Genomic DNA, 47,990 nt, shown 5'->3' on the forward strand with positions numbered 1-47,990 from the left:
TTATATCTTTGCTGAGTACGTAGTACATAAAAAGGTTGCTTTGGTATGGTTCGCAAAACAAATATCAGCAACCTTTTTTATTTTTAAGCAATACTGTCAAAAAAGTCAAGATGACTTCACTTTATTATTGCAGATAATAAAGTTTATAGACAGGGTTATATAATTTTTTCTAATTAATATATTATTATTGTAGTGATAGGAAATATTGCATTAACAAAATTCTAAAAGTAAAGAAAATTAGCTATTTGTTATATTTTAGATTAGGCTTCTGTGTTTACTCATTATATAAACAGCACTTTAACTAATTGAACACAATATTTATTTTTTGTCAAAAATATTGTTAAACTATTTGTAAGTATAGAAATATAAATGATTCCAAAAAGCACTTTTATTGATAATAATATATACACAAATTTAGAAATAGGGGCTGGATGTGGTGATTTTGGAAAGAGATTCTACCCAAAATGTTACTTAACAGACTACGATATTGAACTTATGGATAAATGTAAAACATGCTTTATCGATTGGTTTTGTGATGCACACAATCTACCTTGGTCTAATAATAGATTCGATTTAATAATATTATGTAATCCTTATAACTATGGTTTTAAAGATGATGAAAGCACATATAAACTGCTTTCTGAACTTCTAAGAGTTCTAAAAAAACCTGGAGGAGAAATTTTACTTTTAAGTACTAAAAATAATAAATTTTGTAATCCACAAAGAGTCAAAAAGCGTATTGATCAATTTTGTAAAATCAACAATAATTATAATTTAGAGGTAAAAAGTGAAGAAATAGATTGTAGCTTAGTTTACAACGGTTATATCTTCAGGGAAATCATTGGTGATCAAATTTTTCCAACAAGTAAAATAAATATAAATGTCAAATAATTTGTTAAATATTGATAAGCTAAGTAAAGAAATCAACTCTCTTTCATTATCGGATAAGATGAATAAGGGAGGATATTCTGATCTGTTTTATGAGCATTTAACAGGACTAACAAAATTTAAAATGCTCAGCGAATCTTATAATTTAGAGCAACTAAAATTAAATGAAAAAACATATTTAGGATTAGAACAATTTGCTATTGAGCATTCTGAAACTGTCGAAGGAGAAAAGTCTCAGAATGATATAGACTGGGATTTAATAGATGATGCAAAAGAAATCCTCCAAAAAAAATTAGCGAATGTTTTGAATATTAGTCAGAACTATGAAAGTTCTGGTCTAAAACCAATAGTAAAAGCTACAATTGATAATTATGAAAATTTTTTAATTTATAAAATGTTATATCCTAATTCTTTCTCAAACCCTTGGATTCCCACTAATAGTATTATATTAGAAAATGGGTATTTAGTAATGGTTTCAGGTGAGAAAGAATTAATTAAAGAATACGACAGTAAAATTTTAGAAAAAGTTGAAGAAGATTCTACTGAACTTTTTCTTGTTGCCAAAAGTAAAAGTACAAGAGGGTTCAGTGGTTTTCCTATTGATACACGAAATAATACTCAGAGTATGATTTTTGATTTTCTCAAACTAAATGCTTCTGGTATGAGCTCTGCAATTAAAACTGAAAAAATTGCAAAATATTTAAGTAGTAGAGGTAAGAATTATAATGAACAAGAAGTAAGAGTTATGTTCTTGCTTCCATTAAAAAGAGCTGGACTTATTGGCTCTTCAACCAATGGTTATTTTTACATAAACTCTAAAGAAGATTTAATACATAGTTATAAACATCACAGAGAAAAATTACGTGGTATACAAAAAACACTTGATATGTATAAGAATAAAGGAAGATTATTAGGTATTGACTTAGAATCTGAATAATTACTAATTTAAAAAAATTCGATGAATACTTTATAAAAGTATTCATCGAATAAATACCCCCTCCATCAATCCTTCTAAAAGTACGGCTATGTCGTTAACATCATTATATAAATGTGGAGAAATACGAATAGCTTCGCCACGAAATGATACTGATACTTTTCGGTTTTGTAAGGCTGTTTGAATTTTGGCAAGATTAGCATTTTTAGGAATGCGTAAACCAATTAAATGACTACTTCGGTAGGCTTTGTCATCTACCCAATAGCCGTTTTCTTGCAAAATTTTGAGTGGTTCATTCAATAATTCATCACAGTAAGCGGTAATATTTTCAACTCCCCAAGTATTGATTTGCTCAATGGCATTGGCAAGCATAGGATTCAGAATAAAATTACTTCTTTCGCCCATGTTGTATCGGTCGGCACTGCCTCGGTATTGTGTTTGGTAATTAATCAGATTCTTAAAATCTTCAGAACCTACTCTGTTAATCCAGTTGCGTTCTAATGGAATTCCTTCGTCAAAAAATGGTCCAAAGTAAGCTACCCCAGACGAATACGGCCCCAACAACCATTTATAACCAGCATTGATAATGGCATCTGGCTGTACTTTTTGCACATCAAAAGGCATTGCACCAATTGACTGAGTAGCGTCTAAAACCAATAATGCACCTACCGAACGACACTGCTTGCCGATACTTTCGGTATCAAACAATGTTCCATCAGCCCAATGGGTTGGCGAAATTACTACCATACAAGTATTGGCATTGATGGCTTCTAACAATCTTTCATTCCACACTTTGCCTCTATTTTCTAAAGCTTCTGGCGATGAAATCACTTTGATTTTCAAGTGTTTTTCGGCACATACTTCTTCCCAAGCGTACACGTCAGAAGGGAATTCTTCACCGACCATCAATATCTCTTGTACTGCTTGTAAATTGGGCTTTCTGCTGAGATTTTTTGCTACAATCGCCATTCCATAAGAACAAGAAGGAATCATTACAATTCTTTCAGGCTCTGGACAATTTATCAGGTTTGAATAGGCTTTTTTGACTGGGTCAGTAGTTTCAAAAAAACTCTGAGAAGTAATTTTTTGTGGTTGAGATTTTCGTAAAATGCCTTGAATTCCTGCTTCTTCAACCGACTTCAAATTCGGCGACATGGTGGCACAATTGATATAATGAACACCTTCTTCAATACTAAAAAGATGTTTCTGACAAGATAAAAGCATGGATATAAATATGAGTTATGAAGTATAAATTATGAATTTCTACTATCCGAAGAATTGTGATGATTTGGGATTTGTGATGTCGGATTTCTGAAATTGGATAAAATTTAATGAAATACATCACAATAATTCTTTGGTAATACCGAAATCCGACATCTGAAATCCAAAATCCACAATTGCTCAATACCAAGTCTGATTAAGCTTACCCACATATTGCATTGAACTTTTATCTGTCAATACTTTTTGAAGACTTTCGGCGACGTTTGGATACATGGCTAATGTTGGCAAAATGGCGATGGGCTGCCAAACAATTTCTAAAGCAGAGGTTTCTTTCGGATTTAAAATCGCTACTCCGCTTTGAATAGAAGCGTCAAAAACACAATGCAGAACGTCGGTTTTTTGTTGAGGCAAAATTACTTCGCCTGCCAAAAGCATTTCACCCACTGAAATTTGTATGCCTAATTCTTCTTCTAATTCACGAACAAGTGTTTGTTCGAGTGTCTCGCCAGCATCAACATTTCCACCCGGCAAATTATACACATCTGTTTCACCATAACGATAACGCATTAATAATACTTTTTCATTTTCAATAATCGCAACACTTGGACGTACTTTCATAAGGTTTTAGAATACACAAAGTTTAAGTTTACTTGACACTGATTTCTTTTATTTCACCGTTATTAAAAACAACCATTTTTCCGTTGTTCTTTTTCTTTGACTCTATCAGTCTGAATGCTGAAGTATTCAATCCCTCAACAATCTTGTTTTGTAATTCTATAATCTTATTCTTTTCCATTTTTAATCTGTTTAAAACGTTGAATATCTAAAATTTCAGGAAGGTCATTTTTAATTTGTTGCAAAACCAAAACTGGAGTTGTATCTGAATTGTCAAAAACCATTGTATTATCACAGATAGGTAAATAAATATCAAATAAATTCTTAATACCTCTTTCGTAACGTCTTTCTATCACCTCCTCAGGAATATTATGCCCACCTTCTCTTACTCTTACTTTTACTCTTTGTTTAGCGAGTTCAACACTGTTGAGCCAAAAAATAGTAATGTAACAAAATATCCTTTGCTTTGAGCTTTCAATATTGTTTGAGCGTATGTCTTGGAAGAAAGTGTTGTTTCAAATGCAAAATCTTTTTCTTGATTGAGTAACTCATCTATTCTATGTAACATAATTCTACCAGCTTCGATACTAACTTTTTCAGGTTGAAAAGGTGACAAGCCTTTGGCAATTTCATCAGCATTGATAAATTCTTTACATCCTAACACATTAGGTAAAAGAAAGAATGAGGCAGTTGTTTTCCCTGCTCCATTACAACCCGCAATTACGTAAAGTTTTTTAGTATTCATCTGTTTAAGCTATTTTTTATCAAAACTTACAAAACAACAACGTTTGTGAGCAATACTTCATCAACTTATTATCGCAACACTTGGACGTAATTCATAAGGTTTTTAGGGTAAAAATGTTAATGGTTTGTTAATCAGGACTTATTTGGGGAAAGCGTGTAGGGGACGCAACCCTTATCTCTGTCTATACTTCAACAAACATATAATATTAAACTTTAATTGATATGAAAACCTCGCAAAAAACTTTATTGCTTGCTTTATCTATTTTTATACTTACGAGCTTTTCGTCTTGCTTTGTAAAAATTGATGACCCCCTACCTGTTTATCATGAACAAGAACAATATTATTATCTCAAAAACTTCGACCAGCTTAATATGGGAAGTGCCTTTGTGGTAAATGTGTATCAAGGAAATAGTTTTAGAGTACAAGCCATCGGTGATGAACAAGATTTAGACGATTTGGATGTCTATGTTCGCAATGGAGTACTTTATGCTCGCTATGTAGGTTATAGCAATAGAAGATACAAAATGACGATTAATATTACTATGCCTTCGATAAGTGAAGTAAATTTCAGCGGTGCGTCTGATACTTATATCGAAGGTTTTTCGGTACGATACTGTAATGTGTTTTTATCGGGTGCTTCATATCTGAAAATTGATTCAGATATACAAAACCTCAATTTCCATGTTACAGGAGCATCTGAACTGAACATGATTGGTAATGGCGAAAAAACGATTGGCGAAGTATCAGGTGCTTCATTGGTCAATAATTTTAGCTTTATTGCCGACGAACAAACCCTCAGCGTAGCGGGTGCAAGCAAAGTACGTGTAAGTGCTTTCCGTTTTCTTCGTGTTACGGCTTCTGGGGCAAGTAATGTGCGATACCGAGGAAATCCAACGCTCGAAAAAAGTACTTCTGGAGCAAGTATTGTAGAAAGAGACTAAATGAAGTATGAGTGTTGAATTGTGAGTTGTGAGTTTTAAATTATGACAACCTACTAACCAAACTCTACACTCGTAATTCAGCTCTCTCACATAAATGAGTTATTTTATTTCAAAAGCAAATCGTAGAAAGGGGCAATTTATTGTTGCTCCTTTTTTATTTTTGGGGATTATCCAATTTCTCAAAGCAAATTATGTCAAGCATCAAAGATATTACCACTTATTTAGAACAACTCGCTCCGCTGGCCTACCAAGAAAGTTACGATAACGCTGGCTTGATTGTTGGCTTTCCGCAAACAAAAGTTACTGGCGTTTTGGTTACTTTAGACTGTACCGAAGAAATTATCCAAGAAGCCATCAAGCGAGATTGTAATCTTATCGTTGCTCATCATCCAATCGTTTTTAAAGGTTTGAAACGTTTCAACGGTAAAAATTATGTAGAACGTGCCGTAATGCTTGCCATCAAAAATGATATTGCTATTTATGCTACACATACCAATCTTGACAGCGTAAAAGGTGGCGTAAATTATCAGATTGCTCAAAGGTTAGGACTGGAAAACATCAAAATTCTTTCTCCTAAAAAACAGACACTTAAAAAATTAGTCACCTTTGTACCTATCGAAAATACGGAGTTGCTACTGAGTGCTTTACATTCGGCTGGAGCAGGGCAAATTGGTGAGTACAAAAATTGTAGTTTTAGCGTATCGGGCAATGGGCGATTTACACCAAGCGAAAATGCCAATCCCTACATCGGCACATTGGGAAAAGCCGAAGAAGTATTGGAAAATAGAATCGAAGTAATTTTTAATGCTCATCAAGAATCACAAATCATCAGAGCTTTGAAACAGGCACATCCTTATGAGGAGGTTGCTTATTATATAAGTACTTTAGAAAACGAAAATCAAGAAGTAGGTTCGGGCGTATTGGCAGAATTATCGGAAAGTATGAGTGAAATTGATTTTTTTCATTTACTGAAAGAACGTATGAACTTAAAAGTATTCCGTCATACGCCTTTGTTGGGAAAAGAAATCAAGAAAATAGCACTTTGTGGCGGAGCAGGCGGATTCTTACTAAAAGATGCGATTCAGCAAGGAGCAGAAGTATTTATAACGGCAGATTACAAATATCACGATTTTTTTGATGCCGAAAATCAAATTATTATCTGTGATATAGGACATTATGAATCAGAAGTTTATACAAAGGATTTAATTGTTAGGTATTTGTCTGAAAAATTTAGTAATTTTGCGGTTCTCAAAAGCCAGGTCAATACCAATCCTGTACAATATTTTTGATTTTTGTTATCAGTGATTCGTTTTTTGTCCAGAATGATTAATTTTCTTTCTTGAAATCAGTAAATTTGATTTTGATTAAATAGAAAATTAATCCTTCCCGACAATAACTTAGTACCGATAGCGGTTACACAGATAAAACCGAATAAAACCAATGGCAGCAGTAGCAACCGAAACAACCATTGCTCAGAAATTAGAAGCTCTTTTGAAGCTTCAAAACATAGATTCAGCCTTAGATAGCATCAAAAAGATGCGAGGCGATTTGCCCGAAGAAGTGCGTGATTTGGAAGATGAAGTAGCTGGTATCGAAACCCGTATTAGCAAATTCAACAAAGAAATCGCTATTCTTGAAGAAGACATTACTAAAAACCGTAATGCAAAAAGAGAGGCCGAAAAATTGGTAAATAAGTACAAAGACCAACAAATGAACGTCCGCAATAACCGTGAGTATGATGCAATTTCTAAAGAAATTGAATTGCAACAACTTGAAATGGAATTGGCTGACAAGCGTACTCGTGAATTTGAATTCAAGATTTTAAATAAAAAAGATGACGTTTCTGAAACAGAAACTCGTTTGAATACTCGTAAAAAAGACCTTGAAGCAAAAAGAAAAGAACTTAGCGTTTTGATTGCTGAAAGCGAAGAAGACGAGCAAAAATTATTAAACAACCGTGATAAAGCTGTAAAATATGTTGAAGAACGTTTATTACGTCCTTACGACAAACTTCGTGGTAATTATCCAAATGGTTTAGCGGTTGTATTGGTAAAACGTGGTGCTTGCGGAGGTTGCTTTAGTGCTGTGCCACCACAACGCCAAGCAGACATAAAAGACAAGAAAAGAATCATTGTATGCGAACACTGCGGTCGTATCTTGGCAGATGTTGAAGACATCGTATTTATGTCTAAAAAATAATATATTGAAGCAAACCACAAGAAAAGCCCATAACAGTAGTTGTGGGCTTTTTTTGTTTGACTGACTTGTTTAAATAATTTATTCAAATGAATCGTTTGTATTTCAACGAATCGACGAACCTGATTTCTCTTAAAAATATGAACCTCAATACTCCTCCATTCATACCGTATTCTTTGAAAAGTATTTTAACTTTTCTGCTGCTCTTTTTGGGTTTTTCTCCGATTAGAGCCTCTGATTTTGAAATGAATACGGCTATGCAAAAAGCATATTCAGAGATTTTAAAGATGAAACTCACAGCAGGTAGAAGTATTTTGGCTAAAGAAAAAACACCCAATGGCATCAATACTTACCTCAGAAGTTATGCCGATATGGTGGAATTGTTAATCACGGAAGATAAAGTACTGTATGAAAAATTTATTGAAAATCAGGACGAAAGACTTTCGTTTATTGAAAATTTAGATGAAAAATCGCCTTATCAGAAATTTATTAAAGCTGAAATTCACTTACATACTGCTTTTGTAAAATTAAAATTCGGACACGAAACCAAAGGAAGCTGGGAAGTAATAAAAGCCTACAAACTCTTGGAAGCCAACGGAAAAACTTTTCCTAATTTTTTGCCCAATCAAAAATCGCTTGGTTTATTACATATTCTGATTGGCTCTACACCAGAAAATTATCAATGGGTTATCAAACTGATTGGACTTAAAGGAAATATTAAATTAGGACTCAGTGAATTACAAAATGTAATTCGGAAAGACAGTATTTTCAGAGAAGAAAGTCAATTGATAGATTTTATCGTTCATGCTTATATTTTAAAATTCTCTTCTAAAAAAATTACTGAATTTCAAGATTTCATTGCCAATCATCAAGATTATCTACTTTTTCAGTTTTTCGGAGTAACAACTTTGATGAAAGAAGGAAAAAGCGAAATGGCTTTAAATATTATTGAACATTGCCCCGATAGCAACGAATACTTGGATTTCCCTTTTTTAGAACATTTAAAGGCAGATATTTTATTACAAAAAGGTCAATATCAATTGGCGGCAAAATCGTATCAGCATTTTTTGACACGCTACAAAGGCTTCAATTTTGTAAAAGATACGTATTACAAAATATTTCTTTGTTATTGGCTCAATAATGAAGATGCCAAAGGAAAACTTTTTTTGGAAAAAGTAAAAACTACGGGCGAAACCATCGTAGAAGCCGATAAAGCTGCCACTAAATTTGCGGATAATTTTTTGGCAGAAAAACCTAAAAAACCGATTACTCAGAAAGTACTTATGAAAGCCCGCTTGGCTTGCGATGGCGGTTTTTACGATAAAGCTTTGGGTATTTTAGAGAAGTATTCTGAAAATAATTTTGAACAAATTCAAGAACAAACTGAACTGAATTATAGAAAAGGACGAATTTTTCAGTTAATGAACAATATTCCACCAGCGATTTCTTTTTATGAAAGAACCATTGATTTATCCGAAAATCAAAATGTTTCGTTCGGGGCAAGTTCGGCTTTACAATTAGGTTATATTTTTCAAGCAAAAGGCGAAAAACTGAAAGCCAAAAGCTATTTTGAAAAAGCCATTTCTTATAAAAAACACGAGTACAAAAACTCTATCGACAACAAAGCAAAAGCGGCTTTGAATGAATTAGGACACTAAAAGAGTGATGAGTTTGGATTTTTGAATGCTGAATAAATTTCAATGCTTTAGGCAAGCACAACATTTTACCTATTGCCTAAAGCTTACAGCCAAAAGCAAAACTTTAAAACCAATATTGCACGATTACTTAATTTGGGAAAAAAAACAATAGGCTCAAAGCTCAATACTCAATACTCATAGCTTACAGCTACAAAACCTTAGCAATACATGAAACTAATAAAACTCTGTTTATTAATTCTTACTTTATTTGTTTTCAATACGCAACTAAAGGCACAAGCCATTAGTTATTATCCATTCAATAGTCAGCTATCTATTGCGACAAACCCTACCAAAGTGTTTTGGATGGATTTTCGATTTCAGCTCAACTCATACAGTTCATCACTCAACACCGAACCTGCCTTGATGGTCAATTTAGGCTATACACGCAATGCCAATATTTATGCTGGTGCGGGCTTAAATTTAGCGGTAGTCGGAGCAATCGTTGAAGAAAAAGATTTATTAAAAGGTTACTTCGGAAGTGTGGGAATGCGAGCTTATCCATTTGAAAAAGCCCCAAAAGTAAGCATCAATTTTGAGATAAGCCCTTACGTAAATTACGACGGCACAAGCGGAATAGTTCGGGCTTGGCTGGGACTTGGCTATCATTTTGGCGGAAAAAAATAAAATAGCAGGCGAGTCGATTCGCCTGCTATTTTATTTTATAAACATCTCTTTTTAATTAATCTTAAACTGTACTCTTCTATTTTTAGCTCGGTTTTCATCGCTATCATTTGGTACAAGTGGCTGAGTTTCACCGTAGCCTTTGGCAATCATTCGGTCGGCTTTGATGCCTTTTGTGCTTAAATAATCTACTACGGCTTTTGCTCTTTTCTCCGAAAGTTTCAAATTGGCATCATCATTTCCAACGTCGTCTGTATGAGCAGAAATTTCCACTTTAATACTTTGGTTTCCTTCCAAAAGCGTTACCAAACGTTCTAATTCTTCGCCTGATTCTGGTTTCAGTTCCGCTTTTCCGGTCTCGAAAGTAATATCTTGCAACTGTACCACTACATCTTTTTTCAGCACTGCTAAAGGTACTTTTTTCAATCGCTCACGGAAGGCATCAACGGTGTCGGGCTTAAACGAACGAGAAAAAAAGGAGTAGCCCAAGGCATTGGCTGCAAATTTGTAAAGTTTACCAATTTCTACACTCACGCTGGCAATGTCTTTTTCTACTTTTACTTCCAACAATTGCTTCGTTTCGGCATCCATTACTTTTACTTTAGGTTCTTTCAAAATCGCTTTGGTGTCTTTATCCAAAAGCTGAAATTGAAAGACTAATTTTTTCGGTACTAATTCTATATTTTTTTCAATATTATCGGTCTCTTTGGCGGTACTCATGTCCATTTTACCACGATACGGCAAGTAATCTGCCAAAGGCGAAGTACTTACATCATACTTACTTCCGACACGGTAAATAATCGAAAATGTACCGCTTTTATCTACTACTGTATTGATAGTCCTTTCTTTAGGATTTGAACTTTTAGAAATTAATTTGGTAGCTATTGGCTGTTTGGTAATGGCATCTATTACTTTGCCATCTACCGTTACTAATTTATATTTTCTGAATTTATCAGGAATCGTTACGGTATAAATATCGCCTGCGGTATGGTAATACATCAAATCGCCTGCGGCTGAAACAGAGGCAAATTGGTCGTCTTCTTCTGTATTAATGTACTCTAAATTGATAGGCGAACTCCAAGTGCCATCGTCTTCTTGAAAAGTTTGATACAAATCAAAACCGCCAACGCCTTCTTTGCGGATAGAACTAAAAATTAAAGTACGGTTATCCGACATAATTCTGGGGGCTTTTTCGCAATCAATATTTATCGGAGCAGGAAGTTTTTCGGGAACGCCCCAAGTATCATCTTCTTGTTTTTTTGAAACCCAAATAGCGTAGCAAAAAGTTTTTGCTCTTTTATTGGTATTGTTGTCACGAATGAAGTACAAGGATTTTCCATCGGCAGAAACAGAAGGAAATCCTTCATAAGATTTTGTATTGATATTATTGCCCACCGATTTGGGTTCAGACCAATCGTTGCCGTCCCAAGTGGAGTAATAAATATCCATATCGCCTTGTCCGCCTTCAAAAGAAGAAAAGAAAAAGAGTGTTTTACCGTCGTAGCTAATAGAAGGGCCGCCAATCAAATCGTCGGGTTTCCCAATTTTATTGATATTCGTAATAGGCTTAGGCTGATTCCATTTATTTTTTTCGTTTTTGGTAGTATAGTACAATTCCCATTTTCCTTCGCCAGCACGGTCGGTTTCAAAAATCAACATTTTGTTATTGGCACTAATCGAAGGAGCGTACTCATTAAATTCTGGGTGATTTACGGGTGGGCCTAATGAGCGACGTACTTGGGCTGTACTTGTTGTGACACTATACAACAAAAAGAAAAAAAATAAAGAGCTAAGACGATTCATTGAATTTTGGGTTTGGTTGTAAGATACTTTTAAGGCTCAGAGGTAAAATCCAAAGATTTAAAAACACTAAATGTGCGGCGTATCTTGCCTGAATTTCTAAGCAAAATACATGAATGAATATGTATGAAAAAGTACTTAACAAAGCACAGAAAACGAATATCTCTAAAGGCTTTAAATACTTCTTTTTCAACAACTTAAAAAAGTAAAACAGATTAACAAAATAGCTCAGTAAAACGATTAAAGTAGAAACTACAAAGACGCTTTTCATCCATAAAACTGCCATTGAACTTGGCGGAACACTTTTTACTAAAAACCAATACGAAGTAAAATAAGGTACTAAAAGACGAAGACTTCGCTGTGGCAATTGTTGGGCATTTGCTTGCCAATTGTTTTGTACTCTTTCAATGGTTTTGGGTTTTAATATCTCACGCAAAAGCTCGCCGTTCCAGTTGAGAGGTTCAGCAATTTTTCTAAATTCAGTAATATCAGCATCATTATAAATTCCTTTGGCTTTGGCATTAAAGCCGATATAGACACTCCAAAGTCCATTTTGCGAAGGCTGATAAGCCCATTTTCCCGTAGCATTTTTATATAAACTAAGCGAAACAAGCATGAATACCATAAAGACAAGTACATATTGCCAAAGTGTTGCTTTGCTTTCAAAAACTAATGTTTTTTTTCTGAGTACTTTCAAATAGAAAAGTCCGAAGCCAAAAAATAAGAGATAATAAAAACTAAGCGGACGCACAAACTGAGCGATTCCGAAGAAAAGAGCGACGAGTACAATCAGCATTTTTTGTTTAGCAATCGGAGCTTCTAAGTACTTTATCAAACAAAAATTGCCCATTACAAAATAGCAAAGGAAGTGAAATTCGGCGGCGAGATACCCCATCAAACTCAGATAAGACACACAAATCGAAAGGCTAACTGTTCCTACATACTTGAGCCACAAAGGTTTGATTTCAAAACTGAGATGACTTAGCACAATACAAAAAACATAAATGCCTGCATTGAGGAATTGGATAAGTGAAATTTCGGTAGTGTTGGTCAGTCTGAAAACTAAACTCATCAAGTACGGATGTCCGGGAGCTTGAAAAAACAAAAACGAATTACTGAATTTGCCATTTAGCAAAAAGCCCAAAGATTCTTCATAATAGTTTTTGAAATCGGACATTTGGGTATAATGCCACTGACTAATCAACAAAAAATAAGCAACGCAAAGAAATATGATAAACAGTGTAAAAGGCTTTGAAAGAAGCTTAATGAATTTTGACATTAGCTGATTTATAAAAAACATAGTGGGATTTTTTTTCGTGAGATTGGAAGTATTGAAAGAATATTTAGGTACAAGCAAAATCAAATTTTTTGAGCTATCTTAAAATCTGTAACTTTGCAAATACTCCAAAACAACCATTAGTAAAAGATGACACAAATTAACAAAAATAGTGTGCTGAAAACAATTTATCAGAATATCCCTTTTAAAAGACAAATTTTTGAACTCGTCAGAAGTGTTTACGTTCCTTCAAAATCTGTTTATCGTCATCTTTTTTTTGATGGAAAATTTAAAGTAAAAGTAGAAAAGGATAAATTCTTTTATATCAATCATTACAATACACACGGTTTTATTATTGAAGACGGACTTTTTTGGGTTGGTCTTGGTGTTGGTCGTGAAGGCTATTCTTTAAGATTATGGACGAAACTTTCTAAATCGTCAAAAGTTGTTTTTGACGTGGGTGCAAATACAGGAATGTACTCTTTATTGACGAAAAGTGTGAATCCTTCGGCAGCCGTTTACGGTTTTGAACCCGTAAAAAGAACGCATGACAAGTACGCTGCCAACTGCAAATTGAACAATTACGAAGTAAGAGCAGAATGGATGGCTGTTTCGGATTTCACGGGCGAACTTACTTTGTACGATATTCCAGAAGCCAATAATTATAGTGCTACTTTGAACAAAGAGTTTTCGGATGTGCGTCACCTTGCTCATAAGGATACTCGTTTTGAAACCAAAGTACCGGCTACAACGCTAAAAGATTATATCGAAGCCAATAACATCACGAATATTGATTTGATGAAAGTGGACGTGGAAATGCACGAACCCGAAGCTTTGCGTGGTATGGGCGAGTACTTGCAGAAATTCCAGCCGACTTTATTAATCGAAATTTTTACGGATGAATTAGGCAAACAAGTACAAGAAATTTTGAAAGGTTGCGACTATCTTTTTTACAGTATCGACGAAGACGGCACAACTACTTTACAGAAAAATATCATTGCTACCGACGAATCTAATTACTTGATTTGTCGCCCAGCCGTAGCCAAAGAATTAGGATTATTGAAGGCTTAATTTTTATGAAGATGGAAAATATCATTCATAAAAATACGTGGGTCATTATTGTATATTACAATGGTTTGGAATGGATTGAACGCTGTTTGCAGAGTTTTGAAAACAGTTATTATAAAGATCAAATTATTGTCGTAGATAATCATTCGCCTGAAAAAATAGGGATAGCATTGATTAAAGAGCGATTTCCAGCCATAAAACTCATTGAACTAAATGAAAATATTGGTTTCGGCAGGGCTAATAATTTGGGGATAGAGTACGCCATTGAACAAAATGCTGAATACGTTTTTTTGTTGAATCAAGATGCTTGGCTGATTGAAAATGATTGTGTAGAACGTTTGGTGGAAGTAGCAGAACATAATCCAGATTTTGGCATTATCAGTCCAGTACATTTTAATTCAACGCAAACAGCTTTGGATGAAGGCTTTGGCATTTACTTGTCGAGTTCCAAAAACTGGCAATGGGCATCGGATACTTTTTTTGAACATAAAAAAGACATTTATGAATTACCTTTTGTAAATGCCGCCGCTTGGTTGCTGAATCTTGAAGCTTTCAAAAAAATTGCTTTTTTCGACCCCGACTTTTTTATGTATGGCGAAGATGTTGACCTTGTGAATCGAACGCTTTTTCATCGCTTCAAAATTGGTTTTGTACCTAAAGCAAGTATTGTTCATGCAAGGGAAAATCGAGCGAAAAGTACTAATAAAAGTAGGCTTTCGTACTCCGAAAAAATGCAATTTTATGGACAATACTTGGCTTTGCTGAAAAATGTCCGTTGGAGTTTTGGGAAATCAATCTTAAAATTTATAGCCCTTTGGCTAACGAATATCATAGAGCAAATCGCACAGCAATCTTGGAAAAGAAGCTGGCAAATACTATTCATCGGATTGGGCTTGGTGCTTAGTTTTAGGAGACTCTATTCATCCCGACAAAAATATAAACGAGGTTTCTCGCATTAATTTTGTTGTTTAATCTTTATTTATGGGTATCGTCATACGTCAAAGCATCAAAAGTTCGGTGGTTACATACATTGGAGTAATCATCGGAACGATTAATGTTTTATTTCTTTACAATAAATTTCTTTCTCCTCAGCAATTAGGTTTATATACTTCCTTGATTGGCTTTCCACAAGTATTTGCGGCATTTTCAAATTTAGGAACACCTCATGTTGGCGTAAGATTTTTTAGTCGATTCTCAGACCCCGACCGCCAACATAATGGATTTTTGGGCTATTTACTCATCGCTCCATTGTTTGGTTTTGTTTTATTTTTGTTGGCTTATATCGGTGTAAAAGGCATTTTTCAGTCCGTTTATATGGATAATTCGCCTTTACTGATTCAATATTATTGGTACTTGCCTTTTATTACTTTTTTTCTTCTTTATACTTCTACTTTAGAAACTTACAGCAAAGTACATTTACGGATTGTTGTGCCAACCATTCTTCGAGAGATTTTCTTGAAATCTTCTAATTCGCTTTTAGCTATTTTGTTTGGTTTCAAATTCATCACTTTCGACCAATTATTGAATGGCATCGTACTGATTTATTTCTTAAATGTCTGTTTTTTACTGATTTACATCAAAATTTTAGGCAAACTTTACCTTCGTTTTGATTTCAGTTTTGTAAAACAGCCCATTTTTAAAGAAATGTGTATGTATGGTTTGTGGACAATTTTAGGCGGAGCAACAGCCACCATTTTGCCCAATATCGAAAAACTGATGTTGCCAGCATATCACGGAGGCTTGAACAGTGCGGCGATATTTTTTATTGCTTCAAGTATCGGGATGGTAATTGCCATTCCACGCAATGCCATCGCTTCTATTTCAGAGCCACTTTTGGCTGAATCTTGGAAAAATAATAATCTCGAACACATCGAAGAAATTTATCAAAAATCAGCTTTAAATTTATTGATTGTTGGTGGTTTTCTGTTTCTGGGCATTTGGACAAACATTGACGCTGTTTTTCAAATTATTCCCAACGCAGCCGTGTACAGTCAGGGAAAATTTGTGGTTTTGATGGTCGGTTTGTACAGCGTTTTCGACATGGCGACGGGCTTAAATTCTGAAATTCTAAAAAATTCACCTTTTTATAAGTATGATTTTGGTTTTTATCTTATTCGCTTTATTGTGCTTTTTATCGTGAATTTGATTTTTATTCCATTGTACAGTTACAACGGTGCGGCTTTGGCGATGTTGGTTTCGGTAGTGGTGTATAATGTGGTGAAATTCTTTTTTATCAAACATAAACTCAATCTTCAACCCTTCAACATTGGCACGGTAAAAACGCTTTTATTAGGTATTTTCACTTATATCGTCACACTTTTTATTCCAAGTTTAGAAGGAAATCTTTGGATAAATTTTGTGAATATTGCCATAAAATCTGTTTGCATCGCTGTACTTTTTGGTGGCGGAGTATTATTTCTTGAAATATCCGAAGACTTGAATAGAACAGTAAAAAACTTGTTGAAAAAAGTGATTGGTAATTAATAATGGACTTTATCTGCCTTATTGTAGATGTAAAAAAGGTTCATAAAAAATAGATTTATTGCTATTATAATCACCAATCACCATCGACTAATCAAAAAAACAATGAAAATACTATTTACTTTTGGTGGCTTGCCACATTATTATAACTTGGTACTCAATCGTTTGAATCGTATTGAAGGACAGGAAATCGTTGTAATTGCTCCAAAAAGTGGTGGGAAAACTGTTGGTTCGGGCGTACACCAAACCTTAGATGGCATTGAATTTAAAGTACATTTCTTAGAAGAATACAAAACGCTTTGGGGAAAACCTTTCTTCAAGAATTTTATAGAAACCATTGAAGCCGAACGCCCAGACGTAATCGTTACGATTTGGCCATATATTTTGGCTTTCGTCTATAATCCGATGTTGCTTTGGAAAATACGAAGTATGGGTATTAAGCTGATACTCAAGGAAATTCCATTCAATATTCCCAAATTCAAAGAAGCCCTTGATTTTTATGCCAACGGCGGCGTAGCTTCTGAAACGATGCAAACCAATTTGAAACCCGATAGCTTGGCTTTTAAATTGAAATATACTTTACTGAAATATACTTATAAAAGAGCTTTCAATTTGGTAGATGCCCACGTGGACTATACCGAAGAAGCTTACGAAGTATTTGGTAGTTATGGCGTACCCAAAGAGAAGATTTTTGTCATTTACAACTCGCCAGACACTGATTTGATTTTGGCGGATAAAGCCAAAATCGAAGGAGTAAATACTGTTTTGCCAGAAAATCCACTCAGACTTTTACATGTTGGCAGATTGGTAAAATGGAAAAGAGTAGATATGTTGATTGAAGTTTTTAGCAAACTTTTGGTACAATTCCCAACGGCAGAATTAGTAGTGGTTGGTACTGGGCCAGAAGAACAAAATCTGAAACAACAAGCCATTGATTTGGGCATTGAAAAACAAGTAGTATTTACGGGCGGTGTGTATAAAATGACCGAACTCGGACAGTACTTCAATGCTTCTTTGGTCTATGTTTTAGCAGGAATGGGCGGTTTGTCTATCAACGATGCCATGTGTTTTGATAAACCTATTGTGTGTGCCGTGGCAGACGGAACGGAGAAAAAATTGGTAAGAGATGGCTACAACGGCTTTATCTTTGAGGACGGCAATGCTGATGATTTATTTAAGAAATTAGCCGTACTTTTGTCTGCCCCTGCAAAAACTCGCCAAATGGGACTAAATTCTGGACAAATCATCCGTGATGAAGTAAATATTCATGTGGTAATTAAAAATTATCAAAGAGCGTTTGAAAGCTGTCGGTCATCGGCTGTCAGCAATCTGGGTTAAGCTGTTGAATTAAAATTGAGTTGACAAATTGATTAAAAACTCATGGCATGACTTAGAGTCATGCCATGAGTAATATGTAAAATATCAAAAAAAGCCGAAAGCCGAGAGCCGACCGCTGATGACCATCTTAAAATGTTTGTTTTAAAATACATATTAAAAGGCCCCTATCATGCTTTCAGAACGGCTGAAAGTCGTGAATTACTGAAGCTTTTCAGAAAGTACGGAGATGTAAAACGCTACGAAGCTCGTGAAATCAAATTTCAAGGAATGACCTTTCAAGTACCCGATTGTATGTCTTTCCTGTTTCAGTTTCAAGAAATTTTCGTTGAACAATTTTATAAATTCAATACCGATTCGGCAAAGCCTGTGATTTTAGACTGTGGAGCAAACATTGGTTCAAGCTGTGCTTTTTTCAAAAGAGAGTATCCCAATGCACAAATCACTGCTTTTGAAGCAGATGCTAAAATTGCTAAAATTCTACAATCGAATCTGACTAATAATGGATTTTCGGATGTAGAAGTAATCAACAAAGCGGTTTGGATTGATGAGGAAGGCATTGAATTCGCCTCTGAAGGTTCAGACGGAGCTTCGATTTATGGTGAAGGTGAAAAAGTAAAAGTTGCTTCTTTTCGTTTGAAAGATGTACTTGATAAAACGCCTTCAATTGACATGCTAAAAATGGATATTGAAGGAGCTGAAACGGCAGTGTTGAAAGACTGTGCGAACTCATTAAAGCAAGTAAAAAATATCTTTATTGAATATCACGCTTTTCCAGAACAAGCACAAGAATTAGGGGAAATTCTGAATATTTTGGCAAAAAATGGCTTCCGTTACTTTATCAATTCTGCTCAAGACCGTTCAAAACCACTTGTCAATCATCGCTACAAAGGCAATGATTTGATGGATTTGCAGTTAAATATTTTCGGCTATCGTCCATAATATGAAAATCACGATTTTAAGCACTTTTGATACTTTTGGCGGAGCATCCATAGCAGCATTTCGCCTCAATAAAGCCTTAAATGACAATGGCTTAGACTCAAAAATGATCGTTCAAGATAAAAAAGGCAAAGCTCCCAACGTTGAAACGATTGCAACAAACTGGTTTTTGAAAAAAGTAGCTCTTGCAAGATTCGCTTTCGACCGCTATCAATTTGCTTTTTATGAAAAGTCCAAAGCAGTAAGATTTATCTTTTCTCAAGCAAAAATCGGTATTGATGTTAGTCAAAATACTTTGATTAAAAAAAGCGATATTATTCATTTGCATTGGATAAATTTCGGTTTTCTTTCGCTCGATGCTATTCAAAAACTTATCGAAACGCAAAAGCCCATTGTTTGGACTTTGCACGATATGTGGCTTTTTACGGGTGGTTGCCATTATTCAAGAGATTGTACACAGTACCAACAAAGTTGTGGCAATTGCAGTGAATTTCTGAAAAAACCCTCCCCTACCGATTTGTCGAACCAAGTTTGGCAAGCCAAACAAAAGCTATTGCAAAATGCCAATATCAGCGTTGTGGCTTGTAGCCAATGGTTGGCCGAAAAAGCGAAAACGAGTGCTTTATTAAAAGGTAAGAAAATTGTTTCGATTCCAAACCCAATTGATACTTCATTGTTCAAGCCGACCGAAAAGCCAATTGCTCAACAACATTTTCACTTAGACCCTACCAAACGCTACATCCTTTTTGCGGCAGCCAAAATCAGCGACGTTCGGAAAGGATTTGCTTATTTCAAAGAAGCTTTAGAGATTTTGAAAAAGGAATATTCAGTTGATAACAAGGCAGTTGAACTCATTATTTTCGGACAAACTCAAGCCAGTGATTTTGAAAACTTACCTTTTAAAGTAAATGCTTTAGGTAAACTTTCCGACTTAGCAACCATTTCCTTTGCGTACTCGGCAGCTTCTGTATTTGTGATTTCGTCTTTAGAAGATAATTTGCCCAATACCATTATGGAATCTTTGGCCTGCGGAACGCCCGTTGTTGGCTTTGAAACGGGGGGCATTCCTGAAATGATTGAGCATCAACAAAATGGCTATTTAGCTCCTTTCAAATCGGCCGAAGGACTGGCAAAAGGCATTTTTTGGACGTTATATCAAGCTGATTATGAATCGCTTTGTGAAAATGCAAGAAAAAAAGTACTTTCAACTTATGCCGAAGAAGTCGTAGCCCAACAGTACCAAGCCTTATATGAATCATTATGATAAAACTAAGTATCATTACCATTACTTATAATGCCGAAAAATTTCTAAAAAGAACCATCGAGAGTATCGTGGCTCAATCGAACCAAGATTTTGAGTACATTATTATTGATGGAAAATCGAAAGATGCAACCTTAGCCATTGCTAAAGCTTACGGTGAAAGAGTAAACCTGTTGGTATCTGAACCCGACAAAGGTTTGTACGATGCCATGAATAAAGGTTTGCGCTTGGCTTCGGGCGAATTTGTGTGGTTTATGAACGCCGGCGATGAAATCAACGATAGCGAAGTAGTAGCCAATTTGATACAATCTTTGGCAGAAACCAACGCCGATGTGTTTTATGGCGATACGTATTTTGTAGAAGAAAATGGCACAATTCAAGGTTTACGTTCGGAAATTACACCCCATCGTTTACCTAAAAATCTCAAATGGCAAGACATGAATTTGGGGATGTTGGTTTGTCATCAAGCCTTTATTGCCCGTAAATCCATCGCTCCATTTTACTTAGAAAACAACCTCAGTGCCGATGTTGACTGGGAAATTAGCTGTTTGAAACGAGCGAAAAAAGTACAATTTTTGGATATTGTTGTGGCGAAATATTTGGTTGGCGGTATTTCAAACAAACAACTGAAACGCTCTTTAATAGACCGTTATGAAGTACTCAAAAAGCATTTTGGCTTGTTTGGGGCAATTTTGGCACATATTCAAATCACCATTCGAGGGGTCAAACTCATACTCAAAAAGGGTGGGAAGTATTGGTAGGCATCATCAAAAATGTCCGTGCTTCCAGCGACATGATTTCTTCTTTTTTGTAAAATAACAAAGCCCTGTCACGCAAGGCGTATTCGCTACTGAGAAAAGCATTGCACGTGTCAAGTAATGCTTTATCTCTACCAAAACTATCCAAAAAAGCCTCCACGGTTTTCAACCAAAACCACGTAAGCGTTTCGTGGTAGCCCCTTTCAAAACTCACAACTCCACCCACCGAGCTATTGAATAAAATAATTCTTTGTCGAACCAACAGCATCGCCTGCGTAAGGTTGTATTGACGCAGATACCAAACGCCCATTGCCAAATGAGCCTCGTGCGTCCAAGCCTCAAGAGGTAAGGTACAAGTATTGAATTTTTCGATTAAAGATTCTATTTCAGATTCGGAGTGGAAAAGTCGCATAGGATTTTGTGATTGAAGAATGTGGATTTTATATATCAAGATTTATGATACGATTGGCACAGTGTATCATGATAAATCCAGAATTTATATTAACGATTTCAACAATTGTGAAGTTATATTATAATTTTCATAATTAAAACAGTATTTTTTTATAAAAATACAAAATCCTGTTCCCAGCTACCAACCCAAGCCCTGAAAGGGCGAAATCCATCAACACATGGCAAAGCCTTGTGCCACCGCTACCCTACCATGCCCAGCTACCAATCCCAGCTACCAAACCCAAGCCCTGAAAGGGCGAAATCCCACAGCACAGGGTAACACCCTGTGGCTGTGGCGTGTGGTTATGAGATATGGACGACGTTCATGTGAATATGACAGTTCACGTTTCTCAATGGGCATTACCCATTGTTGATAGATGTCGCCCTTTCAGGGCTATGGGATTTTCATTTTCGCCTTCTTCAATGGGCGATGCCCATTGTTGATAGATGTCGCCCTTTCAGGGCTATGGAATTTTCATTTTCGCCTTCCTCAATGAGCGTTACCCATTGAGGATAGATGTCGCCCTTGCAGGGCTATGGGATTTTCATTTTAGCCTTCTTCAATGGGCATTACCCATTGTTGATAGATTAAGCCCTTGCAGGGCTATGGGATTTTCATTTTCGCCTTCTTCAATGGGCGTTACCCATTGTTGATGGATTAAGCCCTTGCAGGGCTATGAGATTTTCATTTTAGCCTTCTTCAATGGGCATTACCCATTGTTGATAGATTAAGCCCTTGCAGGGCTTGGGGATTTTCTACTTTGCTACCTCAGCAATGCGATATTAGTACTTATGTAATGCAGAAAGTTATCATTAAAAAACTGTGCATAAATATAAAACCTCATAAGCAAGCTTATGAGGTTTTATATTTCCGAAATCAGAAATCCACAATCCCAAATCGAATTAGATTCCCAAAATCTTCTTATTCAATTCAATATCTGCACCACCGCCAGCGAAGTCGTCGAATACTTTAGACGTAGCTTGGATAATGTGTGAATCAATAAATGGAGCTCCTTCAGTTGCACCTTGAACGGGGTCTTTGATAGCACATTCCCACTCTAACACCGCCCAGCCATCGTAGCCGTATTGGGTTAGTTTCGAGAAAATAGAACCAAAATCTACTTGTCCATCACCCAAAGAACGGAAGCGTCCAGCACGATTTACCCATGATTGATACCCACCATAAACGCCTTGTTTGCCCGTAGCATTAAATTCAGCATCTTTTACGTGGAACATTTTGATTCTTTCGTGATAGAAATCAATGTATTGCAAATAATCTAAGCACTGCAATACAAAGTGCGATGGGTCGTAAAGCAAGTTTGCACGTTTGTGTCCGCCTACTTTTTCCAAGAACATTTCAAAAGTAACACCATCATGCAAATCTTCACCTGGATGAATTTCGTAGCAAAGGTCAACGCCAGCGTCTTCAAAAGCATCCAAAATTGGCAACCAACGGTTTCCTAATTCTGTAAAGCCTTGTTCTACCAAACCCGCAGGACGTTGTGGCCAAGGATAAACCGTATGCCACATCAATGCACCAGAGAAAGTAGCGTGAGCATTCAAACCTAAGTTCTGAGATGCTTTGGCCGCCCATTTTAACTGCTGCACTGCCCATTCGGTACGAGCTTTTGGATTTCCTTTTACTGCATCTGGAGCGAATCCATCGAACATTACATCGTAAGCAGGGTTTACTGCCACCAACTGTCCTTGCAAGTGCGTTGAAAGTTCGGTGATTTGGATACCTTTATCCGCCAATTTTCCTTTCAATTCGTCACAGTAGGTTTTCGACTCGGCAGCCAATTGTAAATCGATTGCACGAGCATCCCAAGTAGGGATTTGTACGCCTTTGTAGCCCAAATCAGCTACCCAAGAAGTGATAGAATCAAGCGAATTAAACGGCTCAGTATTATCTAAAAATTGTGCTAAAAATATAGCAGGGCCTTTGATTGTTTTCATGAAAAATTGTGAGTTGTGAATGAGTGAGTTAAGAGTCAATACCCTTTTTTTTCAATAATTCTCCTGTTGTTTTTCTGGATTTTGAAAGAATTTTCAAAACTTCATGTCCTTCATCCATTAAGCTTTTTAGCTTTGCTTCATGGAAAAAGTTAGCATCAATTGAATATTCCAACCAAAATATACTTTCATCAAGTTCTTCGATGACAATACTTAATTTTGCAAAAAACTCTTTATTACTTCTGGCTCTTCTTGCAGCTCGATAGTTTGCAACTGACGATGCTGACGAACGAGCTAATTGTCGAGCAATATTTTTAGCAGATAAAGATTTCGAAAATAGTTCATCACATACAGGAATACATCTGAGTCCAAAGTTTTTAATTCTTTGGAACATTCTTTCTGCAAATTCATGTTGTGTATGGCTATTTTCCATCAATCATCTGTTTAGTGTAGTTCAAAAGAGTGAGCTGTGAATTAATGAATGCTACTAAAATATTCACTAACTCACTAATTCACAACTCACTAAATATTATACCTTCGTCCAGCTTTGGCTTCTGTGGCTGTCGAGGATTCTTTCGCAGATTAATAATTCTCTATAACCATCCGCAAAAGTTGGGAATGTCGGATTTTCTGGTTGTTTGCCTTCTGCTACGGCTGCATAAACTTCTTTGAACAATTGTTTAGAAGTATCAGGGAAGCCTTCGTTATGACCACCCGGGAATGTCATAATCGCTCTTGCTTCTGGGTATGCCAAAGAAGGGTCACGCATTAATGACTGGTTGTAACCATCACGATTACCAATCCAGATTTCGTTTGGTGCTTCTGAATTGAAAGCAAAAGTTTTATTTGAACCCGAAATTTCTAATTTCAATTGGTTTTTACGACCCGCCGAAACTTGTGAAACCGTTACTGAACCACGGTTGCCGTTGTCGAAACGCAACAATACATTGGCGTGGTCTTCCGTATTAATAGGTACATCGGCATAATCTTCTGGTTGAAGCATTTTGCCTGAGTACGTTTCTACGGGTTTCAAAGGCTTTTTACGAGTTTTGTGAATCGTATTAAAATCGGCCATTACTTCTACCGTTTTCAAGCCAGTGATGTACTCGATAATGTCCATCAAGTGCGAACCAATATCGGCAATCGCACGAGAATCGCCCGATTTATCTGGTTCTAAACGCCAGTTGTAATCTGTTTCGTAAAACAACCAATCTTGCAAATACGAACCCAACACCGAATATACTTCGCCCAAATCGCCTTTTTCACGCATAGTTTTCATTTGGCGAACCAAAGGATAATAGCGTAAGTTGAAGTGAACCGCATTAACCAAACCTGTTTCTTTTGCTAAAGCAACCAATTCTTCTGCTTCATGTAAATCTTTCGCCAATGGTTTTTCGCAAACCACGTGCTTACCAGCCAACAAAGCCGCTTTCGATTGAGAGTAATGCAAGAAATTAGGCGTACAAATATGCACAGAAGCAATATCTTCCATCGCCAACAATTGTTCGAACGTACAAGGACGCTCGATACCCAATTGGGCAGCTTTAGCCGTAGCTAATTCGATGTTTACTTCACAAAGGGCTGTAACTTCTACATTGGGGAGTCTTCTAAGAGCTTCGATGTGTGCAGGACCGATAAAACCAGTACCAACTACACCAACTTTAATTTTTGACATGAGTTAAAGATTTGGATTTGGGGATAAATTAATTTGATTGTTTTATGTGTTTTGATTCTGCGAATATGCAGAAAAAGTAATTATTTTTCTTTAGAAATTAAGTTTGAAACATCCCAAAGTTGCCATGCTTTCTTTTTTATATCAGCTTCGTTCTTTTTTAGTTGAGATAAAAACAGTTTCAAACCCAGTGGTTCATTACCGTTGGCATGGACTAATACCAAACTTCCTTTGGTAATCAGTTGTCCTTTTGCCAGCCAAGCATCGCTTCCAAGTGGAAGTAATCCATAAGAAAGTATTTGGTCGAATATGGCTTTACTTGACACTAAACCCGGAAAGCGAAAATAAACAGAAGGAATAAGCTTATTCTGCAACATGGCTTGTTCGTTCAACAATACTTCATCGGCGATGACTGTTCCTTTTTCAAGTAGAAAATTGTCTCGTAATGGTAACTTCGGGTCATAGTGATGATTGAAACTATGATTGACCCAAGTAATCGTTAAATTACCTGACGCTTCTTGGCTTATCAACCACTTTAAGTCGCTTTGGTGACTTTTCATCCAAAGTCCTGTTATGGTAATCGTAATAGGTACTGGAAGCTCCGATACTTCAAAAGCTTTAATAACCTGCTTGAAGAAATTTCTATCAAGTGGTTTGGTAGATGGACATAAATCTACGGTTAAGCTAAAACCATTTAAAGTTGAATCGCTTTTCTCAATTCCTGCATCTTGAAGGGTATAATCTTTATGCTTTTCAACATTCCAAGCCTTCAAGTAATTTGTCTTTTGATACTGCTGAGTTACTTCATCCCACTTCAAAGGTTCAGCTTTAATATCCTTGACAATACTTGTTTTTAATGTATTCGGATTAATACTTAGGTAAAAAACTTCTCCGTTCTGTATCCATTTTCTACAAAGTAATTCATCATTATACCTTCCGAAAAACACTTGATAATCATTGAATTGGGCAAAAGATTGGTTGAATACTAAAACCGAAATCGCTAAAACCAAAAAGTATTTCATCTTCAAAACAGCATGATTTTATTAATTTCAATGCTTCTATAATGCTTAACTAAGCCCTATCTACGCTTTACAAAAGTAAAGAAGAATTCAAATAAAGTTATGTTGACTTATCAGCAATGTATTGTGAATAGTTTTCAAATTTACAGAATAAATAATACCCTGCTAATATTTTTTCAATTTAGCAGGGCATTTAATGTATCAAAATGATAAAATAAAAATTAATTAAAGCCCATCAGGGCTAATTTTCGGAAAGCTATTTTACCATAATTCCTCTTTTGATTTCTACTTTATCAGGTAAAATTAGGGCTGAGGGATACAAGTCTTTTATACTGGCAAAGTATCGCTCGGCATCCATTCGGTTGAGGAAATCGCCAATTTTTACTTTATAAATCGGCTGTTGATAAGTTAAGTAAGGAAAAATTTCTGGATAAGTCTGATAAGTAAAAATCTTGGCTTCGTCGGCAAGCTTGCGGTCGTTTCCTACATAAATCTGGATTCTGAAACCATTGGCAAAGCGAACACTTTTGTTTTTCAGAGCAATGGTATCTAAAATAGCATCTAATTTTTTGTTGATTTGTAGTGGACCTTCGCTGGTATAAGTCTTGCTTACTTTGGCTTTGGCGGCATTCAAACTATCATTTTTCTGATTTAAAGCCTTGTACCTGGGTAAATATAGAGCTAAATCTTCTTCATAAACTTTCTCGTTTTTTTTATGAGATGTGTTTGAAGTACTTCCTGAACTTACTTTCGACGAACAAGCACTTATCAAAAGTGATATAATAGAAAGGCAAACAAAGAGCAATCGTTGCATGGATTTTCAGTTTTAAAAAAAATTTGGTGGCTGAAATAAGAAGTATTCATCAAAGATACAATTTTTGACAAAAACTTGAAATACCCTTTTTCATCGTAACTTTGTTGAGTATATTATGATTCAGCCAATCATAAATTCTGATTCCCCAAAAGCTTTATGAATATTCAAGAAAATGTTTCTTTAAAACCCTACAATACTTTCGGATTAGAAGCCACAGCGAGCTACTTTGTGGAAGTAAGTACCGTCGATGAATTAAAGAATGTACTTCAAAACCCAGCTTTTCGTGAAGAGGAAAAGCTTTTTTTAGGTGGTGGAAGTAACCTTTTACTGACAAAAAACTACGAAGGACTGGTCGTAAAAATTGCATTGAAAGGCAAAGAAAAGATTTTTGAAGACGAAAACCATGTACTTATCCAAGCTGGAGCAGGCGAAATTTGGCATCAATTCGTGATGTTCTGTGTGGAAAATCATTACGCAGGCATCGAAAACCTATCGCTGATTCCGGGTACGGTTGGGGCTGCTCCTATGCAAAATATCGGGGCTTATGGTGTAGAAATCAAAGACATTTTTCACGAGTTGCAAGCCCTCAATCTGGAAACGCTTGAGGTTGAAACTTTTACTTTAGCCGATTGTCAATTTGGTTATCGTGAAAGCGTTTTCAAGCACACTTTAAAAGGAAAATATGTGATTGTTTCAGTTACTTTTCGTTTAAATAAAGTACCCACTTTTAAAACGGCTTACGGCGATATTCAAAAAACCTTAGCCGAAATGAATGTGACGGAACTTTCTATCAAAGCCATCAGCGATGCCGTGATTGCCATTCGTAAAAGTAAATTGCCCGACCCAGTCGAAATAGGTAATTCGGGAAGTTTCTTTAAAAATCCAGAAATTCCACTTACACAATACAAAAATTTAATCGAATCTTTTCCTACTTTACCAAGTTACCCTATCAACGAAACCACCGTAAAAGTACCAGCAGGTTGGCTAATAGAGCAAGCAGGTTGGAAAGGATTTAGAGATGGACAAATCGGTGTTCACGCTCGTCAAGCCTTAGTTTTGGTCAATTATGGCGGTGGAAATGGCAATGAAATAAAAAAATTAGCCGAAAAAGTACAGCAAACTGTTTTGGATAAATTTGGTATTAAATTGAATCCAGAAGTAAATTATATTTAAAAAAATCTCAAAAATGAATATCCCAAAATTAAAACATACCGAAAACAATAATTTCTTCCTCATGGCAGGAAGTTGTGCCATTGAAAGCCGTGATTTGGCTTTTGAAATCGCCGAAAAAATCAAAGGTATTACCGACCAATTTGGTATTCCTTATATTTTCAAGGGTTCGTACCGCAAGGCAAATCGTACCAAATTAGATTCATTTACAGGCATCGGCGACATCGCTGCTTTGGAAATTTTACAAGAAATTGGCAATCATTACGATTTACCAACGGTTACGGATATTCACGAATCACAAGAGGCAGAAATGGCTGCCAAGTATGTGGACGTGCTACAAATTCCAGCGTTTTTGTGTCGTCAAACTGATTTGTTAGCGGCGGCGGCTCGTACAGGCAAGGCAGTAAATATCAAAAAAGGACAATTTATGGCAGGCGTTTCAATGAAATTTGCCGTTGAAAAAATCTTGCATGAAAACCCTTCGGCACAAGTATTTTTAACAGACCGTGGTAATTCTTTTGGCTATGGCGACTTGGTGGTTGATTATCGTAACATTCCTGAAATGCAAGCACATGGTGTGCCTGTGGTAATGGACTGTACGCACTCTTTACAAAGACCCAACCAAACTTCGGGCGTTACGGGCGGACAGCCCAAAATGATTGAAACCATTGCCAAAGCGGCTATCGCCGTAGGTGCTGATGGTATTTTTATCGAAACACATCCAAATCCTGCTATCGCAAAATCTGATGGTGCGAATATGTTGCCTTTAGATAAATTGGAAGAATTATTAGAAAAACTCGTTCGAGTACGCCAAGCAGTGATTTAATTGAGTGAGTTGTGAATTAGTCAATTGTTAATTAGTGAGTTAGTGATTAATTTTAAATTTGAGTATAATCATTCATTATTAAAAATCAATCACTAATTCACAATTCACTTAATCACAATTAAAACCAATCACTAATCCACAACTCACTCAATCACAATTAAAAATCAATCACAATTATATATAACCTCTTATTTTCCAAAAACAATGTTCAGAAAAAACCCTTTTTTAACTTTTCTTGGAGTAACGATACTGCTTTATACAAGTGTAATTTCTCCTTCTTTTGCCTTTCAAGAGCCAGCCAAAACTGCTCCTAATTTTCCAGAAAAATTTGAAACTGCCTCGAAAGGACGTTATGAAACCGACGTAATTACTACGCCTTCTGGCGAATGGAATTTAGACAATGCCGTAATCGGAAGTGCAGAAAACGACCAAAAGAATGGTGAGAAATCTGTACGCATGAAGGAAAAAGCAAAATTGACTATGAATTTTGACATTCCGACGGGCATTCAGCAAGTGAAGTTGAAATATGGCGTTTATCAGTTGGATGAAGGAAGTAGTTTTGAACTTTGGGTTTCGTCGAATGCTGGAAAAACTTGGTCAAAAGTTGGCACAAGTATCAAAGCGACAGATAAAAAATTAAAAATTCTTACGATTGACGTAAATGTAGTAAAGGCAAGTCGTATCGAAATCAGAAAAACGGACGGAAGTGAAAACCGTTTGAATATCGACGATATTAGCATTATTACTTATTCAACAGGTGCGAAAGTAACAAATACGCCCACCACCGCTACGATTACCAAAGAAAATAGCACGGTTAAAGTAAATATAATTCCGAACCGTGATGATAATTTAGCTTTAGGGAATCCATCAAAAGCTGTGACCAATGTGGCTTCGCCCAATAATTATTTGATGACAAAAACGGCTTATTCGCTTTCGTACAACAAAAGTAAAGGCATTGCCAATTGGGTTTCTTGGCACTTGAGTAAAGCTTGGAAAGGTGATGCGGCTCGTCAAAATAATTTTCGTCCAGATAATACTTTGCCTACTGGCTGGTATCAAGTAAGTCCAAGAGATTATTCAGAAACTGGTTTTGATAGAGGTCATTTATGTCCTTCCGACGACCGTGATGGAAATCCAGAAGATAATCAAGAGACTTTTTTGATGACCAATATGGTACCTCAAGCTCCAGAAAATAACCGTGGCGTTTGGAAACATTTAGAAGAATATGCTCGCACTTTGCTCGACCAAGGCAATGAATTATATATTTTGGCTGGTACTTTAGGACAAGGCGGTACGGGAGCAAATGGAACAGCCAAAACAATTGGCAAAAACGATAATGTACTTGTACCTGCTTCTGTTTGGAAAGTGATTGTTGTTTTGCCTTTGGGCGATAAAGACATTAGTCGTATCAATACAAAAACCAGAGTAATTGCTGTAAATATGCCCAATATCAACACCGTTGGCGGAGACGATTGGCGAAAGTACAGACTTTCAGTGGATGAATTAGAACGCCTAACAGGCTACGATTTTCTATCAAATGTTTCACCCAGTATTCAAGCTGTTATTGAAGCTGGTGTAGATAAAGAGTAAAAAATAACTGGGCTGTTTTAGAAACAGCCCAGTTATTTTTCTATTGATATTTCAGTTATTAACTACACATCAATCTTAGCATACTTCGCATTCTTTTCGATAAACTCTCTGCGTGGTGGTACTTCATCGCCCATCAACATTGAGAATAAATGGTCAGCTTCTACTGCCGATTCGATATTTACTTGTTTCAAAGTACGAGTTTCTGGGTTCATCGTTGTTTCCCATAATTGCTCGGCGTTCATCTCTCCAAGACCTTTGTAACGTTGTACCGATACTGTATCTTCTTTTGCATTTCCTGCAATACGTTTTACCGCCTGCTCACGTTGTGCTTCAGTCCAACAATATTCCATTTGTTGTCCTTTTTTCACTTGATACAAAGGAGGTTGAGCAATGTAGATATATCCTTTATCCAACAAATCTTTCATATAACGGAAGAAGAACGTAAGAATCAAAGTTCTGATGTGAGAACCATCCACGTCGGCATCGGTCATAATGATGATTTTATGGTAACGTAATTTTTCAGTATTCAAGGCTCTTTCGTCGCCATCTTTTCCAAAACTTACACCTAAAGCTGTAATTACGTTTTTGATTTCTTCACTTTCGTAAATCTTGTACTCTTGAGCTTTCTCAACGTTCAAAATTTTACCTCTTAATGGCAAAATCGCTTGGAATGCACGGTTACGACCTTGTTTTGCCGTTCCACCTGCTGAGTCCCCTTCTACTAAGTACAATTCGCAAACGTGTGGGTCATTATCAGAACAGTCAGCCAATTTTCCTGGTAAAGAGTTTCCACCTAAAACGGTTTTACGCTGAACCATTTCACGAGCTTTACGAGCTGCATGACGAGCCTGTGCTGCTAAAATTACTTTGGCTACAATCTGGCGAGCTTCTTTTGGATGTTCTTCCAACCAAGATTCCAACATATCAGACATTGCCGCCGAAACCGCACCCGAAACTTCACCGTTACCTAATTTTGTTTTAGTTTGTCCTTCAAACTGAGGTTCAGCTACTTTTACCGAAATAACGGCAGTTAAACCTTCACGGAAGTCATCCCCAACAATATCAATTTTTAATTTATCTAAAGCTCCTGACTTATCAGCATAGTTTTTCAAAGTGCGAGTTAAAGCTCCACGGAAACCTGCTACGTGTGTACCGCCTTCGATAGTATTAATGTTGTTTACATACGACACTACGTTTTCTGAGTACGAAGTATTGTACATCATCGCTACTTGCACTGGTACGCCGTTTTTATCGCCTTCCATATAAATGGGTGCTTCGATGATTTTATCACGAGTAGCATCCAAGTACAAAACGAATTCGCTCAAACCACCTTCCGAGAAAAATAAATCACTCTTAGGTTCGCCTTTTTCATCTAAATCACGAAGGTCAGTCAAACTGATTTTGATACCTGCATTCAAGAATGAAAGTTCACGTAAACGACCCGCTACGGTTTCGTACTTATATTCAGTTACTGTAAAAATTGATTCATCTGGTTTGAAAGTCACGGTTGTTCCATGAAGTTCAGTTGTTCCAATTTCTCTTACAGCGTACTGAGGAATACCAATTTTATATTCTTGTTCAAATATTTTTCCTTCACGATATACCGTAACTTTCAAATCCGTAGAAAGAGCGTTCACACAAGAAACCCCCACACCGTGCAAACCACCAGATACTTTATAAGTGTCTTTATCAAATTTACCACCAGCGTGAAGTACCGTCATTACCACTTCCAAAGCAGATTTTTTCTCTTTAGTGTGCATACCCGTCGGAATCCCACGGCCATTATCTTCTACGGTAATTGAGTTATCAGTATTGATGGTTACTTTAATTGTATCGCAATGCCCTGCTAATGCCTCATCTATCGAGTTATCAACCACTTCCCAAATTAAGTGGTGAAGACCTTTGAATCCTGTATCGCCGATATACATGGATGGGCGTTTTCTTACTGCCTCTAAGCCCTCAAGTACCTGTATGTTATCGGCATCATAATTGGCTCTACTGTTTACTTCTGGTTCTTGAATTTCTGACATATTTAATTCGATTTTGAAAGATAAACGCTCATTTTTACCATTCCTGATAGTCTAAATGAAAAAATCTATGCTTCCACTTTCATTTATATTTTTTGAAGATTTTTGTATCGTGGTCTTTAAATCACACAATCGGCTTTATTTCCAATGAAAAAGTAAAAATACAAAAAACCTATCAATTCATCTAACGTTTGTTGATGTTTACATAGATTTTGGGCGAAAAAGAGGGCTTTTTTTCAGAATTGATGAATTGATTTTTTAGCTTTCATTTATCAACCCAAAATAATGCAAAAAACCTCGCTCAAAACCAGAGCGAGGTTCTTTAAAAAATCACCTTATTTTTAGGAATCTTAGTGTTTAAAGTGTCTAACACCAGTCATCACCATTGCCAAGCCGTTAGCGTCGCAATAGGCTACTGAATCTTTGTCTTTGATTGAACCTCCCGGCTGAACTACCGCAGTAATTCCAGCTTTGTGGGCAATCTCTACGCAGTCAGGGAATGGGAAGAAAGCGTCAGACGCCATTACTGCTCCTTGTAAATCAAAACCAAATTCACCTGCTTTTTCAATCGCTTGTTTCAAAGCATCTACTCTTGAAGTCTGACCAACACCAGATGCCAACAATTGACCTTCTTTCGCTAAAATAATTGTGTTTGATTTAGTGTGTTTACAGATTTTCAAAGCAAATTCTAAAGCACGCAATTCTGAATCAGTTGGTGCTTTCGTTGTTACTGTTTTGAAATCCGCTACGGTTTCTGTTGCTAAATCTTTATCTTGTTCCAAAACGCCATTCAATAATGTTTTGAACATCATTTTTGAGTTTTGTACTGGTTTACGTTTCAATAAAATACGGTTTTTCTTCGATTTTAATACCGTCAAGGCTTCTTCTGTGAAATCTGGAGCAATTAAAATTTCAAAGAACAAAGTATTCATTTCTTCTGCCGCCGCTTTATCAACCGTTCCGTTGGTTGCCAAAACGCCACCAAAAGCAGAAATGGTATCACAAGCAAAAGCATTCAAATACGCTTGGTGAACAGTTTCAGCAGAAGCTACACCACAAGCGTTGGTATGTTTGATGATAACGAATGAAGTTTCTTGGAATTCGTCCAACAAAGTAATACAAGCGTCAACGTCCACAAGGTTGTTGTACGACAATTCTTTCCCGTGCAATTTATCAAACAATGCCGCTAAATCACCGTAGAAAGTAGCCGATTGATGTGGGTTTTCACCATAACGAAGGGTACTTTGTGGCAACGATTTGAAGTCGTAAATATCTGTTTTATTGCCATTGAAATACGCATGAATAGCTGTATCGTAATGTGAAGAAGTACCAAAAGCCAACATCGCAAAACGCTTGCGGTCTGATAAATCAGTAGCACAGCCTTTTGCTTGTAAAATAGAAAGTACTTCGGCATATTGTGTACGTGACGAAACTATCAATACGTCGTTGAAGTTTTTCGCTGCACCACGAATTAATGAAATACCGCCAATATCAATTTTTTCAATAATATCATCTTCAGATGCACCACTCGCAACAGTTTCCTCGAAAGGATATAAATCAACAATTACTAAATCAATTGAAGGAATTTCGTACTGTGCTGCCGTAGCTACATCGCCTTCATGGTCACGGCGATAAAGAATACCACCGAAAACTTTTGGATGAAGTGTTTTTACTCTTCCTCCGAAAATAGAAGGATAACTTGTTAGGTCTTCAACTGCCGTAACAGGAATGCCTAATTCTTCAATAAAAGTTTGCGTACCACCTGTCGAGTATAATTTCACTCCATTTTGATGAAGTAATTCGACAATCGGAGCGAGTCCGTCTTTGTAATAAACCGAAATAAGAGCTGATTGTATTTTTTTGGAAGACATGATTTTGGGATTCTGAGCAGTAAATATTTACCTAAAACTCAAAGATTATTCAAAAGAAGATGCAAAATTAATAGTTTTTGTATTTTAAGAGGTACTTTCAAACAATTTTATCCCCGATTCCTTATTTTTTTAGATGATTTTCAATTATTTAGCCCTCAAGCTGTCTTCAAAAAGACAATTTGAGGGCTAAGTTGACTAAGAATGGCTTTTGTTCCTAAAAAGCCTTGATGTAATCTTTTATTTTTTAAATGCTGATTTTGTACTGGCTTCTACTCCTTTGTAGCTCATAAACATATTTGCCCAAATAAGTCTGGCAAACCTGAAAAAAGGAGGCAAAACTACTATCAGTACTGGTACTAAAAACTTGAGTACTGTATCCACATCTACTTCTAAAATCACCACAAAGCCCACGAAAGTAGTCACAATCAATGCTACATAAAGTGCATAACTGACATACATTGCTCCTGTATAAAAACCTTGTTCGGGTTCTAAATTTGTACCGCAAACAGGGCAGTACTTGTTCATGTGAGCAAACTTTTTGAGATTATAAGGATTATTGGTTTCAAAAAAATTCCCCTCGTGGCAGCAAGGACATTTATTGAAAGCAATGCTATATATTTTTGACTTCTCGGGCATTGTCTGAAATGTTTAGATGAAAGATTTAGGTAAATACTTTTCTGAAAATTAGCTCAGGCTACAACAACTTCTTGTACCACAATTTTGGGTTCAAGAATTACTTTAGCTTTTATTGAATTTGAAATTAAACAAGCTTTTTCGCTCATGTTGAGTACTTTCAAGGCTTTTTCTTCTTGTTCTGGATTTTGAATTGTTAAAGTAGGACGTAAATAAATTTCCATCATCATAAATTTACCTTCTACTTTATCTAAAATACCTGTTGCTGATGAATGAAATTCGATAAATTCTAATTTTGAATTTTCGGCTATTGCCAAAAATGTGGTCATCAAACAAGCATTCACAGCAGCCACAAAAAGATGCTCTGGAGACCAAACGCCTTCTATTCCCTTCGGAAATTCTGGCGGTGTGGCTACTTCAATACTTTTACTTAATACTGGCGAAGATACCGTTCCCTTACGGTCTTCGTTCCAAGATAAATTTACTTCGTAAGTGTACATAATCTAAGTTATTTAAAAGGAATCACTTTTTCGCAGGACAAGTATTAATCCCAAAAATCGTGTAAAGCGGACAAAAACTGATAAGGCTCGTCAATAAAAAAATACCTGCAATTACCATGGCTACGATACCTACGGTTTCGGAAATTGTTCCTGAAAAGTATAACACAGCAGCTACAACTGCTATCAAGATTCGGATAATGCGGTCTGCACCGCCCATATTTGCTTTCATGGTTTTGTCGTTTTAGTGTAATTTTACTTAATCTCCTCAAAGTCAATACTTTCAACTTTAGCAGAAGGTTTTTCTTCTTTTGGTTGAATATTACAACCACCCATTGCACAGCCTGTATTCATCACGGCTTGGTAAATAAAAAATGCCCCAAGCAAAGCCCAAACAGGTGTTTGCTGTTTAAACGCATCCCAAACAATGTATGCCCCAATCAGCAAACGAGCTACTCGCATGATTCCCCAATTCTTTGTGATATTTTCCATTATTTTTAGTTTTAATATGGCCAGCTCATCAAACCTCCCGAAAGATTATACACTTTTGTAAAACCCAAATCTCCCATTACTTTACAAGCCTGTCCACTCCTATTTCCACTTCTGCAATACACTAAATAAGTTTTATCTTTATCCAGTTGCCCTACTTGCCACTGAAAACTTCCACTTGATACATTGACATTGATTGCCCCTTTGATTGCCTTTTGTTGAAACTCCGCTGGTGTTCTCACGTCAATCACAACGGTATTTTTTTCACTTAATAAGCCTTTAAATGCTTCCGCAGAAAGGTTTTCGTAATTCTTCTTAGTTTTAAAAAAGTCGAACATATTCTTGTTGATATTTAGATTCTTAATTGATAGCACAAAGTTCAACTTCAAAGACCAAGCGTACAGTGACAAATGTTACAGAGCAGGGAAAATGAGAAAAAAAATTCTTGTAAAATAAAAAAGCCAGAGAAAAATTCTCTGGCTCAAATAAATATCTTGTATTGTTTAAATATAAACTGGTAAATCCAAAGTAATGTCGTTCGTACAAATTGACGTTAAATCTGCTATTTCAAGCAATTTTTCACGAGTGATTTTTTCTACTGTTCCTACTTTTTTACCTGTATAATGTAGCGTGATTTTTTCAGCATTAATTCTGGTTTCTGCAATCAAAGGATGAATTGAACCATCTAAAACAGCAACAATATCTTCAGCAAATTCCTTGAACATCAAATTGGTTGGCAACAAGTACAATTCTTCTTTCAAATGATTTTCACCTGTTACAAAAACAGGTACTGGATAAAACTCCGTAGAAGCCGCCAATGTTGAATATACTTTTCGGGCTTTTACAAAACTTTCTTCTTGCTCTTCTGCCGAAAAACCACCGAAAATAACGGCTACTTTTTGGCGGTCGTCAAGCTCTTCGATTCTTTTTGCAATGGCAGCATCCAATTTGCTTAATAATTGCTGAAACTTGAAAGTATTTTTGCCTGTACGCATTCTTTCACGAATCGACTGACGAATGAAGTATGTGATAGAATCCGTTACGTTCAAGCCAATTTCTGCCATTTGTTTGAAAATGATAGAAGTCGGCGACATTCCAGGAATGGTATTTGGGTCGTGTAAAAGTACTTTTCCTTCTGGCGTAACAAAACCGTCGATACGAGTACAAACGCCAAATTTCAAAGAATCAAACGCTTTTTTCACATCCGCTTGTACTTGTTGGTTATTTTCTAAAGAAGTTCTAATCGGGATTTTTTTACGAGTAGCCGACGATTGATATTTTGCTTTGAAATCAAATACTTCAACATTGGCTACGATTTCGGTTGGAGGCAAAGCAACCGATTCGCAATCTGGATTTTGAATCACACCACAGCTAAATTCTTGTCCTTTCACGAAACCTTCAATCAAAACGGCATCTTCCGAATTCATCGAAATTAAAGCTACATTTTCTTGCGATTGCTCGAAATGGGAAGAAATTTTACTCAACAAATCGGCAGGATGATACACCACTTCGCCATTCATCGACACGGGCAAACCGATTCCTTCATCCAAATTTGCCATTCTTTGTACAAATTCCTGATGCTCAACGCTGTTCCATTCTTCCAAAGATACTTCTCTGATAAACAAACATTGTTTTACCGCTTTTACAAAATCTTCGACCTCATCTTTTTTCACAAAAGCCACTCCAATTGATGAACCTTGATGCGGTGCTTTTACCACGAAAGGCAAACCTACTTGGGCTTTTATTTCTTCAAAAAGTTCGGTAGCGTCTTTACTTTCAAAATAAGTACGGCTGAGTGTTGCAGTTTTTTTATCTAAACCAACTGCCAAACGAATTAAATCGTTTTGGGCAATTTTATCAATTCCAACCGACGAACCCATCAAACTTGGCCCAGAATACGGTACGCCGTACCATTCCAACAAACCTTGAATACTTCCGTCTTCGCAAGCTGGCCCGTGCATGGCGATAAATACAAAATCAAATTTCTTTGAAAATTGCTCTGGCGTAATGCGTTCGCCTACTTCTGCAATGATTTTATTTAATTCTTCTTCCGATAATTCGCCCAAAGATTCAACATAAATACTGTAATCGCCTTGATATGATTTTGGAGGATAAAAATCACGAATGGAAGCCGAATAAACTAACTCAGGATTTAAAATGATAAAATTGCCCAAACCATCCACAAAAACAGGAATTGGTTCAAACAAGGTTTTATCAATATTTTCCATTGCGGTTTTGCCACCAGCAAAACTGATTTCACGCTCACGAGCAGGCCCGCCAAAGAAGATGCCTATTTTCATAAAAGGATTTTGATTTTCAATGTTGAATGGATGAAATAAAAAATGGGTAAATTTTTAAGAGTAATTGGGAAATGGTAATTGATACAGAATCTTAATTATCAATCATTTGCCATAAATAAAATATCTCTCTAAAAAAGACCGAAATCCGAAAGCCGACGACCGAATTCCGAAAGCCTCTTCCACAAGCAAAGTTAAGAAAAAACCCTTGTAGTTGTGTGCTACAAGGGTTTTTGATTTATCAAGCATTTCTACACGATTACATATTTACGGCTTCTACTTTGATAATTTCGGGTACTTCACGAAGAATGGTTTCTTCAATGCCACCACGGAAAGTCATCGCAGACATCGAACACGCACTACATGCACCCGTCAATTCTAAGCGAAGGACATTGCCATCTACGATTTCGAGTACTCGTACATTTCCTCCGTCGGCTACCAAATATGGTCGAATTTTATCTAAAGCTTTTTCTATTTTTTCCTGTAAAGGAGATTCAACGGTTGTTTCCATAAAATGTATTACATAAGACAAGCAAATTTCTTATGTGTTTTGATGGTAATATTTCTCTCAAATATAAGCAAAAATTACACTTTCACTTGTACAGGTTTAGTCTTTTCTTTTGTAGCATTTCTAATCGCTACTTGTTGTGCCAACAATTCAGCCGTATTTCTGAAAGCCGTTGCAATAATACTATCGCTCATTACAGCAGGTTTTCCTTCGTCGCCTGCTTCTCTGATACTTTGTACCAAAGGAATTTCGCCTAATAATTCTGTTTCGTATTTAATGGCTAAATTCTTTCCGCCATCTTTTCCGAAAATATAATACTTATTATCTGGCAATTCTTCTGGCGTAAAATATGCCATGTTTTCAACTACGCCTAATACTGGCACATTGATTTGTGGCTGACGGAAGAACATCAAACCTTTTGTAGCATCTGCTAAAGCTACTTTTTGTGGCGTTGTTACGATTACCGCACCCGTTACTGGTACTAATTGTACCAAAGAAAGGTGAATGTCAGAAGTACCTGGAGGAAGGTCAATCAATAAATAATCTAATTCTCCCCAATAAGTATCACTAAAAAACTGACGCAAAGCCTGTGTAGCCATTGGGCCTCTCCAAGGCACTGGATTATCTTGTGGAGCAAGGAAACCCATCGAAATCATTTTGATGCCATATTGCATGATTGGCTGAATCATATTTTTGCCATCAATTTGGCTTACTAAAGGTTGCATATCCTCCGCACCAAACATTACAGGAATGGAAGGCCCAGAAATATCGGCATCAATAATTCCTACTTTAGCCCCTGACTGCTTGAGAGCCATTGCTAAATTGGCTGTTACTGTCGATTTCCCAACGCCACCTTTACCCGAAGCAATCGCTATAATATTTTTTACATTAGGTAAAAGCGTAGTTCCCATTCTTGAAGAAGTAACGTCTGCTGTTATGTCGATAACAACGCTTAGGTTTTCGTCAACATGAGTATGAATCGCTTCTTCACATTCTTTGCGGATTCTTTCTTTTAATGGACAAGCTGGCGTAGTAAGTACCACCGTGAAACGAACTTCACCAACGCCCAGTTCAATGTCTTTAATCATATTGAGCGTAACCAAATCTTTCTTTAAATCTGGTTCTTGTACCGTTGATAACGCTCGGATAATGTCTTCTTTTTTTATTTTTAAATCGCCCATTTTATATTTTAAAGGTTTTGCTTCTTTCATTAAGTAATGCTTGAGTAGCTGAAAGAAGTTCCTTTTTTTGTCTAAAAAACTCTTCGATAACTCTGAACAGCAAAGATAAGTGCTAAAATTTCGTTTATGATAAACTGCGGTGAAAAAAGCACTTATAAAATCTTCTTGTACTTCCACAAGCATAAAATTACCTTTGTATTCTATTCAACACGAAAAACCTCGCCACTGTTATTAATGAGAAAACCAATCTATCATATTTTGTTTTGGATTACTTATACGCTGTATTTCTATTTTTCTGGTTGGATAACTGCCCCCGAAAAATTTGGGCAGTTGCATAATTTCATTAAAAACATTCTCATTTCAGTCATTGAAATGATTATACTTTTTTACACGCTTGTACTTTGTATCTTCCCTAAAACGCTTCCGAAGAAAAAATATCAATTATTGGCTGTTTTGCTAATTTCTCTTGGCATACTGGCTGTGCTGGGAAATGCAGGAGTGGTTTACGTTTTTACACAACTTATTTCAAATAATACTTTCAATTTTTATCGTTCGTGTACGGTTGGGCTGAATAATCTTTACCTCTCACTCAATTTTTCTTTGGCGTATTGGTTTGCTACGGCTTTTGTACAAAATGTGCGAAAACAAAACGAAGCCGAATTACGAAAAAGTAGCCTTGAACAATCTATTTTAGAAGCAGAATTATCTTCGCTCAAAAATCAGATTAATCCACACTTTTTTTATAATTCGCTGAATTTCCTTTATGCCCAAGCTCTGCCCCTTTCCAAACGTTTATCCGAGTCAGTGATGTTACTTTCGGAAATGCTTCGCTATACCATCAAAGAAAATAATCTCGAAGGAAAAGTTTGCTTGGAAAACGAAATCAAGTACATCAGAAACTATATTTATATCAAACAGTTACAGTTTTCAGAACCGCTCAATGTTTATTTGGAATTTAATGGAAATATTGGTTACAGAAGAATTTTACCCATGACCTTGAGTATTTTTGTAGAAAATGCCGTTAAATTCGGAGAACTGCACAAAATTGAATCGCCCATCAGAATAGTATTTTCTACCCAAGCCAATCATTTGTTCTTAACGCTTTCTTTCAGACTAAAAAAAGGTATCGACAGCCACGACGTAGATGAAGACCTCCAAGAAGTAAGAAGAAGACTGTACATCGCCTATTTCAATAAACACTCTTTGAAACTGAATTATGAAAACAACATTCAAAAAATATTTCTGAGAATAACTTTATGAAAGCAATCCAAACAAAATATCATGTTTATTACTGGATTTTTGATTTGTTGTTCCATGGGTTTATTCACTTTACAAATTTTGGCACAAAGGTAAATCTCATCAGCATTGGTATTATTACTTATAATATCTCGTTGAAAATGATGGCTTTTTACTTTACCTTAAAAGTAATTTTCCCCAATTTGTTGGATAAACAAAAGCCATTTTTACTGACGATTGCCCTCATTTCTTCTTTGTTTTTCATTGCTAATTTTGGCGTATTGATAGACTTCACGCTACTACCACACGCCGAAGGCGACTCCACAGATTCTACCCAATGGAGTATTGATATTATGATTAGAGTCTGGGAATTAGTCTTGATTATCCCTACGGCATTTGTGTATTGGTATGCCGAAAAAACGATTATTCAACAAAGAAAACAGCAGGAAATACAGAAGCAAACCAACGAACTAAAGAAAATCGTTTTACAATCCGAGCTTTCAAGTCTTAAAAATCAGATTAACCCTGACTTACTTTTTAGTACTTTAAGCTTTTTCCATCAGCAAGCACAGCCACTTTCGCCCAATTTATCAAGGGCTATTACATTACTTTCAAACATTATGCAGTACGTTGTGTATCATAATGAAAAAGGAGGCAAAGTATCCTTGGAAACTGAAATAAAACATATACAAGATTATATCGAAATTCAGCAATTGCGTTTTGATAATCGTTTGCAAGTAGTTTTTAAAGTCATTGGCGATTTTACTAATAAACAAATCATGCCTTTAATCTTAATTACTTTTATAGAAAATGCCTTTAAGCACGGCGAACTGAACAACCCCAACAATCCTTTACAAATCTTATTGTTGGTAAACGACGACCAACTTTTATTCACTACACACAATGCCAAAAGAATAAGAATGCAAGAAGCCTCGGAAATGATTGGCTTAGAAAACACCAAAAAAAGACTTATGCTGGGCTACTTCCGAAAACATGAATTGGAAATCAAAGATGAATGGAATTTTTATCAAGTACGCTTATCGCTAAACTTATAAAAATACAAAAAGCACATCTTTGGAGATGTGCCTTATAATTTTATGGGTTAGGGCAAAACAAGTATAATATTCAAAACTTAGGCGAATGATAGGGTAGCTATTTACTGATATATCTTTGTTTGCTGGTTACTGATTCAAAGTTGCCCTATTTATGGCGATTTCTAAAATTAATTACACCAACCCCCCTTATAAAATGACGAACTCTACCTTTTGAAGGGTAAAACCAAAACCATTTTAATTCCTGATTTTTCTTTCAATAAATAATGTTAAAATCAGTTTTTTGTAATCCTTTGAGCGATAAATTCAATAACTTTGATGACAAAAGTCCCTAAAGCCATACCAAAAAAGTAGTTTTAATAATCAACATGAAAATAAATTGCCTAATTATTGACGATGAACAGGCCGCCATTGATATTCTTACAAGTTACGTTAGTAGTATTCCATCTTTAAACCTTGTTGCTACTTCACTGAACCCTCTGGAAGCACTGGAAATTGTTCACTCACAAAAAATTGACTTAGTTTTTATAGACATTCACATGCCCGAACTATCGGGGCTGAGTTTTATCAAATTGGTAAAAACCAAGTGTAAGTTTATCCTTACCACAGCTTACAAACAATACGCTATTGAAGGCTTTGACAACAACGCTGTTGATTATTTAATCAAACCAATTGCCTTTGAGCGATTCTTGCAAGCTCTTCAAAAAGTACAAATTCCTGCTACGCCAACGATTCCAGTAAATGAAGGAAATCAGACAAGTACAAAGTCGGATAATTTTATTTTTGTAAAGACCGACAACCGTATTCAGCGTATCAATTTGGCTGATATTTTATTTATTGAAGGGCTGGGAAATTACGTTACGATTCATACCGAAAAAGGTAAGTACATTACGCTATTGAATGTAAAAGACTTGGAAGAATCTCTGCCTTCCGAGCAGTTTACTCGTGTGCATCGCTCTTATATTATTTCATTAAGTAAGATAGAATTTATTGAAGGCAACCACATTTATTTAGACAAAGACTTGAACATTCCGCTTGGCGATACCTACAAAAATCAGCTTTGGGCAATTTTGGATGGTAAAACTATTACAGGAAAAAGGTCTTTTTTTTAAGTTAAAGCAGAAAAGCATCGGAATAAAAATACAAGTTGTAACAATCTTTCCGACCTTTGCCAAAATTTTTCAACGACTTAAAATCATTTATGAGACCAGACCAACGACCGTTTATCGTAGGCATTACTGGAGGAAGTGCTTCGGGAAAAACATTATTTCTCAATCAACTACTTCAATCTTTTACAAATGAAGAAATCTGTTTGATTTCTCAAGACAACTATTATCGCAACAGACATGAACAAGTAGTTGACCAACACGGTTATATCAACTTCGACGAACCAGAATCTTTAGATTTACATCAATACGCCCTTGATATTGAAACCATTCGTTCAGGACAAGCTTTCCAACGCAAAGAATATACTTTTAACAATCCTGATATTATTCCCAAAATCATCACTTATTCGCCCAAACCCATTATTGTTGTAGAAGGGCTTTTTGTGTTTTATTATAAAGAAATTGCCGATTTGTTGGATTTAAAAATCTTTGTTGATGCCAAAAGTAAACTTCGTTTAAACCGTCGTATCGAGCGTGATGCCAAAGAGCGTGGCTATGGTCAAAAAGAAGATGTACTCTACCGTTGGGACAACCACGTTGAACCAGCATTTAAGAAATACGTAAAACCCTACCGTAAAACCTCTGATATTGTTATTCCCAACAATATTCATTTTGAAAAAGGTTTAGAAATTTTAGTTAGCTATTTAAAGCATAAGCTTTAGGGATTTGGGATGTCAGATTTCGGCTATCGGATTTCGGATGTCAGACTTTGTTTTTTGCCGTTGCCCGTGTCATCACGGGCAACATAATAATTCTCTCGCTCCAAATTGGAGGAAAGAATTTCAGCCCATCATTTTGTCGGATTTCGGCTATCGGATGTCGGATTTCAGATTTTGTTTTTTCCGTTTTTTGCCGTTGCCCGTGTCATCACTGGCAATACAATAATTCTCTCACTCCCATTTGCAGAAAGGAATTTCAGCCCATCATTTTATCGGATGTCGGATTTCAGATTTTGTTTTTTTCGTTTTTTGCCGTTGCCCGTGTCATCACGGGCAACATAATTCTCTCGCTCCAAATTGCAGGAAGGTTTCATCGCACAATATTTTGCTCCTGCAAATTGCAGGAAGGTTTCATCGCACAATATTTTGTTCCCGCAAATTGCAGGAAGGTTTCATCGCTTGATGTTTTGCCCCCGCAAGTTGCAGGAAGGTTTCATCGCCCAATGTTTTGCTCTCGCAAATTGCAGGAAGGTTTCATCACACAATGTTTTGCTCCCGCAAATTGCAGGAAGGTTTCATCGCCCAATGTTTTGCTCCTGCAAATTGCAGGAAGGTTTCATCACACAATGTTTTGCTCCTGCAAATTGCAGGAAGGTTTCATCGCACAATGTTTTGCTCCTAAATACTCATGGCATGAATTATATTTTATTTGGAGAATGTACAAACCACTGTCATTCATGCCATGAGTGGCACAACCCAAAAGCCAAATAGAAACCCTAAATACCGTTTAATAAATTTTTGAGCGAAAGCTATTGCTGAATTTTAATGTTAGTTTTTAATTTGATATTTTAGGGCTTGAAAGGTTATCTATTGTAAGACTACAATGGTATCTCAATACTATCGCATATTTTAAGTAGCATCTAAGTAGCCGTTGTAACAACTTAAAAATTAACAAATGAATAAGATTGAAATCTTTGAACAAGAACTTAAAAATGGAGACAGCACAGTAGGTAAAGTTGCTATTCTTCGTGGTGGACTGAACACTGACAACCCGACCGCAATTATGAATGACGCTGTTTCTACTTATGTTGGAACAAAAGGTTATAACGAATTCATAGAAGTTTTCCTTGACAATCCTTGGGTAAGGGTAGTAGTTAGTGGAATAAACGAACTTGACTATAAAGAATTCAAAAACCAAAAATTATGATGACAAAGGATGTAAATGTAAATCAATTGGCGAATGCCGTTATGTGGTGGCTAAGTTACACATCAGCAGTTGGACGTAATTATGTTCTTAGTGAAGGCTCAATTAAGTTCCCCGTTTCTGAATATTTAGAAAGGTCAACTATTGATGAAATTGAACTAGAATATGGTCACCCAAAACTTTCACGAAAACGGTTTGACTTATTTTTCAAAAAAAACTCAGCAGAAAAAATATTTTTTGAATTTAAGTATATAAAAAATGGCTCTACAAGGACACAAGATGAGAAACAAAGAGTATTTAACGACCTAATGAGGTTGCATTTAATTCATGACACAGACAATAAAGCATACTTCCTAATCTGTGGCAATCAAAGTGACTTCATCAAAGACTTTCAGAAAATTAGTCCCAACAAAGATCAATTTATAACACCAAGGCAAAAAGATTCTTTGCCTACAAAAATTATTTCAGAAGGCTTTTATACAAAATGGTTTAGCTTTGATGCAAATTTACCAGACAAAGAAATTGACTTAAATGATACCGTTAAGGAATACAAAGACATATATGATTTGTTTTTTAAAGAATATGCTGGCCCACACTTAGCTAAAACAATGACTGCTTTAGATAGACCTGATAGAATTAAGACTAGTCTGGTTTTTTTATCTGGCAACTTAGAGCAACCAACTGGACTTTTTCAACCCGCTAAAATTGGTATATGGGAAATATCAAAAGCCTCCAACTATTCTTAGAATCTCCTTATCATAAGTGCTAAAACAAGAAAAAAGCGTCAAACTCAAAATATATTGAGCCAGAAAACAAAAAGAAGACACAAGCTTATTATTAACTTATAAACAAACAAAAAATGGCACAAAAAACATCATCAGCATTCGTTGCAGCATCTTGGGTAGCATTAGGTACAGGAATTATTGGTTATTTAGCTGGTCTTTTTGGTTCGGATATGCTCTTGAATGAAAAAGGCTATTATTTCACCGTTTTAATGTTTGGGCTATTCGCTGTGGTTTCGCTTCAAAAAAGTGTGAGAGACAGACTTGACGGTTACCCCGTAACAGACATTTATTACAACATTTGCTGGTTTGCGACCATTTTATCTATTGCTTTACTTATCATAGGGCTTTGGAATGCTACATTATTACCAAGTGAGAAAGGATTTTATGCTTTTGCTTTCTTATTAGGCATCTTTGGAGCGATTGCGGTTCAAAAAAATACAAGAGATAATTTACCAACCAATAAACCTGAATAGCAATAACATTCCTGTTCCAAATATTTTTGGAACAGGAAATAAATTTATCCTCCTCCCTCCCACTCTTCTAAGAATAAAACCAAAAAGAATATCAAACTCTTTGCCGTTGCCCGTTTCATCACGGACAACATAATAATTCTCTTACTCCAAATTGCAGAAAGGCTTCATGCTCATAAATACTCATGGCATGAATTATATTTTATTTAGAGAATGGACAAACTTCTGTCATTCATGCCATGAGTGGCACAAACAAAAGCTAAATTGAAACCCTAAATACCGTTTAATAAATTTTTGAGCGAAAGCTATTGCTGAATTTTAATGTTAGTTTTTAATTTGATATTTTAGGGCTTGAAAGGTAGTCTATTGAAAAAATACAAAAATGTAGTACTTCCTATCGTGACCACTTGTGAGCTGTTATCTAATGACACCTCTTAAAAATTGAAAATTATTATGGGACTATTTGACTTCTTCAAAAAGAAAGAAAAACCAGAAGAGACTAAAAGAAATGATGTTATTCTTGCCATGCCAATGTTCAACAATGGCGAAATCGTTGACTTTGAAAAAGTTACAGCCTATTTGAAAAGTAACTGGAACACCGCAATATCAGACATTAATGAAGACGGTAGAGCTATTACATTTTCAATACAAGGCGAAACTGCTGCCATTGCGACAATGCCTGTGCAGATTCCATTCGACGATATTAAGGGGACAGCCCAATATGCTTATAACTGGACAAGTGCTGAAAAAGACTTGGAAAACCACAACTCACATGCTTTTGTAACAATCGTTTCGAGCAATAATAGCGAAGTAGAACGATTTAAAATTTTGACTAAGATTTTATCCTCTATCATCGCAACAAGTAATTGTTTGGGCATTTATCAAGGCTCTCAATCTTTACTAATTCCAAGAAAACAGTACCTTAGCAGTGCAGAGGAATTAAAATCAAACCAAATTCCTGTTGACTTATGGATTTATATTGGACTACGAAAAGGGAAAGACGGGAATAGTGCCTACACTTATGGACTAACAGCCTTTGGAAAACTTGAAATGGAAATCATCAACTCAAAGCTTGCTTTAGAAGAATTACATAGTTTTTTAAATAATATCTGTGCATACGTAATAGAAAGCGATGTAACCTTTAGAAGTGGTGAAACATTAGGTTACACAGCCGAACAAAAAATCAGAATTAGTAAGTCAAGCGGACAATTTGTAGAAGGACAAACTTTAAAACTTGAAATGTAAATAGATTTTATTAGGTAATGACATGAGCTTCAAAGATACATTTAACAATTGTAAGCAATTAATACCAAACATCTTTTTAGCCTTTTATTGCTTAGATACCATTCTAACAGCCATGGAAGGCACAATAGTAATGGCAAATGAAGTCTATGAATTTGAGTTGACTATACAGCATTATCTTGCTTTTTTGGTGCTAATTATCAACTTTCTGATATTTTTCTTTTATAAATCTTTTTATAAGTATAGTTTACTTTCCACTATTTTGTTGGGGCTTTTTAATGTAATTAGGCTTTCCTTGAAAATTGTTTTTCAATATTCATTTATAATAAAATCCACTCATGTTGTGGGTGGATTTTTCATTTCATTTGATGCGATTTATTTGAAAAATACAATTTTATTCACA

Annotated in this window: 50 protein-coding genes; 27 read left to right on the plus strand and 23 right to left on the minus strand. The window is 36.0% G+C overall.

Features of this window, described 5'->3' with window-relative positions; translation table 11 throughout:
- Positions 1-369 precede the first annotated feature (369 nt).
- Together VB248_RS21785 and VB248_RS21790 are read left to right on the plus strand one after the other, a co-directional pair.
- Positions 370-891, plus strand: coding sequence for a class I SAM-dependent methyltransferase (locus tag VB248_RS21785; protein ID WP_323298956.1), 522 nt, complete (start codon positions 370-372; stop codon positions 889-891).
- Positions 881-1,825: a hypothetical protein gene (locus tag VB248_RS21790; RefSeq protein ID WP_323298957.1), complete on the plus strand. Its 945-nt coding sequence runs from the start codon at positions 881-883 to the stop codon at positions 1,823-1,825. The genes VB248_RS21785 and VB248_RS21790 overlap by 11 nt, the downstream gene beginning before the upstream one ends.
- 42 nt (positions 1,826-1,867) lie before the next feature.
- Here the strand turns inward: VB248_RS21790 and VB248_RS21795 are convergent, their stop codons facing one another.
- The 5 genes from VB248_RS21795 to VB248_RS21815 all read right to left on the minus strand — a co-directional run bounded on the left by VB248_RS21795 (position 1,868) and on the right by VB248_RS21815 (position 4,403).
- A complete protein-coding gene (locus VB248_RS21795) occupies positions 1,868-3,046 on the minus strand; it encodes an aminotransferase class V-fold PLP-dependent enzyme (RefSeq protein ID WP_323298958.1) in 1,179 nt (392 codons plus the stop codon).
- A 177-nt stretch (positions 3,047-3,223) separates the two neighbouring features.
- Positions 3,224-3,661 carry an NUDIX hydrolase gene (locus VB248_RS21800; RefSeq protein ID WP_323298959.1) on the minus strand — a complete coding sequence of 146 codons (438 nt, stop codon included), beginning with the start codon at positions 3,659-3,661 and terminating at the stop codon, positions 3,224-3,226.
- A gap of 28 nt (positions 3,662-3,689) precedes the next feature.
- Complete coding sequence (locus VB248_RS21805) at positions 3,690-3,839, minus strand: hypothetical protein (protein WP_323298960.1); 150 nt, start codon at positions 3,837-3,839, stop codon at positions 3,690-3,692.
- Positions 3,826-4,014 carry a hypothetical protein gene (locus VB248_RS21810; protein ID WP_323298961.1) on the minus strand — a complete coding sequence of 63 codons (189 nt, stop codon included), beginning with the start codon at positions 4,012-4,014 and terminating at the stop codon, positions 3,826-3,828. Before VB248_RS21810 ends, VB248_RS21805 begins: the two co-directional genes overlap by 14 nt.
- Before the next feature lie 41 nt (positions 4,015-4,055).
- A complete protein-coding gene (locus VB248_RS21815) occupies positions 4,056-4,403 on the minus strand; it encodes a zeta toxin family protein (RefSeq protein ID WP_323298962.1) in 348 nt (115 codons plus the stop codon).
- Positions 4,404-4,624: 221 nt separating this feature from the next.
- On the opposite strand from VB248_RS21815, the gene VB248_RS21820 reads away from it, so the two are divergent.
- The 5 genes from VB248_RS21820 (at position 4,625) to VB248_RS21840 (ending at position 9,861) form a co-directional block, all read left to right on the plus strand.
- Positions 4,625-5,344, plus strand: a complete 720-nt coding sequence (locus VB248_RS21820) for a GIN domain-containing protein (RefSeq protein ID WP_323298963.1) — start codon at positions 4,625-4,627, stop codon at positions 5,342-5,344.
- 191 nt (positions 5,345-5,535) lie between these two features.
- On the plus strand, positions 5,536-6,633 hold the full coding sequence (locus tag VB248_RS21825; protein WP_323298964.1) for a Nif3-like dinuclear metal center hexameric protein: 1,098 nt from the start codon (positions 5,536-5,538) through the stop codon (positions 6,631-6,633).
- A gap of 151 nt (positions 6,634-6,784) precedes the next feature.
- Positions 6,785-7,543, plus strand: coding sequence for a zinc ribbon domain-containing protein (locus VB248_RS21830; protein WP_323298965.1), 759 nt, complete (start codon positions 6,785-6,787; stop codon positions 7,541-7,543).
- An 86-nt stretch (positions 7,544-7,629) separates the two neighbouring features.
- Positions 7,630-9,198 carry a hypothetical protein gene (locus VB248_RS21835; protein WP_323298966.1) on the plus strand — a complete coding sequence of 523 codons (1,569 nt, stop codon included), beginning with the start codon at positions 7,630-7,632 and terminating at the stop codon, positions 9,196-9,198.
- 207 nt (positions 9,199-9,405) lie between these two features.
- Positions 9,406-9,861, plus strand: coding sequence for a hypothetical protein (locus tag VB248_RS21840; RefSeq protein ID WP_323298967.1), 456 nt, complete (start codon positions 9,406-9,408; stop codon positions 9,859-9,861).
- Between the two features lie 51 nt (positions 9,862-9,912).
- On the opposite strand, the gene VB248_RS21845 is transcribed toward VB248_RS21840, so the two are convergent.
- Together VB248_RS21845 and VB248_RS21850 are read right to left on the minus strand one after the other, a co-directional pair.
- Complete coding sequence (locus tag VB248_RS21845) at positions 9,913-11,661, minus strand: OmpA family protein (protein ID WP_323298968.1); 1,749 nt, start codon at positions 11,659-11,661, stop codon at positions 9,913-9,915.
- Positions 11,648-12,835 carry a hypothetical protein gene (locus VB248_RS21850; RefSeq protein ID WP_323298969.1) on the minus strand — a complete coding sequence of 396 codons (1,188 nt, stop codon included), beginning with the start codon at positions 12,833-12,835 and terminating at the stop codon, positions 11,648-11,650. Before VB248_RS21850 ends, VB248_RS21845 begins: the two co-directional genes overlap by 14 nt.
- 249 nt (positions 12,836-13,084) lie before the next feature.
- Between VB248_RS21850 and VB248_RS21855 the strand changes: the two genes are divergently transcribed.
- The 7 genes from VB248_RS21855 (at position 13,085) to VB248_RS21885 (ending at position 20,779) form a co-directional block, all read left to right on the plus strand.
- Entirely contained in the window at positions 13,085-14,005 is a 921-nt protein-coding gene (locus VB248_RS21855; protein ID WP_323298970.1) for an FkbM family methyltransferase, read from the plus strand.
- Between the two features lie 11 nt (positions 14,006-14,016).
- On the plus strand, positions 14,017-14,961 hold the full coding sequence (locus tag VB248_RS21860) for a glycosyltransferase family 2 protein (protein WP_323298971.1): 945 nt from the start codon (positions 14,017-14,019) through the stop codon (positions 14,959-14,961).
- Positions 14,962-14,983: 22 nt separating this feature from the next.
- The gene (locus tag VB248_RS21865; RefSeq protein ID WP_323298972.1) at positions 14,984-16,486 is read left to right on the plus strand and encodes an oligosaccharide flippase family protein; all 1,503 of its coding nucleotides are present in this window, start codon (positions 14,984-14,986) and stop codon (positions 16,484-16,486) included.
- Between the two features lie 102 nt (positions 16,487-16,588).
- Positions 16,589-17,821, plus strand: coding sequence for a glycosyltransferase family 4 protein (locus VB248_RS21870; RefSeq protein ID WP_323298973.1), 1,233 nt, complete (start codon positions 16,589-16,591; stop codon positions 17,819-17,821).
- 132 nt (positions 17,822-17,953) lie between these two features.
- Entirely contained in the window at positions 17,954-18,760 is an 807-nt protein-coding gene (locus VB248_RS21875; protein WP_323298974.1) for an FkbM family methyltransferase, read from the plus strand.
- Between the two features lies 1 nt (position 18,761).
- On the plus strand, positions 18,762-20,021 hold the full coding sequence (locus VB248_RS21880; protein WP_323298975.1) for a glycosyltransferase family 4 protein: 1,260 nt from the start codon (positions 18,762-18,764) through the stop codon (positions 20,019-20,021).
- Entirely contained in the window at positions 20,018-20,779 is a 762-nt protein-coding gene (locus tag VB248_RS21885; protein WP_323298976.1) for a glycosyltransferase family 2 protein, read from the plus strand. The genes VB248_RS21880 and VB248_RS21885 overlap by 4 nt, the downstream gene beginning before the upstream one ends.
- Here VB248_RS21885 and VB248_RS21890 read toward each other — a convergent pair.
- Positions 20,754-21,188: a hypothetical protein gene (locus VB248_RS21890; RefSeq protein ID WP_323298977.1), complete on the minus strand. Its 435-nt coding sequence runs from the start codon at positions 21,186-21,188 to the stop codon at positions 20,754-20,756. The genes VB248_RS21885 and VB248_RS21890 overlap by 26 nt on opposite strands.
- Positions 21,189-21,538: 350 nt before the next feature.
- Here VB248_RS21890 and VB248_RS21895 point away from each other — a divergent pair, with 350 nt between their 5' ends.
- Positions 21,539-21,670, plus strand: coding sequence for a hypothetical protein (locus tag VB248_RS21895; RefSeq protein ID WP_323298978.1), 132 nt, complete (start codon positions 21,539-21,541; stop codon positions 21,668-21,670).
- Positions 21,671-22,129: 459 nt separating this feature from the next.
- Here the strand turns inward: VB248_RS21895 and VB248_RS21900 are convergent, their stop codons facing one another.
- The 5 genes from VB248_RS21900 to VB248_RS21920 all read right to left on the minus strand — a co-directional run bounded on the left by VB248_RS21900 (position 22,130) and on the right by VB248_RS21920 (position 26,684).
- On the minus strand, positions 22,130-23,182 hold the full coding sequence (locus tag VB248_RS21900) for a sugar phosphate isomerase/epimerase family protein (protein WP_323298979.1): 1,053 nt from the start codon (positions 23,180-23,182) through the stop codon (positions 22,130-22,132).
- 28 nt (positions 23,183-23,210) lie between these two features.
- Complete coding sequence (locus VB248_RS21905) at positions 23,211-23,612, minus strand: four helix bundle protein (protein ID WP_323298980.1); 402 nt, start codon at positions 23,610-23,612, stop codon at positions 23,211-23,213.
- A 96-nt stretch (positions 23,613-23,708) separates the two neighbouring features.
- Positions 23,709-24,854: a Gfo/Idh/MocA family protein gene (locus VB248_RS21910; protein ID WP_323298981.1), complete on the minus strand. Its 1,146-nt coding sequence runs from the start codon at positions 24,852-24,854 to the stop codon at positions 23,709-23,711.
- 80 nt (positions 24,855-24,934) lie between these two features.
- Positions 24,935-25,873: a polysaccharide deacetylase family protein gene (locus tag VB248_RS21915; RefSeq protein ID WP_323298982.1), complete on the minus strand. Its 939-nt coding sequence runs from the start codon at positions 25,871-25,873 to the stop codon at positions 24,935-24,937.
- A gap of 253 nt (positions 25,874-26,126) precedes the next feature.
- The gene (locus tag VB248_RS21920) at positions 26,127-26,684 is read right to left on the minus strand and encodes an SPOR domain-containing protein (protein ID WP_323298983.1); all 558 of its coding nucleotides are present in this window, start codon (positions 26,682-26,684) and stop codon (positions 26,127-26,129) included.
- 156 nt (positions 26,685-26,840) lie between these two features.
- Here VB248_RS21920 and murB point away from each other — a divergent pair, with 156 nt between their 5' ends.
- From murB to VB248_RS21935, 3 genes are all read left to right on the plus strand, one after another.
- On the plus strand, positions 26,841-27,857 hold the full coding sequence (gene murB, locus VB248_RS21925; RefSeq protein WP_323298984.1) for a UDP-N-acetylmuramate dehydrogenase: 1,017 nt from the start codon (positions 26,841-26,843) through the stop codon (positions 27,855-27,857).
- 13 nt (positions 27,858-27,870) lie between these two features.
- Positions 27,871-28,680: a 3-deoxy-8-phosphooctulonate synthase gene (gene kdsA, locus VB248_RS21930; RefSeq protein WP_323298985.1), complete on the plus strand. Its 810-nt coding sequence runs from the start codon at positions 27,871-27,873 to the stop codon at positions 28,678-28,680.
- Positions 28,681-28,884: 204 nt separating this feature from the next.
- Positions 28,885-30,270 (plus strand): DNA/RNA non-specific endonuclease, encoded by a 1,386-nt coding sequence (locus VB248_RS21935; protein WP_323298986.1) that lies wholly within the window; start codon positions 28,885-28,887, stop codon positions 30,268-30,270.
- Positions 30,271-30,332: 62 nt separating this feature from the next.
- Here the strand turns inward: VB248_RS21935 and gyrB are convergent, their stop codons facing one another.
- From gyrB to VB248_RS21985, 10 genes are all read right to left on the minus strand, one after another.
- Positions 30,333-32,300 carry a DNA topoisomerase (ATP-hydrolyzing) subunit B gene (gyrB, locus tag VB248_RS21940; RefSeq protein WP_323298987.1) on the minus strand — a complete coding sequence of 656 codons (1,968 nt, stop codon included), beginning with the start codon at positions 32,298-32,300 and terminating at the stop codon, positions 30,333-30,335.
- 347 nt (positions 32,301-32,647) lie between these two features.
- Entirely contained in the window at positions 32,648-34,168 is a 1,521-nt protein-coding gene (gene purH, locus VB248_RS21945; RefSeq protein ID WP_323298988.1) for a bifunctional phosphoribosylaminoimidazolecarboxamide formyltransferase/IMP cyclohydrolase, read from the minus strand.
- Between the two features lie 237 nt (positions 34,169-34,405).
- A complete protein-coding gene (locus tag VB248_RS21950; RefSeq protein WP_456062057.1) occupies positions 34,406-34,693 on the minus strand; it encodes a DUF983 domain-containing protein in 288 nt (95 codons plus the stop codon).
- 164 nt (positions 34,694-34,857) lie between these two features.
- The gene (locus VB248_RS21955; RefSeq protein ID WP_323298990.1) at positions 34,858-35,301 is read right to left on the minus strand and encodes an OsmC family protein; all 444 of its coding nucleotides are present in this window, start codon (positions 35,299-35,301) and stop codon (positions 34,858-34,860) included.
- A gap of 22 nt (positions 35,302-35,323) precedes the next feature.
- Complete coding sequence (locus tag VB248_RS21960; protein WP_323298991.1) at positions 35,324-35,530, minus strand: YgaP family membrane protein; 207 nt, start codon at positions 35,528-35,530, stop codon at positions 35,324-35,326.
- A 23-nt stretch (positions 35,531-35,553) separates the two neighbouring features.
- On the minus strand, positions 35,554-35,790 hold the full coding sequence (locus VB248_RS21965; RefSeq protein ID WP_323298992.1) for a hypothetical protein: 237 nt from the start codon (positions 35,788-35,790) through the stop codon (positions 35,554-35,556).
- A gap of 11 nt (positions 35,791-35,801) precedes the next feature.
- A complete protein-coding gene (locus VB248_RS21970; RefSeq protein ID WP_323298993.1) occupies positions 35,802-36,125 on the minus strand; it encodes a rhodanese-like domain-containing protein in 324 nt (107 codons plus the stop codon).
- A gap of 165 nt (positions 36,126-36,290) precedes the next feature.
- On the minus strand, positions 36,291-38,087 hold the full coding sequence (locus VB248_RS21975) for a D-alanine--D-alanine ligase (RefSeq protein ID WP_323298994.1): 1,797 nt from the start codon (positions 38,085-38,087) through the stop codon (positions 36,291-36,293).
- Between the two features lie 256 nt (positions 38,088-38,343).
- Positions 38,344-38,595, minus strand: coding sequence for a NifU family protein (locus tag VB248_RS21980; protein WP_323298995.1), 252 nt, complete (start codon positions 38,593-38,595; stop codon positions 38,344-38,346).
- A gap of 74 nt (positions 38,596-38,669) precedes the next feature.
- Positions 38,670-39,773 carry an Mrp/NBP35 family ATP-binding protein gene (locus VB248_RS21985; RefSeq protein ID WP_323299005.1) on the minus strand — a complete coding sequence of 368 codons (1,104 nt, stop codon included), beginning with the start codon at positions 39,771-39,773 and terminating at the stop codon, positions 38,670-38,672.
- A 234-nt stretch (positions 39,774-40,007) separates the two neighbouring features.
- Between VB248_RS21985 and VB248_RS21990 the strand changes: the two genes are divergently transcribed.
- The 9 genes from VB248_RS21990 to VB248_RS22030 all read left to right on the plus strand — a co-directional run.
- The gene (locus tag VB248_RS21990; RefSeq protein WP_323298996.1) at positions 40,008-41,033 is read left to right on the plus strand and encodes a sensor histidine kinase; all 1,026 of its coding nucleotides are present in this window, start codon (positions 40,008-40,010) and stop codon (positions 41,031-41,033) included.
- Positions 41,030-42,064 (plus strand): sensor histidine kinase, encoded by a 1,035-nt coding sequence (locus VB248_RS21995; RefSeq protein WP_323298997.1) that lies wholly within the window; start codon positions 41,030-41,032, stop codon positions 42,062-42,064. Before VB248_RS21990 ends, VB248_RS21995 begins: the two co-directional genes overlap by 4 nt.
- A 365-nt stretch (positions 42,065-42,429) precedes the next feature.
- On the plus strand, positions 42,430-43,173 hold the full coding sequence (locus tag VB248_RS22000; protein ID WP_323298998.1) for a LytR/AlgR family response regulator transcription factor: 744 nt from the start codon (positions 42,430-42,432) through the stop codon (positions 43,171-43,173).
- A gap of 89 nt (positions 43,174-43,262) precedes the next feature.
- Positions 43,263-43,889, plus strand: coding sequence for a uridine kinase family protein (locus VB248_RS22005; protein WP_323298999.1), 627 nt, complete (start codon positions 43,263-43,265; stop codon positions 43,887-43,889).
- Positions 43,890-44,841: 952 nt separating this feature from the next.
- The gene (locus VB248_RS22010; protein ID WP_323299000.1) at positions 44,842-45,093 is read left to right on the plus strand and encodes a hypothetical protein; all 252 of its coding nucleotides are present in this window, start codon (positions 44,842-44,844) and stop codon (positions 45,091-45,093) included.
- Positions 45,090-45,836: a hypothetical protein gene (locus VB248_RS22015; protein WP_323299001.1), complete on the plus strand. Its 747-nt coding sequence runs from the start codon at positions 45,090-45,092 to the stop codon at positions 45,834-45,836. Before VB248_RS22010 ends, VB248_RS22015 begins: the two co-directional genes overlap by 4 nt.
- Positions 45,837-45,949: 113 nt before the next feature.
- Positions 45,950-46,348, plus strand: a complete 399-nt coding sequence (gene yiaA / locus VB248_RS22020) for an inner membrane protein YiaA (protein ID WP_323299002.1) — start codon at positions 45,950-45,952, stop codon at positions 46,346-46,348.
- A 450-nt stretch (positions 46,349-46,798) separates the two neighbouring features.
- A complete protein-coding gene (locus tag VB248_RS22025; RefSeq protein WP_323299003.1) occupies positions 46,799-47,590 on the plus strand; it encodes a DUF4261 domain-containing protein in 792 nt (263 codons plus the stop codon).
- 112 nt (positions 47,591-47,702) lie between these two features.
- Positions 47,703-47,990, plus strand: a 288-nt coding sequence (locus VB248_RS22030) for a hypothetical protein (protein ID WP_323299004.1), incomplete at its 3' end; no start/stop codon positions are given.

This window comes from Arcicella rigui, from assembly GCF_034929435.1.
In the GTDB taxonomy this organism is placed as follows: Bacteria; Bacteroidota; Bacteroidia; order Cytophagales; family Spirosomataceae; genus Arcicella; species Arcicella rigui.

What these genes read in the sequence shown, in the direction of transcription:
- VB248_RS21785 (WP_323298956.1), top strand. Translation starts at nt 370, where the DNA reads ATGATTCCAAAAAGCACTTTTATTGATAATAATATATACACAAATTTA.
- VB248_RS21790 (WP_323298957.1), top strand. Translation starts at nt 881, where the DNA reads ATGTCAAATAATTTGTTAAATATTGATAAGCTAAGTAAAGAAATCAAC.
- VB248_RS21795 (WP_323298958.1), bottom strand. Translation starts at nt 3,046, where the DNA reads ATGCTTTTATCTTGTCAGAAACATCTTTTTAGTATTGAAGAAGGTGTT.
- VB248_RS21800 (WP_323298959.1), bottom strand. Translation starts at nt 3,661, where the DNA reads ATGAAAGTACGTCCAAGTGTTGCGATTATTGAAAATGAAAAAGTATTA.
- VB248_RS21805 (WP_323298960.1), bottom strand. Translation starts at nt 3,839, where the DNA reads ATGGAAAAGAATAAGATTATAGAATTACAAAACAAGATTGTTGAGGGA.
- VB248_RS21815 (WP_323298962.1), bottom strand. Translation starts at nt 4,403, where the DNA reads ATGAATACTAAAAAACTTTACGTAATTGCGGGTTGTAATGGAGCAGGG.
- VB248_RS21820 (WP_323298963.1), top strand. Translation starts at nt 4,625, where the DNA reads ATGAAAACCTCGCAAAAAACTTTATTGCTTGCTTTATCTATTTTTATA.
- VB248_RS21825 (WP_323298964.1), top strand. Translation starts at nt 5,536, where the DNA reads ATGTCAAGCATCAAAGATATTACCACTTATTTAGAACAACTCGCTCCG.
- VB248_RS21830 (WP_323298965.1), top strand. Translation starts at nt 6,785, where the DNA reads ATGGCAGCAGTAGCAACCGAAACAACCATTGCTCAGAAATTAGAAGCT.
- VB248_RS21835 (WP_323298966.1), top strand. Translation starts at nt 7,630, where the DNA reads ATGAATCGTTTGTATTTCAACGAATCGACGAACCTGATTTCTCTTAAA.
- VB248_RS21840 (WP_323298967.1), top strand. Translation starts at nt 9,406, where the DNA reads ATGAAACTAATAAAACTCTGTTTATTAATTCTTACTTTATTTGTTTTC.
- VB248_RS21845 (WP_323298968.1), bottom strand. Translation starts at nt 11,661, where the DNA reads ATGAATCGTCTTAGCTCTTTATTTTTTTTCTTTTTGTTGTATAGTGTC.
- VB248_RS21850 (WP_323298969.1), bottom strand. Translation starts at nt 12,835, where the DNA reads ATGTCCGATTTCAAAAACTATTATGAAGAATCTTTGGGCTTTTTGCTA.
- VB248_RS21855 (WP_323298970.1), top strand. Translation starts at nt 13,085, where the DNA reads ATGACACAAATTAACAAAAATAGTGTGCTGAAAACAATTTATCAGAAT.
- VB248_RS21860 (WP_323298971.1), top strand. Translation starts at nt 14,017, where the DNA reads ATGGAAAATATCATTCATAAAAATACGTGGGTCATTATTGTATATTAC.
- VB248_RS21865 (WP_323298972.1), top strand. Translation starts at nt 14,984, where the DNA reads ATGGGTATCGTCATACGTCAAAGCATCAAAAGTTCGGTGGTTACATAC.
- VB248_RS21870 (WP_323298973.1), top strand. Translation starts at nt 16,589, where the DNA reads ATGAAAATACTATTTACTTTTGGTGGCTTGCCACATTATTATAACTTG.
- VB248_RS21875 (WP_323298974.1), top strand. Translation starts at nt 17,954, where the DNA reads ATGTTTGTTTTAAAATACATATTAAAAGGCCCCTATCATGCTTTCAGA.
- VB248_RS21880 (WP_323298975.1), top strand. Translation starts at nt 18,762, where the DNA reads ATGAAAATCACGATTTTAAGCACTTTTGATACTTTTGGCGGAGCATCC.
- VB248_RS21885 (WP_323298976.1), top strand. Translation starts at nt 20,018, where the DNA reads ATGATAAAACTAAGTATCATTACCATTACTTATAATGCCGAAAAATTT.
- VB248_RS21890 (WP_323298977.1), bottom strand. Translation starts at nt 21,188, where the DNA reads ATGCGACTTTTCCACTCCGAATCTGAAATAGAATCTTTAATCGAAAAA.
- VB248_RS21895 (WP_323298978.1), top strand. Translation starts at nt 21,539, where the DNA reads ATGGACGACGTTCATGTGAATATGACAGTTCACGTTTCTCAATGGGCA.
- VB248_RS21900 (WP_323298979.1), bottom strand. Translation starts at nt 23,182, where the DNA reads ATGAAAACAATCAAAGGCCCTGCTATATTTTTAGCACAATTTTTAGAT.
- VB248_RS21905 (WP_323298980.1), bottom strand. Translation starts at nt 23,612, where the DNA reads ATGGAAAATAGCCATACACAACATGAATTTGCAGAAAGAATGTTCCAA.
- VB248_RS21910 (WP_323298981.1), bottom strand. Translation starts at nt 24,854, where the DNA reads ATGTCAAAAATTAAAGTTGGTGTAGTTGGTACTGGTTTTATCGGTCCT.
- VB248_RS21915 (WP_323298982.1), bottom strand. Translation starts at nt 25,873, where the DNA reads ATGAAATACTTTTTGGTTTTAGCGATTTCGGTTTTAGTATTCAACCAA.
- VB248_RS21920 (WP_323298983.1), bottom strand. Translation starts at nt 26,684, where the DNA reads ATGCAACGATTGCTCTTTGTTTGCCTTTCTATTATATCACTTTTGATA.
- murB (WP_323298984.1), top strand. Translation starts at nt 26,841, where the DNA reads ATGAATATTCAAGAAAATGTTTCTTTAAAACCCTACAATACTTTCGGA.
- kdsA (WP_323298985.1), top strand. Translation starts at nt 27,871, where the DNA reads ATGAATATCCCAAAATTAAAACATACCGAAAACAATAATTTCTTCCTC.
- VB248_RS21935 (WP_323298986.1), top strand. Translation starts at nt 28,885, where the DNA reads ATGTTCAGAAAAAACCCTTTTTTAACTTTTCTTGGAGTAACGATACTG.
- gyrB (WP_323298987.1), bottom strand. Translation starts at nt 32,300, where the DNA reads ATGTCAGAAATTCAAGAACCAGAAGTAAACAGTAGAGCCAATTATGAT.
- purH (WP_323298988.1), bottom strand. Translation starts at nt 34,168, where the DNA reads ATGTCTTCCAAAAAAATACAATCAGCTCTTATTTCGGTTTATTACAAA.
- VB248_RS21950 (WP_456062057.1), bottom strand. Translation starts at nt 34,693, where the DNA reads ATGAACAAGTACTGCCCTGTTTGCGGTACAAATTTAGAACCCGAACAA.
- VB248_RS21955 (WP_323298990.1), bottom strand. Translation starts at nt 35,301, where the DNA reads ATGTACACTTACGAAGTAAATTTATCTTGGAACGAAGACCGTAAGGGA.
- VB248_RS21960 (WP_323298991.1), bottom strand. Translation starts at nt 35,530, where the DNA reads ATGAAAGCAAATATGGGCGGTGCAGACCGCATTATCCGAATCTTGATA.
- VB248_RS21965 (WP_323298992.1), bottom strand. Translation starts at nt 35,790, where the DNA reads ATGGAAAATATCACAAAGAATTGGGGAATCATGCGAGTAGCTCGTTTG.
- VB248_RS21970 (WP_323298993.1), bottom strand. Translation starts at nt 36,125, where the DNA reads ATGTTCGACTTTTTTAAAACTAAGAAGAATTACGAAAACCTTTCTGCG.
- VB248_RS21975 (WP_323298994.1), bottom strand. Translation starts at nt 38,087, where the DNA reads ATGAAAATAGGCATCTTCTTTGGCGGGCCTGCTCGTGAGCGTGAAATC.
- VB248_RS21980 (WP_323298995.1), bottom strand. Translation starts at nt 38,595, where the DNA reads ATGGAAACAACCGTTGAATCTCCTTTACAGGAAAAAATAGAAAAAGCT.
- VB248_RS21985 (WP_323299005.1), bottom strand. Translation starts at nt 39,773, where the DNA reads ATGGGCGATTTAAAAATAAAAAAAGAAGACATTATCCGAGCGTTATCA.
- VB248_RS21990 (WP_323298996.1), top strand. Translation starts at nt 40,008, where the DNA reads ATGAGAAAACCAATCTATCATATTTTGTTTTGGATTACTTATACGCTG.
- VB248_RS21995 (WP_323298997.1), top strand. Translation starts at nt 41,030, where the DNA reads ATGAAAGCAATCCAAACAAAATATCATGTTTATTACTGGATTTTTGAT.
- VB248_RS22000 (WP_323298998.1), top strand. Translation starts at nt 42,430, where the DNA reads ATGAAAATAAATTGCCTAATTATTGACGATGAACAGGCCGCCATTGAT.
- VB248_RS22005 (WP_323298999.1), top strand. Translation starts at nt 43,263, where the DNA reads ATGAGACCAGACCAACGACCGTTTATCGTAGGCATTACTGGAGGAAGT.
- VB248_RS22010 (WP_323299000.1), top strand. Translation starts at nt 44,842, where the DNA reads ATGAATAAGATTGAAATCTTTGAACAAGAACTTAAAAATGGAGACAGC.
- VB248_RS22015 (WP_323299001.1), top strand. Translation starts at nt 45,090, where the DNA reads ATGATGACAAAGGATGTAAATGTAAATCAATTGGCGAATGCCGTTATG.
- yiaA (WP_323299002.1), top strand. Translation starts at nt 45,950, where the DNA reads ATGGCACAAAAAACATCATCAGCATTCGTTGCAGCATCTTGGGTAGCA.
- VB248_RS22025 (WP_323299003.1), top strand. Translation starts at nt 46,799, where the DNA reads ATGGGACTATTTGACTTCTTCAAAAAGAAAGAAAAACCAGAAGAGACT.